Raw genomic sequence first — 57,671 nt, forward strand, 5'->3', positions numbered from 1 at the left:
TGAAAGCTCATTGAAACTACAAGAGACGATATCCTTTGAAAATGAATATTTAATACTACAATACTTAAATGATTTATTCGGTTTTGAGAATCAGAAAAGTAATGATCGCAATCTTATCTTAGATAAGATCTATAAGGAGAATAGAACTAAAATAGATTCTTTTGATACCATTCTCTTTATAGACAACATCTTTTCTATAGAAGATTATAGATCACAAGCGTATGGGATAGCGCTTTTTGATTTTTTAAAACATGAGGTGAAAACAATTTACTTGTCTATGAGAGAATTTTCAGATTTGATAGTAGAAAATTTCCCTTCTAATTTTAACAAATTGAAACACCGAGATAAAGGTGATGCTCACGATGAAAAGAAAAATCTTTTCAAAAATGAATGGGATAAATTCTTTGAAGATCACTAAAATTTTAATTTTTAACAAATTACCCCGTGTCTACCCCTTTTCTACCCCTAATATTACCCTAGTTTAACTCTCTGTATTTTAAAATCTTACACCCAGTAAACACTACTGATCAGGTGTAGGGATCTATTATTCTTTTCTCGGTGTTTACTCTAACTATTTTTTAATTAGAACTAAACATTATGGACAAAAAGAAAGCAACAGTAATATTCAGAGTTGATACTGAATACAAAATCTATTTAGAGAAACTCGCAGCGCATTATGAAGTAACTGTCTCAGAATTTGTAAGAGATTTTCTTGTAGATGCCCTAGAAGATTGTGAGCTACCTTTCTATTACAATAAGGGTGATGAATAGATCCATCATTGCTGATGATCTCCAGCGAAGGAAAGAAGATCTAGAAGATAAAAGAACTACAAACAATTGTTTAATTGTAAAGCCTGTAAATAAGTGGATTGATGATGCCAAATCTAGGCCTATTCCAAACATGTTGTTTAGTGAATTATGGTATGAGAATGAGCTTGCCATATTGTTTGCAGATACAAATCAGGGAAAGTCAATACTTGCAGTACAAATAGCTGATAGTCTTAGTAGAGGAATTGCTATTGATGGATTCAAACTAGAGTGTAAACCTAAAAAAGTCTTATACCTAGATTTTGAACTTTCTGATAAACAATTTGAAAATAGATACTCTGTAGATTATTCTAGTCATTACACGTTTGACAACTTATTTCATAGAGCAGAGCTAAATCCAGAATTAGACCTACCAAAAGAATATAAATCCATAGAGGATTATCTCTGTGGGACTCTTGAGGCTACAATTATAGGTAACGGTGCTGATGTCATAATCATAGATAATCTAACGTATCTAAATTCAGATAGCGAGAAGGCTAAGTATGCACTTAACCTAATGAAGCTTCTGAAAAAAATAATTAAGTCTACCACTGTTTCAATTTTAGTGCTTGCACATACTCCTAAGAGGGATAATTCTGTACCTCTCACTAAAAATGATCTAGCAGGAAGCAAAATGCTTATGAATTTTTGTGACAGTTGTTTTGCTATAGGCGCGAGTACTTTAGAAGTATCTCACAGGTATATCAAGCAAATAAAACAACGTAATACAGAGCATATATATCATGGTGAGCATGTCATTCTATGCGAGATACACAAAGAGCTCAATTTCTTAAAATTTAATTTTCTGGAGTATACCAGTGAGCTTGATCATTTAAAGACTGCTACAACTGCTTCCATTGATACTAGGGATGCAAAGATGGTAGACTTGATACAGCAAGGGAAAAATAATGTTGAGATAGGAAAGGAATTAGGATTGAGTGAAGGAGCTATAAGGAAAAGAAGAAATAAGCTCAACTGCTAATCTATGAATGCTCAAGTGGTATATAATCTTGTTAAAACACTTCCTAAGGAAGAGTTCGACAAGTTGTACCACATGATGAAGAATGAATTTAATATTCAAACTAGTGCTCTAGATCCTAAAAGAAGTAAAAAACACTTCCCAGATATTACTGTCAGGGAAATGGAGATTTATTTGATTGAAAATCACTTTAACAAGAAGTAAACTACACAAAATCTATTCGTACCAATCGTACTATATTATTAGTACGATTGGTACGAGTATAAAGTATTAGCTTATGAATTATAGATATGTATTAGATGGCTCTAGTAAGAAATACGTTTGCCCTAAGTGCTCAAAGAAAAGTTTTGTGAGATATCTCGATAAGCAGGACGGGGGCTATTTGACATCTACTTTAGGACGATGTGATAGAGAAAGTAAATGCGGCTATTTCAATAAACCTTATGCAAATAGTGTTTTGTCATATGATGTAATACATAGACCTGTACCTCAGGTGCCAACATACCACAACGATGATCTTCTCTTCAAATACTGTAATAATTATGCATCTAACAATCTGTTTAATTACCTATTGAAATACTTTAATCTCGGTCAAGTACTTGAAGTTTTTAAAAGGTATCATATAGGTACGTGTTCATACTGGAAAGGAGCAACTGTATTTTTTCAAATGGATATTGAAAAACGCCTTAGAGGTGGGAAAGTGATGCAGTATATTGAACATACTGGCAAACGAGTCAAGAAACCGTACAATCGCATAAGCTGGATGCACAAAGTATTACAGCTTGATAACTTTATATTACAGCAATGTTTATTTGGATTACATAATATAATTGACTGTAATACATTGTCAACAGTTTGTATTACAGAGTCAGAAAAGACAGCAATCGTTATGAGTTTAATGTTTCCTGAGTATACATGGCTGGCAACTGGTAGTAAATCTAATTTTAAGGAATCTTTATTACAACCTCTAAAGGCGTATAATATCATTGCATATCCTGATAAGACAGAATTTAATGACTGGAATAACAAATGTAAAGACCTGAACAGGCAAGGTTATCATATAAATTGTAGTGACCTTTTAGAAAGTCAAGCTTTGGAAGAGGGAGGTGATCTCGTTGATTTGGTAGTGTCTAAAAAATTTTTGTGAAGAAACTTAAGTGTCTGAACACATCAATTCTATTGGTGTAAAAGTGCTAATACTTACCACTTCAAAGTAAATGGAATAAGTGGTAATTACATCAAGCTTAATTCTCGAGCAATAAAAAGAGAAACACTATAAGGAAATTTGTCTTTATCTGGGATTACCTTTGGCCATGAGCTTGGGTAATCTGGCTGTTCAACTGCGTCTTCTAATGCTATTTTAATATCTTCAGATCTTTTGTTGTATTTATTCTTCAGATCTTTTTTAGAAACAACCCATCCTTGTTTTAGTGCAGCTATTCTGTCTTTAAAGTCATCATCAAAATCAGCCATGTCTACAATGATGAATTTACCCCATATATGAAAATAATCCTTTGGGCTTATTTTACGCACTTTGTAGAACTTGTGTGGCTTAGTTGTAATCTCTAAGCTATCAGTGGGCTTTTCAAAAAAGAACTTGAGCCAAGTGCGACGAGTGTTCTTACTCATATTAATGTCATGTTCCAGTGACTCCATGGACAACACATTGGTATCCATCCATTCAAAAAGACCTATAGCAGCCATAGCTATACCTATGGGATTCATACTTTTGGAAAAGCTATCAAAATCTATTTCTTTATGAGCTATTTCTGTGGTTACCAGTCCAGCTATTAAATCATTAACACCATTCATCTCCTGAATTTTTGGGATAAGGTTAATGCTCTGCTCATCCCAAGTAGCAAATGGAAAGAGGATCTCAAAAATAGCTGTCAATTCACCTTTAGCTTTAGTACCTTCTTTTAGTTCATCTTCTAATATTTCTAAAGAACCTCGTTCTTGTACAACTTGTTCTACAAGAACACTCGTGTACTCTTGCATCTTAGAATTCATAAATTCGAATAAATGTGGTAGGATAGCTTTCATAAAAAAACCCGCTCTTTGTGAGCGGGATAAATGTAGTTAATTATCATTTTATGTTAATCATTATCTCCTTTATACTCCTCATTGTTCGGGTTAAGTTGATCAGACCTATTATCTAAGTCATCTTGCGTAGGCTGGTAATCTTCTTTAAATGCGCTCATAATTATTTTGTTTTAGTAGCTGCACTTGTCGCACGTGCGGCAAAGCTGTTTTTAGATACGGTTCCTGATGTTTTGGCAGTTCTTGATTGTATTCTACTTGCTGCACTTGAAGTCATTGGTTTTTTTGACATGATATTAATTTATATAAATAAGAGCATTTGTTGGTAGCTCAAACACCAATCTGGGTGCAATTTATAGGTTATATAAAATCAGTTTGTCAAATTTTGATCGATAAATGAAAACATGAGGTATTGTGATTTTTGATTTTTTAGTCCTAAAGTTATTATCTAATCTAAGGATGTGTATTTCCTTAATTTTTATTTAAACGAATTACATTTTTAGAATCATATTATTTAATTATGACTTATTTTGTGACGGCATAAATAAATTGAATGAACGAATCAACTACAAGGAAAGAACTCATAGATGTTCAGCTAAAAGAAGCTGGATGGGATATAAACGATCACACTCAAGTTGTAGAAGAATATATTGTTGATTTATTAGCTAAAAATCAAGTAGATGAACCAGCTAGAAACTATAAAAAGAATCAGTTTTCAGATTATGTTCTATTAGGGAAGAATGGAAAACCTCTAGCAGTTGTAGAAGCTAAAAAAAGTACTAAGGATGCAAAAACTGGTCGCGAACAAGCAAAACAATATTGCTATAATATTCAGATGGAAACAAAAGATATTTTGCCTTTCTGTTTTTACACTAACGGTCACGAGATATTCTTTTGGGATTTAGAAAATGCTCCACCAAGAAAAGTGATTGGTTATCCTACTCGAGAAGATCTAGAAAGGTACCAGTATATTAGAGAAGCAAAAAAGCCACTTACCACAGAATTAATAAATACCAATGTAGCAGGAAGAGATTATCAAATAAGGGCTATCCGTTCTGTAATGGATGGGCTAGAACAAAAAAGAAGAACATTTTTAATTGTAATGGCAACTGGTACTGGAAAAACCAGAACTACCATTGCATTAGTTGAAGCGCTAATGAGAGCAGGGTGGGCGGAAAAAGCTCTATTTTTAGTAGATAGGATTGCTTTAAGAGACCAAGCGCTTGAAGCTTTTAAAGAGCATTTGCCTAACGAACCTAGATGGCCTAAACAAGGAGAAAAAAGTATTGCAAAGGATAGACGGATTTATATCTCTACTTATCCAACAATGCTGAATATTGTTCGTGAAGAAAAAGAAACTTTATCACCTCACTTTTTTGATTTAATAGTGGTAGACGAAAGTCACCGAAGTATTTACAATACCTATAAAGAAGTATTAGATTATTTTAACACCATTACTATTGGCTTAACTGCTACACCAACAGATGTTATTGACCATAACACCTTTAAAATATTTAATTGTGAAGATGGTTTGCCGTCTTTTGCTTATACCTATGAAGAAGCTGTAAATAATATCCCTCCGTATTTGTGCAATTTTCAGGTAATGAAAATTAAAACCAAATTTCAAACGGATGGCATTAGCAAAAGAACTGTTTCCTTAGAAGACCAAAAGAAATTAATTCTTGAAGGAAAGGAGATTTCCGAAATCAATTTTGAAGGCGTAGAGTTAGAAAAGAAAGTCATAAATAGAGGGACAAATACACTTATTGTAAAGGAATTTATGGAGGAATCCATAAAAGATATCAATGGTGTATTGCCTGGGAAAACAATATTTTTCTGTGCCAATATTGCTCACGCAAGACGCATTGAAGAAATATTTGACCAACTCTATCCACAATACAATGGGGAATTAGCCAAAGTAATGGTTTCTGAAGATTCAAGAGTTCACGGAAAAGGAGGTTTACTAGACCAGTTTAAAAACAAAGATTTTCCGAGAGTTGCTATTAGTGTGGATATGTTAGATACTGGTATCGATATTAGAGAATTGGTGAACTTAGTTTTTGCAAAACCTGTTTACTCTTATACCAAATTTTGGCAAATGATTGGAAGAGGAACTCGTTTACTCGAACCTACACAAATGAAATCTTGGTGTACTGAAAAAGACGTTTTCTTAATTTTAGATTGTTGGGATAATTTTGAATATTTCAAGCTAAAACCGAAAGGAAAAGAACTAAAACAAGCCATACCTATTCCTGTAAAACTATTCGGTTTACGATTAGATAAATTAGAGTTTGCACTTGAAGCTAGTATTCAAAATACGATTGAGGAAGAATGCAAAAGGCTACAAAAACAAATCATACTGCTACCTGCAAACTCAATAGTCATAAAAGAGAATAGCAAAGGTATTGCAAAAGTTAACAACCCTGATTTTTGGGAAAATATAAATTCTGAAAAAATAGACTTCTTAAAAGCTGAAATACTTCCTCTAATGCGAACTATTTCTGGTGTAGACTATAAAGCTATGCGTTTTGAGAAAGATATTTTAGAGGTTTCTTTAGCAAAAATGCAAAATGAAGTCGAAAAGTACAATATGCTCAAAGATGCTTTAATAGAACGTATTTCTGATTTACCGCTATCATTAAACATAGTATCCAAACAACAAGAACTTATAAAAAATGCTCAACGAATTCATTTTTGGAACAATGTCAAAGAAAACAACTTCAATAGTTTAATAGATAAATTGTCTCCTCTCGCTAGATATATTGACACCAGAGAAAATACTTCTGGACCTTCTAAATTTAATTTTGAAGATGAACTTGTCGCTAAAGAAATGGTAGAATTTGGACCACAAAATGAAGCTGTAAGTATTACACGCTACAAGGAAATGGTTGAAGAAAAGATTAAAGAATTGATGGAATCAAATCCTATTCTTCAAAAAATAGTTACTGGTAATGCGATTACTGAAGAAGAAATCGAAATACTAGCTCAAGAATTACACGAAGAAAATCCTCATATTACTATTGGTTTATTGCGTAGAGTTTATCAAAATAAAAAAGCAAAGTTTATACAGTTTATAAAGCATATTTTAGGCCTTGAAGTATTAGAAACTTTTACGGATAGTCTTTCCAATGCTTTTGATAATTTTATTACCGAACATAATGATTTATCGAGCCGACAACTGCAGTTTCTAGATATCTTAAAAAAATACATTCTAGAAAAAGGAAATTTAGAAAAGAAAAACTTGATAGAATCACCGTTTACAATGATCCACCCAGAAGGAATAAGAGGCATATTTTCGCCAAAAGAGATTAACGAAATCCTCCAATTAACAACAAAAATATTAGCAGCATAATGTTACAAAACAATCCAAAATTAAAAGCTTTAATCGTAAGTCTTTGGAATACCTTCTGGAGTGGTGGTGTCTCAAATCCTATCGATGCTATTTCCCAGATAACCTATTTACTTTTTATAAAAAGACTAGATGAGCTGGAAAGCAAGAGAGAGCGTGATGCTGAATGGAATGGTGAAGAATACGAATCTAAATTTGATGGCGAATACACCCCTTGGATAGATGAAAGTTCATATAGACCAAAACCTGATACTACCGAAGAAGAAAAAGCCGAATTATTTAAAAAACGTGAAGAAGCATTAGCTCCTAGACCCAAAAAGGAACTAAAATGGAGTTTCTTTAAATCTATGCCTGCTGACGATATGTTGTTACACTTTAGGAACAATGTATTCCCACATATTAAAGATTTGAATGACGAAACATCATCCTTTACGAAGTATATGAAAAATGCAGTTTTCATCATTCAAAAACCATCTTTGCTTGTAGAAGCAGTAAAGAAAGTAGATGAAATTTTTATTGAAATTGAAGAAGATGCCAAAGATGGCAAGCAATCTTTCCAAGATATACAAGGCGATGTCTATGAAATGTTGTTAAAAGAAATTGCTACTGCTGGTAAAAACGGGCAATTCCGTACACCTAGGCATTTAATTAAACTATTGGCAGAATTAACTGAACCAAAATTGGGTCATAAAATAGCAGACCCAGCTTGTGGAACAAGTGGTTTTTTATTGGGTGCATACAATTACATTTTAAGTGACCTAGTGCGTAAAAAAGAACCTGAGCTGTTACAAATAGATGAAGATGGCTTTGAACGCGCAACAATTTCTTCTGTTTTGACAGAAGAAAACAAACAAATATTAAATGACAGCTTTTATGGGTTTGATATAGATACCACTATGGTGCGTTTGGGTTTAATGAACCTAATGATGCACGGTATAGATAACCCTCATATAGAATATAAAGACACGCTCAGTAAAAACTATAACGAATCAGGGAATTACGATATTGTGCTCGCTAATCCACCATTTACTGGTAAGTTAGACAAAGGAGATGTAAACCCAGATTTAGGCATTGATACAGGTTCTACCGAACTTTTATTTTTAGCTCGTATTTCCAAAATGTTACGCGCTGGAGGTAAAGCTGCCGTAATTATACCCGAAGGGGTTTTATTTGGTGCTTCTAAAGCTCAAAAAGCGACTAGAGAAATACTGTTAAGAGATAACCAACTAGAAGCCGTTATTTCATTACCAGCTGGTGCATTTAAGCCTTACACAGGTGTAAAAACGGCTATTTTGGTTTTTACGAAAGTGGAGGAGGATAGTAAAAAATGGCACACGGATAAAGTATGGTTTTATGTTTTAGAAAATGATGGCTATAGCTTAGACGATAACCGTAGAAAGCTAAAAGAAAACCCTTTGCCATTAGTGAAAAGTAATTACATAGCTAGAAAAAGTGCTGAATATACTGACCGTAAAAACCACTTTTTTGTACCACTTACTGAAATTCAAGAAAACGACTTAGACCTAAGTTACAACCGCTATAAAGAATACGAATATACTGAGCAGAAATACGACCCACCTAAAGAGATTCTAGCGAGACTACTAGAAACGGAAGAAAGCATTTTAGCAGATATGCAAGAACTAAATGACTTGATAGGATGATAACAGAAAAATTTGATGAGCTGTTCGATTTTGCTAAGAAATCAAAGATTAAAGCTGGTGATGGCAATAAGGAAGGTTTATATCCTTTTTACACTTCTAGTGCTATTTTATCTAAAAGAATAGATGTCTTTCAAGAAGAAAGGGTTTCATTGATTTTTGGAACGGGAGGAAAAGCGAGTGCACATTATGTTGATGAGCAATTTTCAACTTCAACAGATTGTATTGTCGCCTATAAGAAAGAAGATAAAGATCTTAACGAAAAGTTTGTTTTCTACTACTTATTTGGAAACATTCACATTCTTGAAAGAGGATTTAAAGGTGCTGGTTTAAAACATATATCCAAGAAATATATTCAGAATCTTGATATACCAATTCTTCCGATAGAAACCCAAAACAAAATAGTAGCCTTACTAGACAAAGCCAGTGCTTTAGTGCAAAAAAGAGAAGAGAGTATTGCTTTGCTTGATGAGTTGTTAAGAGCTCAGTTTTTAAAGATGTTTGGAAAAGCAAATCCACAATTTAGTGTTTGGGCAGATGTTCAAATTAAATCTTTAGTATTAGATAGGAAAAACTCAATGAGGACTGGTCCATTTGGTAGTAATCTAAAACATTCAGAGTTTGTTGAAGATGGCCCAGTTGCAGTTTTAGGTATTGACAATGCTGTTAAAAACACTTTCGAATGGAAAGAAAGAAGATTTATAACTAATGAAAAATATGAAGAGTTAAAAAGATATACGGTTTTTCCAAGAGATGTTATTATCACTATAATGGGTACAGTCGGACGTTCAGCAGTAATACCCGAAAATATTCCTACAGCAATAAACACAAAGCATTTGGCTTGTCTTTCCTTAGACCCTAAAAAGTGTAACCCTTACTATTTAGCATATTCTATTCATTCAAATCCATATTTAAGCTTTCAAATGAAAGCTCGAGAAAAGGGAGCTATAATGGCAGGATTAAACCTGACCATCATAAAGGATTTGAAATTGAAAGATGTACCAATAGAACTTCAAAACAAATTTGAAGACATTTATCACAACATACAAGTCCAAAAAGAAACTCTCACCCAATCCAAAAATGAGTTGGATAACCTGTATAACAGTTTGTTACAACGAGCTTTTAGTGAGCAACTTAACTTTAACGTAGATATAGAGCTAGATACTTTACTAGCTGCAATTGATATTGAACAAGACACTGACAAAGAAGAACACGATATTAAAGAAATTGCTACAGTTTATGCAGGCAGATTGTTAGAACGCATAGAAGAGCAAAAGTTTGACAACCAAACCCAATATCAACAAGCCAAACAAGTGGTTTTTCAAATGTTAGAAGAAGGCATTGTAGAACAAGCATATGATGAAAACGAAGAAGCTGTAAAACTAAAATTGATATGAAGCTACTAAATCTTACCATACAAGACGAGTTTAGAAGCTTACACAAAGGCTTTAGCATAAATTTTCATAAGAATTTAGATTCTATGGACACGTTTCAGCCTTTTTGTTTTGCTGGTCTTAATGGTAGTGGTAAATCTAATGTTTTAGAAGCATTAGCGTCTATTTTTTATCATTTAGAGTTTTGTGTAGCCAAGTTTCGCCCAAACAGTTTTGATAAGCATTTTAAAAGACACGTATCTACACCAGATGCCTACACTTTGCAGTATATAATTGTTCAAAAAGATTCACCAGACTTAAATCGTTCGTACAAAGTCACCATTACAAAAAAGAACAATCAGAAAAAAAAAGAAGACAACGAGCCACAACTTTTCATTCAAAAATATCCATATACAGATGCAGTTGAAAAGCATAAGATTTCTATGCATCCATCAAAAAATAATGAAGCACCAGCCGAAGCTAAATATTATTTACCTGATTTGGTAGTTGCTTATTCTTCTGGAGAAAATGAAACATTGAGTTTACCTTTCATCAAAAATAGACTGATCAACTTTGATAATTACTGCGAAGATTATAAAAAAAACATTGTATTTAAAGAACCTGAATCTAGTCTTATTTATATTGATGAGAGTATGAGTCAAGCTGTTTTACTAGCAGCATTACTTTTTGAAGATGTGAAAACTTTAAAGCCTTTAAGAAAGGAATTGGGAATTCAATCTTTAGAAAGCTTTAGCATACAATTATATAATCAAGGTATCCCTTTTGAAAATGAAAAAGAAATAGTTTACAACCCAATACTATTACACATTAACGAAATATTAAATGATTTAAAAAAATGTGCGACTTGCTGGAATGAATTCGATGATGATATTGAAAAAGATGAATATACAGGCCCTTTTAATATTCTAAAATTAGACTTTTATGTTAATGAAGCTACCAAAACAGCATTTAAAAATTATTTTAGCACTTCTTTTGAACTCTTCCGCTTTTTTCAAGTATTATATGAATTAAATTCAAGTATAGTTTCGGAAAGTATAAAAGAAGAAGTCTATAGTTCTAAAGGATTTTACACCAAAGGGAAATTACCTGTTGCAGCTCCTACAGATACTGTCTTCCATTTTCTAGATTATAAAATCTTAAAAAAGATAAAAGGCAAAAAGAAACCTAAAGCGCTATTGCTAAGAGAATTTTCGGATGGTGAACAACAATTTCTACATACCATTGGTATTTGCTTAATGCTAAAAGAACGTAGGACATTGTTATTGTTAGATGAACCTGAAACTCATTTTAATCCAGCGTGGAGAGCAAAATTCATTAAAATATTAAACGATAGCATTGAAGCAGGCAATTTGAAAAATGGAGCTAATGTACATTTGTTAAAAGATGTACTTCTTACCTCCCATTCACCATTTATAATTTCAGATTGTATGCCTAATAACGTTATCTTTTTTGATAGAGATAAAAAAACAGAGCTAGTAGAAGCAAAAAGTGCCAAAGAACTAGAGTTTAATACTTTTGGCACATCAGTAGAAACTATTCTAGATGAATTGTTTAATTATAACCAATCTATTGGAGACTGGTCTAACGAAACTTTAATGGAGATTGAATTTGATAACATTAAAACAGAAGCCGATAAAAAAGCTTTGAAAAAAGAATTAAGAATATTAGGCCCTTCCATAGAAAAGGATTTAGTCTTAGCTAAGTTGAATCGTTTAGACCTAAAAAGTTAATGTTAAGACTCTACACGCCAATACAGCATGATGTTTTTACACTTCACAACCTTTTAGAGAAAGTTGTATGTGATGTTTGGTGTAATGCTTGTGATGATAGTTGTGATGATAAGTTAGAACAAGCATTCAAAGATATTTATCATTATTCATACAAATCAACTCCCAAAGTCAAGAAGACCTTGAAAGATGAGGTTGAACGTATTTATGAAAAGTTCAAAAAACTTAACCAACATGATAAAAATATTATCAAGTCTGCTTTCAAAATTAATAATTCTATAGAAGAATTATGTAATGGATTAGTATTGAATTATCTAAAAGAATTACCTGAAATTGTAGAAAACGATATAAAACCTCTTTTTAAATGGTGTTATGAAACATTATTAGAAAAAGGAAAGGTTGCTGGTGATAAAATGGAATATTACAACGAATTGATAAAACATGCTGAAAATGATTTTGATGTTTGTCCTTGTTGTGGTCTTATTGATATTGAATCAGCAGAAAGTATTTGTCGTGAAGATTACGACCATTACTTACCAAAAGCACATTATCCATTTGCTAGTGTAAACTTTTTGAATCTTGTTCCTATTTGTAAAAAGTGTAATCAAGATAGAAAAAAGACGAAAGATCCAATAGAAAATGATAGAATTACTTTTTATCCATTTTCATCAAAAGTGCACAATATCGAGATAAACTTAAACTACAAAGCCGATATAAATGAAGAGGATAAAGAATTGAATTTTACAGATTTAGAAATTAACTTGAATGGTCAAGCAGATAAAATAGAGACTTGGGATTGGTTGTTTGATATCGTTACTCGTTATGAAGATAAAGTAAAGACATTTTCAAAACGGTTTTTAAATGAAATTAAAAGAAGGCATGAAAGATTTCAAAAGAGTGATAATGCTTGGACTTATTTAAATACGTTAGATGAATTGATAGAAGACTATGAATTTGATTATTATGATGATAAGAAGTTTTTAAAGATTGCCTTTTTGAAAGCAATAAAAAATGATGTGGAGTTTAAAGCTGTGTACTCTTTATAAGATTATCTCTTTTCTAATATAATTCTAATTGGAACCTCAAACGATCTGAAGTTATAAATGCGATGAGTGCTTCAAGAGATTAGTTGTAATACAGAATAGCTGATTTATAAACTTTGTAATACTTGTTGTGTTAGTATGTAATACAAGCTATATATTTGAATAAATAAATTATAAATCAGAGTACACTATACCGTACACGATTTTGTTAAGCGGAAGCTATTTAGGAAGCTTTATTCGGTTATTTGTTAAACTCATAACCCGAAGGTCACTGGTTCGAGTCCAGTTCCCGCTACTAAGTAAAAAGCTTCACAGCAATGTGAAGCTTTTTTTATGCATTGTATTTTATGAGATGAATAGAGTTTAAGTATCTCATATCGTTGCTATTCTATAAAAACATTAGTATTATCACGGTTGAATACAAAATATTTATTGCAAATAATATTAAATAACCACTTATTAGATTATCTTCTCGGCAAAAGAAACTAAATCCACATTATGAGAATTGTAGTGCTATCACAAAATCCAAATTTATATTCAACAAAGCGTCTTATCGAAGCGGGGGAGAAAAAAGGTCACGAGATGATCATTATCGACCATACTAAGTGTAACCTCGTTATTGAAAAGAAAAACCCAACTATTGTCTATAAGGGTAAGGAAATAAAGGATATTGATGGGGTAATCCCGAGAATAGGGGCTTCTGTAACATTTTTTGGTACAGCAGTAGTGAGACAATTTGAGATGATGAAGGTCTTCTCTGCAACAGAATCGCAAGCATTAGTAAGATCACGTGATAAATTAAGAAGTTTACAGATTTTATCAAGAGCCGGTTTAGGACTTCCTAAAACAGTTTTTACTAACTACTCTAAGGATGTTGGTCAGGTTGTAGATGGAGTAGGAGGAGCGCCACTTGTAATTAAATTACTTGAAGGAACGCAAGGCCTAGGTGTAGTACTAGCAGATAATAAGAACTCTGCAGAGTCTATACTAGAAGCTTTTAATGGATTACAAGCAAGAGTAATTGCTCAAGAATTTATTAAAGAAGCTGGAGGAGCAGATATACGTGTGTTTATTGTAGATGGAGTAGTAGTGGGAGCTATGAAAAGACAAGGTAAAGAAGGAGAGTTTAGATCTAACTTACACAGAGGAGGAAGTGCAAACGTAATCGAACTCACAGACGAAGAGGAAAATGCAGCACTTAAAGCCGCAAAAGCAATGGGATTAGGAATTGCAGGAGTAGATCTCTTACAATCTGCTCGTGGTCCATTAATACTAGAAGTAAACTCGTCTCCAGGTCTCGAAGGGATTGAGACTGCAACAGGAAAAAATATTGCCAACTATATTATCAAGTACGTAGAGAGAAATGCCTAATGATATTGAAATACTAGGGAACGCTGTTTCTTTAGGAAAAGGATTGCAAGTAAACCTAGATATTGCAAAGCTTCACACTAGAACAAAGATTGAAGTGCCCATCATTATTGAGCGAGCACCAAAGCCCGGTCCATGTATTCTTATTACTGGAGGTATTCACGGTGATGAGGTCAATGGAGTAGAGATTGTAAGGCAGATTGTTTCAAAAAAATATAATAAGCCAACGCACGGGACGATTATATGTATCCCTGTGGTAAATGTTTTTGGGTTTCTTAATCAGACGCGAGAGTTTCCAGATGGTAGAGATCTCAATAGAGTGTTCCCAGGAAGTATAAGGGGATCGCTAGCCAGCAGGTATGCTTATAATTTAATGACAGAGATTATACCACACGTTGATTACTGTATGGATTTTCATACAGGTGGTAGAGAGCGATTTAATGCTCCACAGATAAGGATTAATGAGGATGATGAAACGCTAGAGCTTGCAAAAGCCTTTGGCGCACCATTTATACTTAAATCACAAAATAGAGAGAAATCCTTTAGAGATTCTTGTGTAAAAAAGGGGAAGAAAGTCTTGCTTTTTGAAGGTGGAAAATCCCTTGCTATCAATAGTGATATTACAGATGCTGGTGTGGCAGGCGCATTAAAAGTAATGCAGCACCTTGGTGTGCGCGACTTTACAAAAGAGCTTGCAGATGATTATAGCTGGAGATTAGAGACAGAGTCTATTATTATCGAGAAGTCATTTTGGATTAGAGCGCGATATTCTGGAATGTATAGGCCTCATGTAAAGGCTGGAACTTTTGTAGAAAAAGGAGATGTAATTGCGAGTGTTTCTGGACCTTTTGGTGATTTTGAAAAAAATATAAAGGCACCTAATTCAGGATATATTATCTGTATTAATCATGCTCCTATCGTAAATCAAGGAGACGCTATTGTACATATTACAAAATAATAATTCTTTTTAAGTAATTACGCTTTCGCGAAAGCGTAACAACAACACTCAATATAGATAAAGGATAAACAGCCTCTAGTGAGGTAGTTTATCCTTTATTAATCCATATACGAATGTACCCAACAGCGAGGCAGCAATAACTACAAGAATAGGAATGTAACCTGCTCCTATTAAGGTAAACATAGGTCCTGGACAAGCTCCTGCTAGTGCCCAGCCTAAACCAAATAAAACGCCACCTATCATGTAACGACTAAAACTTTTTGCCTTAGGGTGAAAATGAATTTTCTCACCATAAAATGATTTGATGTTGAGACGTTTAATAAGTTGTACTACTACAATGCCTATCACTAGCGCAGATCCTATAATTCCATACATGTGAAATGACTCAAACTTGAACATTTCATAAATACGAAACCACGAAGCAGCTTCAGATTTAAACATAGTTATTCCGAAAAGAATACCGATTAACAAATATATAAGTGTTCTCATTTTTTAAAATATAAAGGGGAATAGCACGTGAATCATAAACAGGCCGCCTATAAAAAACCCTATAACGGCGATGAGTGATGGTAGTTGTAAATTACTTAAACCAGAGATGGCGTGACCGGAAGTACATCCACCCGCATATCTAGCACCGAAGCCCACTAAAAATCCACCTATAGTTAATAAGGCCAAGTTTTTAAAACTAAGTAATGCGCTTGTGTCAAATAGCTCTGTAGGTAAATAGGCTTTTCCCGCACTATTAAAGCCAAGATTGTTGAGGTCTGTTATTGTGTCTTGATTGATAGCTACTGCAATGTCTGTAGATAGCCATTGAGATCCTATATAACCGCCTATAATCGCACCTAGAACCACAGTGAGATTCCATCGTTGATGTTTCCAGTCAAATTTGAAGAAATCTGCTTTGTTTCCTGCGCCGCAGATGGTGCACATTGTTCTTAAGTTAGAAGACATTCCAAAATTCTTACCTACCATAATAAGTAAAAACATGATGAAAGCAATGATGGGTCCTGATACATACCAAGGCCAGGGGGAGAAAATCCAATCCATGTTATTATTTTATGCAAATATCAACTTTTAAAGCAAGCTTATTTGTAACCTAGGTTACTCAAATAGATGATTGTAATAAAGAAAGCACACTAGGATATCTAGTGTGCTTTTAATGTGACGATTATACTTTTTCAAAACGCTCGTTTAATAACTGTGGTCATCAAGTTTTACTTTACCTGCAAAGGTTTTATACACAAAGAAAGTATATCCTAAAACGAGCGGAGTTCCTATAGCAACCATTGTCAAGCTTATGCCTAATGACTTATCTGAAGATGCGGCATTGTAAATCGTAATACTATTTGCCGGATCAATTGTTGAGTATAGAAGCGTAGGGTATAACTCTATAGCTACAAGCACCATCATTAAAGAAATGGTAAGTGCAGAGAAGAAAAAGGCTATCTTAAAACGCTTTTTGTGAGCCAGTCTCGGGATGTTTGCGATACTTAAAAACGTAAGTATTGGTATGATAAATAAAGCTGGAGTTTCCTTAAAATCATCAGAAAGATGAGGTATGTAAATAAGCGTGTATAAAGATGTGATTAGAAAGAACACTATAAAAAGAATAATAGCCTTTTTAAGAAGTCCTTCTAGTTTATCAAAAAGCTTTCCTTCTGTTTTGAGTAGTAAATAGATAGCTCCGTGGGTCATAAATAAGAATAGTGTAGTAAATCCTGTAATGATTGCGTACGGATTTAAAAAGCCAAGAAATGGACTTCCGTCATACTCTAGATCTGGACCTATAGGAATTCCCTGTAGTACGTTGCCCATTACGACACCTAGTAAAAACGCTAGCATGATACTACTCACACTGTAGCATATATCCCACATTTTGCGCCACCATAGCCATTCTTCTTTACTTCTAAATTCTATAGCAATTGCTCTAAAAATGATAAACATTAAAAAGAGCATAAAAGGGATATACAAGCCAGAAAAGAAAGTGGCATACATTACTGGGAATCCAGCAAAGAGAGCACCTCCACCTATTACTAGCCATACTTCGTTTCCGTCCCATACAGGTCCTACCGCATTGAGAGCAACACGTCTACTTAATTCCTTTCTAAAAAATAAATGCCAGGCACCAGCCCCAAAATCAAAACCATCTAGTATGGCATATCCAGAAAAAACACCTCCTACAACGAGAAACCAAAGTGTAGGGTAATCTATACCTAATAAAGTTTCCATAGTTATGAATTTAAAGTGTTTGCTACCTGTTCTGTAATTTCCTTAGTAAAGGTTCTTTCTTCCATATCATTATCATCTTCGTTATAAGGGCCGTGTTTAATTTTCTTAGTTAATAAGTAAAGAAATAAGAAAAGTAATAAAGCATAAACTACAAAGAATAGTACGAGTGAGAATACAATCTGATTTGCAGTAACAGCTTGTGAGAAGGCCTCAGAAGTTCTCAAATGACCGTATACTACCCAAGGCTGTCTTCCCATCTCTGCTGCAAACCAGCCTACTTGATTCCCTATCTGCGCAAGTATTACAGATGGCACAAATATCTTGAGCAACCATTTTGTTTCAAACAGCGTACCTCGCCACCATAAGAAACAAGCAAAAAGCGTAAGCCCAATGAAGAACATACCGATTGCAATCATAATATGATAAAACTGGAAGACCGCATTTACTTGTCCAGGTCTGTCTTCTTCTGGAAAGGCATTAAGACCAGTTACTGGAGCGTCAAAATCTTGATGCAGTAAGAAAGATAATCCTCCTGGTAATTTAATCCCTGTGACTTCTTGTGTCTCATTATCAACCCAGCCAAAAAGATATAAATCTGCTGGGCCACTTGCATCATAATGTCCTTCTAGCGCAGCTAGTTTTGCTGGCTGATTAACAGCAACGCCCTCTGCCGAACTGTGACCAGTGACTAATTGCATTAAAGAAAAGATAGTGGCAACTCCTAGCGCAATTTTAAATGCCATTTTAGAAATCACAACATAACGACCTTTAATAAGGTAATATGCATGTACACTAAGTACTAAGAATGCTCCAGCGAGAAATGCTGCAAACCACGTATGCGTAAGTCTATCTACACTAGAAGGATTAAAAACCATTGCCCAGAAATCTGTAATCTCTGCACGGGCATTCATTCCTTCTCCTACAATATGATAACCAGCAGGCGTTTGCTGCCAGCTATTTGCTACCACAATCCAAACGGCAGAAAACATAGATCCTAAAAATACACCTATGGTTGCAACAAGGTGTACCCAAGGTTTTACACGGTTCCATCCAAAGAGTAAGATACCTAGAAATCCGCTTTCTAGAGCAAAGGCAAAAATACCTTCGGCGGCTAGCGCACTGCCGAATATGTCACCTACATAGCGAGAATATGTTGCCCAGTTTGTCCCAAACTCAAACTCCATTACGATTCCCGTAACCACTCCTATCCCAAAGGTGAGTGCAAAAATCTTAGTCCAAAACTTGGCAAGGATGTGATATTGTTCATTTTTTGTGCGTATCCACAAGCTTTCCATAATTACCATAATAAGACCTAGGCCTATACTTAATGGTGGGTAGATGTAGTGAAAGGAGATGGTAAAAGCAAACTGGATTCTAGCAAGAATTTCGGTATCCATAGTTATGAAGATTTTGTAAACAAAAATAAAAATTAAACATTTTTGGTTGGGTAACAATGGTTACACAAGTGTAGTTTTAATTTATTTTTCTTGTGTAACCTAGGTAGCTTATAGAAGGTAGATTTCTCAATATTTTTGACTAGTTAACTTTTTTAATTACGCTTTCGCGAAAGCGTACCTATCATCTATAAGTTTATTTAGTGAAGCTGTTTGCCATGTCCATACTATCATTGTTACTCTTGAGCAATAGCTTAAGAGTATCTGCTGTTTATGGATGGTACACTCTGGATATAGAAAGTTTTGTAGCACAATTATGTGAGAACACAGATAAGCCAGAACTAAAGTGTGATGGTAAATGCTTTCTAACTAAAGTAGCAGCCAATACATCATCTCAAGATGAACAAAAGACTCCAATTCTAGAGTGGGATCAATTGGTTTTTTGTCAGCTTGAGGTGAGCTTCCAAGAAGTAGCATTTGTGCCAGCCACAAAAGGTAATAATCATCACTACACGGCTTTGTATAGTGATATGTTTTCTTACGCAATTTTCCATCCTCCAAAGGTGTGTCCTTTTTTTATTTAAAAAAGGAGAGGAAATAGATGTATGCTATTTCCTCCATATCACTGTGATGTAATTTGGAATAAAGAAACAATGAATATAAAAAGAACTGCGCTTCTGTGCGCACTTATACCTGTATCAATGATAGCTCAAGAAACAGGGGAAAAACAAGACACAATAACTTCAAAATCTATTCAATTAAATACAGTACTTGTCACTGGACAAGGAAATACAGACCCAGTACTAACTACAGTTAAAACAGATCTTCTTAAGAAAGTAGTGCAACCCAAAAATGTAGCCGACTTATTTAATGATTTCAACGGGTTTTCATTAATTAAACGAGGTAACTATGCCATAGATCCGTCATTTAGAGCTATTCAGTATGAACAGCTTAATATTCAATTTGATGGCGGTACAAAAGCAGTACACGCTTGCCCTAACAGAATGGATCCTATTACTACTCATGTGGTACCTGAAGAGATAGAACGTATTGAGGTAATAAAAGGGCCTTATACCGTGAGGTATGGAGCAACCTTTGGCGGAGTGATTAATTTAGTCACTCAGAAACCTCAATCTATGGACAACGGCTTGCATGGTCGTGTAAATACTGGATATGAATCTAATGGCAATTCTCTCGTATCTTCTTTATCGCTAAATCAAGTAACTGAGAAATATGATATCACTGCAAATGCTGGTTATCGTGATTTTGGTAATTATGAAGATGGGGATGGTGTTGAGATTCCTTCGTCCTTTAGAAGTTTAGATTATGGTTTGAGGTTAGGGTATAATATAAACGATAACCAAAGAATTCAAGCGCACTGGAGACAATCATTTGGCAGAGATGTATTACACGCTGGATTACCTATGGATACAGAAGAGGATAATAGTTCAATTTTATCCATAGACTATAAGAAGACTAAGAAGAATGGTTTTATAAAAGAGCTTAATGCAAAAGTATATTACTCTTATGTAGATCATATCATGTCTAACGAAAACAGACCTTCGTTCATGACTACAGAGGCGCTGTCTGCTATAGATGCTACTACGGCAGGAGGGAAACTAGAGTTAAAAATGAAACCAACAGATAATTGGATTCTCTATGGAGGTCTTGATGCCATGCTTATTGCAAGAGATGGTGGTAGGACGAGAGTTGTAAAACGTAATATGATGGGTATGGAGCTTGCAGAACCTTTGGTTTTTCAGGATAAAGTATGGCAAGACTCTTATGTAAATGACTTTGGGTTATTTGTAGAAAATAAATATGCATTGTCAGATAAGACAATGCTTACTGCAGGAGTGAGATATGATCTTGTGGTCTCAGACATCCAAGATCCAGAAGCAGATTTCCAGTCGCTATATACTAACTTAGAGCAGCGAGAGGAACATAATATCTCAGCAACGGTCTCTATCAAGCATAAAGTGTCAGATAATGTAACTTTAGAAGCAGCTTATGGGCGTGGCGTACGATCTGCAAATATGATAGAGCGTTATATAAATCACTTTTCTGTAGGACAAGATCCTTTTGAATATGTCGGAAATCCTTTTCTAGAAGCTGAGGTGAATAACCAGTTTGAAATAGGAATAAAAGGGAAGCAGTTCTTTACTACTGGAATTGATGCAATTAGATACGGCTTATCTGGATACTATTCATTTTATGAAAACTATATTGTACAAGTAGTAGACCCGGAGCTGGACCGTAAATTTATGCCTATGACACAACCACAAGAAGTAAAACGATTTGTAAATCTTGATAACGCTTACAAAACAGGTTTTGAAGCCGATGTAGCAATCGATTTTGCTCTTTATTTCAATGTTAATACAAGTCTCTCTTATGTTTATACTAAAAATGAAGATCTAGATGAGTCGCTGCCATTAACACCTCCTTTGATTACAAGACTAGGAGTAGCTTTTGAAAAAGATAGATACTGGGCTAGTGTAGATTATACAGTGACATCAAAACAAGATGAGATAGCGTCAAGCTTTAGAGAGCAAGAAACTGCAGGTTATGAAACCTTAGACGTGCGTTTTGGTATGGAAGTTATTAAAGACTTTAATGTAGGTCTAGCAGTCTTAAATGCATTTGATGAGACTTATAATAATCACCTCAACTTCTCTTTTGTAAATCAGGCAGATTTTACAAGAGTACCTATAAACGACCCAGGTAGAAATTTCTCTGTATTTGTACAGTATGGATTTTAGATGGTAGCTATAGAAAAAGCCCTTTTGAGAAAATCAAAAGGGCTTTACTTTTTATTGATTAGATATACTAGTTACGATATGCAGAGAGCATCCACACTAGCTTTTCTTGTTGTGTAATGTAATCACTCATTAAAGCAACAGTACCTTCATCACCACCGTCTCCAGCAGTTGTAAGTATTGTTCTTTCCTTTTGTAACAACACCTTTAAAGATTCAAGGATGTTATCTATTGCCTCTTCGCCATCAGTTACATTTTTGGCAGCTTCAATGTCTGAGCTGTTTAAGTAGTCCTTAAATGAATGAGTAGGAGTAGCACTTAAAGTAAGTACACGCTCTGCGATTTCATCTACTTTGATGAGTGCATTATTATATAACTCTTCAAATTTTACATGTAGTTCAAAAAATTTCTTTCCCGTAATATTCCAGTGAAAACCTCTTAGGTTCATATAAAAGATCTGGTAGTTAGAAAGTAAGTCGTTAAGTTGGGTTGCTGTGGTTTGAGATGTTGAAATGTCTAAACCTATGTTGTTTGTATTGCTCATAATTGATTATTTAAAATTATTAATATTCTCACTGAGGTCAAAAATAGTTGCTCCGGTTAATTCTCTTTCTAGAATACTACTTCCTGCAGCACTTCTATATCCACCAGCACAATGTACTACAATAGGTTTGTCCTTAGAGATGTTACTTGCTGTTTCTCTCAATTCATTAAGTGGATGTGACAGTGCGTTCTTAAAGAATTGCTCTTCTTGAACTTCGCTCACATTACGGATGTCTATAATGGTATAGTTGTCGGGATTGTTTTTGAAATCTTGCACATCTAAATCTGCTGATTTAACTAGACCTTCAGTTCCCAGTGTTATTATTTCTTTTAGCTGCTTTTCGTAGCCTATTTTGGCAACTCTGTTCAGCATATAGTTTTTATCTTCTTCAGAAGTTATAACTAGTGTAAACTCTTCTTCAGGTTGTACGATTGCACCTAGCCAAGTTTCAAACTTTGCATTATCAGAAACTGCCTGTATGTTTATACTTCCTGCAAGATGGCCTTCTTTAAATATGGCTTCATCTCTCATATCTACAATTAAGCCAGTCGCTGCGACATCCTTCTTAAAAGGAACTCGTTCTATAGCAGGCTCTAAGCTTTCTGCGCCAGTTTTATTGATGGCAACATTAAACCCAAAATAAGATGGTATAAATGGCTGTCCGTCAAGGATGGTATCCATAAATTCTTTTTTGGATTGTGCTTTAAACGCCCAGTTACCCATACGTTCATTACCTAGCGTGCTGCTATTTGCATCACTCAGATTTTTACCACATAAAGATCCTGCTCCATGTGCTGGATATACTACAGCGTTATCAGGTAGATCTGTAAACTTAGTAGTTATAGTCTGGTACATCATTTCTGCGAGTTTCTCACGCTTAGCTTTCATATTCCCAGCTTTTTCACGTAAGTCAGGACGGCCTACATCTCCTATAAAAATGGTGTCTCCTGTAAATAAGATAGTATCACTACCTTGACTTGCAACAATAGTAATGCTATCTGGTGAGTGGCCTGGAGTATTTATAGCTTTTAGTGTTGCTTTTCCTATTGTAATGCTATCACCTTCATCAAATGCTGTATGTGGATAATCTGCTCCTAGCTTTGCACTATTGTAAATTGTTGCTCCAGTTTCCTTTTGAATTTGCAAGTGCGAACTCACAAAATCTGCATGTGGATGTGTTTCTATGATAGCTACGATCTTTGCATTATTCGCTTTCGCGAAAGCGTAATACTCCTTAGGGTCACGCTCTGGATCTATAATGGCTATCTCTCCATTACTCACTAATGCGTATGAGTAATGTGCTAATGGTTTATATTCAAATTGTTGTACTTTCATAATCTTAGGTTTAAGAAAACAAAAGGGCTTAAGTGAATGCTCTTAAGCCCTTTTTTATAACTTTTAGATACTCTTTTTTGCGAGATACCAAGTAACTTTTTCTACAGAATCATCTGCAAGTCTCTCGTTTAATGCGTCTAGTGTTTTAGGTGGAGAGCAAATCACTTGATCACCTCTTTTCCAGTCTAGCGGCATAGATACCTTATGCTTATCTGACATTTGCAGTGCATCTAGCGCTCTTAGAATTTCATCCATATTACGACCAACATTAAGCGGGTAATACATAATAAGACGAATTTTTTTGGCAGGATCGATAAAGAAAACAGCTCTTACTGCTGCAGTCTCACTCTCGTTAGGCTGTAACATCCCGTATAGCTTTGATACCTTCATATCAATATCTGCGATGATAGGAAAATCAAAGTAAATACCTGTGTTTTCTCTTACATTTTGAACCCATCCTAAGTGAGCGTGTATACTGTCTATACTAAGACCTAGTAGTTCTGTATTTAAGGCGTCAAATTCTGGTTTTCTAATAGCGAAACCACTCATTTCTGTGGTACACACTGGAGTGAAATCTGCAGGGTGAGAGAACATCACTGTCCACTTATCTTTTGCAAACTCAGACATTTTTATAGTTCCCTTAGTCGTAACTGCCTCAAAATCTGGTGCTGTATCACCTATTCTAGGCATTGAGATTACTTGTTCTGGCAATAGGTTTTCTTTATCCATAATAGTATATGTTTATCGTTATGTTTTACAATATAAAGATACGTTATAGATGTAGGTGGCTTAGTAACCTATGTTACATACTTAGTTTTTTTAAAATAACTTTAACAAATGAGGGTAACTACGCTTTCGCGAAAGCGTAATTACCCTCATTATTATTTATCCTATATTACGAAGTAAGCAATCACTATTCAAATAACTCTGACGAAAGGTATCTATCTCCGCGATCACAAATGATGCTTACTATAATTCCGCTTTCTAGTTCGCTAGCTAGTTTTAGAGCCGCCGTAGTTGCGCCACCGCTACTCATACCTGCTAGTATTCCTTCTTCTTGTGCTAGCCTTCTAGCCATGGCAATAGACTCATCACGACTTACTTCGATGGTTCTATCTACTTTTGATGCATTAAAGATTTTTGGTAAATATTCTTGTGGCCATTTACGTATGCCCGGAATGCTAGATCCATCTGTAGGTTGTACTCCTACAATCTGGATATCGCTGTTTTGTTCTTTTAAAAATGTTGAGGTTCCCATGATGGTACCTGTGGTTCCCATAGAAGATACAAAGTGCGTTACCTCACCTTGAGTATCTCTCCATATTTCTGGACCTGTGGTTTTGTAGTGAGCCTGCCAGTTATGATCATTTGAAAACTGGTTAAAAGAGAAGTACCCTTCATTTTCAACCTTATCAATAGCATAATCTCTAGCGCCTTCTATCCCGTCAGGGTGAAGTGTAACTTTTGCTCCGTAAGCTCTCATGGTTTGCACACGTTCCTTAGTTGCCTTTGAAGGCATTACGAGTTCTATTTCTAGCCCATAAATAGCAGCAATCATGGCAAGTGCTATACCTGTATTACCACTTGTAGCCTCAATAAGCTTTGTGCTTTTATCTATAGCGCCGCTATCTAGCGCGCTTTTAATCATATTATAAGCAGCTCTGTCTTTTACACTACCTCCAGGATTGTCACCTTCTAGTTTAAAATATAAACTCACATTTGGGTTTGTATTTAATGCTATAGACTTGACTATTGGAGTGTTTCCTATTTGATCTAAGAGTGTCTTATTCATTGCTTATTTATTTTTTATTGCGAATTTCTACTTTAGGATTGTGGAGTACTATAGAGTTTTGAGGTACTGTCTTTGTCACCCAAGTATTACCTCCTATGATACTATCTTTTCCTATAACTGTAATTCCACCTAGTATTGTTGCATTTGCATAAATCGTAACATTATCCTCAATGGTAGGGTGTCTTTTTATGCTCTTTAAATCCTTGTTTACCGTAAGTGCACCTAGGGTAACTCCTTGATATAGTTTTACATTATTATGTATTTCGGCAGTCTCTCCTATCACCACTCCGGTTCCGTGATCAATAAAAAAGGATTCTCCTATTTGCGCTCCTGGATGAATATCTATACCCGTAAGCTGGTGTGCATATTCTGTCATTAGTCGTGGTATGAGTGGTAAACCTAACTCATAAAATTCTCTTGCCATTCTATAAATCGCAATAGCAAAAAAACCAGGATAGGCTAGGTACACTTCTTCTAGAGATTGTGCAGCAGGATCATTGCTATAAATAGCCTCTGCATCCTTTTTTAAACTACAAAAGAGCGTAGGTATTACAAGTGTGAAGTCATCCCATTTTTTACACGGACTACCTTTAATCTCTGGACAAGCAAGATCTCTTATGGTAATAAATAAGGCTTCAAGAGTCTCAAGAGTCTTTTCTGTATCTGTTCCATTATCAAACAGTGTGTTAAATAACAACTGTGTAAATCGTTGCGATTCTTGCTTCAATAGAATGGAAACTTTGATTTCCTTTTTCTGTTTATTGATAGATGTAATTAAATCGGTATAATTCATTTTTATATCTCTGTAGGTAATTATAAAACATTAGTTAATGAAAAAGAGACAAAATTGATATTTTGTCTCTTTTTTAACGCGATAGTAGGGGCTTATACGTTGTCTCCTTTCATCATTTTATTCCAGTATAAGTAGGGTAGCATGTATTTTTTAAGCATCCAAAGTCTCCAGTGTTCTTTAGAACTATCTTTTATTAATAGTTGCTTGAGTTTAGGATCTGGTGTAAAGTTGTTATGATAATCAAACTCTGCTAGCACCATCTTGCCATAATCTGTTACTAGTGGGCAAGAAGAGTAGCCTCCATAAGATTGCTTACCTATTGTATTGCTCTGCATGAGTTTAGATAAATTATCAACTACGATAGGTACTTGCTTGCGGATTGCGGCACCAGTTTTTGCAGTAGGCAGTGCGGCTACATCACCTAAGCCAAAGATGTTACTATATCTTTTATGTTGCATACTGTGTATATCTACATCAAGCCAGCCAGCATCATTCACGAGCTTAGAATCTCGTATAAATTGAGGCGCAACAGATGGAGGTGCAGTATGTAGCATGTCATAATGTATTCCGTACTTATCACCTTTCTTAGTCACCTTGACATTCTTGTAATTATATTGGAAAGTCTCGTCTAGATATTTTCCTTCATCATCACCAGACATTACAACACAACCTCCAGCAGAGATGTCTTTAGTGAGCTCGTACCATGCAATCTTATTTTCACTATCTACTTCAACGAGTCTATGATTAAATCGTAAATTAATGTTCTTGCGATCTACAACTTCCATGAGTGTTTTTGCAATTTCCTTAACGCCAAAAATGATGGTTCCTGCAGTAGCAAATACAATATCAGTTTTTGATGCAGTGTCACTTTTTCTCCAGTGATTTTCTGCTAGATACATGATTTTTTGAGGTGCTCCTCCACATTTTATTGGGGTTGCAGGTTGTGTAAATAATGCAACACCACCTTTAAAGTTCTTTATTACATCCCATGTATGTTGAGGATCTGTATAATTACTACACACAACACCTTTATCCATTGCTTGACCTAATCCAGGGACAAGACTCAAATCATAAGCAAGGCCGGGAGCAACTACGAGATAGTCATAAGTGATGTTTCCAGAGCTAGCGGTGTGTACCGTATTATTATCTGCATCAAAAGCAGCTGCTTTATCTTTGATCCACTTTGCTCCCTTAGGAATCACAGCAGACATGGGTTTACCTGTCTTTTTAAAATCATAGGTACCGGCACCTACAAGCGTCCATGCTGGCTGGTAGTAGTGTGTGTCTGCAGGTTCAATGATAGCTACGCTATTCGTTTTTTTGTTTTTAAGAAGTTGGGCGGCAGTCATGATACCTGCGGTACCTCCTCCTATTATTAAAACTTGAAAATGTAAAGCCATAGATGTCATTTTAGTGTTGATGATTTAAAAATAGTCGAATACTTAAGGAATTACTGTAACTCAAGTTACATAGACGTAAAAAAGGTAAACTAGTGTGCTAAAGGAACTTCTATAGAAGAATTTCAAATAGAAGTATACTTGGATTTTTGAGATAAACTTGTATTTCGAAATGCTATAAAATAATATGCAGTGTTACTTTGACACTCTAATTACCCTGCCATTTTGTGGTTGCTCATCTCTATAATTGTTGAGTGGCATTAAGGCTTTTAATTTTTCAACTTGTTCTAAAGATACCGTTATAGGCTCCTTAAAAATAAACCATTCTACACGCTCCGTGCAAGGTGGTGTGGTAAGAGATCCCGTGTAGTTAAAATATGTTTTGTTCTCGGGTAGGTTTAAATTCATATCAAAAGCAGTGTCAACAACCTTGGTTTCTTCTACATTCAAAGGAAGATAACTTTCTAAAAAATCAAAAGGAGAGCTACTTACACCTTCTTTTGCCATTACAGCAAACACAGCATATTCTCCAGCATCACTTATATGCACAAGGTGTAAAACCATAGGGTAACGCACTCCATCTATCAAATGCTCTGCGGGCTCATGAAAGTGAAACTGTTTTAGCTCATACCTTTTGTTATCTAATGTTATATAATCTCCCGCATCAAAATTATATTGAATACTATGTCCATTGTTTACTACATCATGTATGTGTGTGCTATCAGAATAAGTGATGTTTAATGGAGCAAGTGTTTCATCTAGTTGATAATTCACAATATTTATAGGAGATTGATACTTTCCGCCACAGTCAGAATTTACTTCAAGTTCTTTCCAGTGTGAAGGACCTGTCTCGCCATTATAGCTCCAGTGCTTCTCTGTGTGTGCGTTGTTGTTTTGGTTGTTATCAGTATGCGTAGTTGCTTTATTTTGACAACTAGTAACCGCTATAAGTATAGATATTCCGGCGATAAGCAATTTCATCTATTATATTTTATAAGTTAATGTAGTTTCCCAGATTCGGTTATTTCTAAAGATGCTTCCTCTTTTTGCATAGATGTCATGATAGCCAGATCGAATGTGTATATGTTCGCTTGCGCGAAAACCTACTCCTATAAACATCCAGTTCTGATCAAGTTTTTCTGGTCGTAAACCATTGCCAAAGGCTAAAAAAGCCTCATCATATATCACTAAACTTAGAGATTGATTTGATGTAAAAGTTTTTACAGGAACCGTAATCTGAAATTTATAGCGGAATCGATTTCTGTAAGTAGTACCATCTATTAAGAATGTACCACCATCATTCTCTGTTATTTTATCAATAAAGCGCTCCTCAAAACGTAGCCTGTGATCAAATGAGAATTTTGAAAACTTATGCTTTATCGTAAGTTGTTGAAATACATTATTTTCAGTAGCATCAATGGGTGTGCTATAAGAAGCGTAGTTGTAGTTTTTTATATAGCTATACCCAATGGCAATATCTAAATCATTTTCAAACATATAATGCACAAAAGGACGAATCACAATTTGCTCCCAATCTCTTAAGAAGTTAGTGCGTCTTGCGTTAAGCTCTACATTTACCGCCCATTGATCATTGAACTTTTTTACAACATTTATGGTGTTCCAGCTGCTGTAATGTGTTTTGTTTTCATCTTGTGCGTGAGCATTGTATAAAGTGGTAATTGTAAAAACTAGCGTGATAAAAAACCTCATGCTAATTCTCATATGAGATACTCCAAATACCGCGTACTTCATTCACGTTATAACCCACTGCTTTATCTGTAGGGTAAAGATTTTTAATGGAAGAAAGAACAGCAGGTTCAATATCTATTGTAGGAGTGCCATGACATTGTAAACACATAGAATTTGTAGTAATAGGGTAATAAAAGTTTACTTTATCGTCCACTAATTCTGTTACTGGCTCATAATCTTCATCACTTGCTATTACTTTTTTAAAATGTGTTATGATGCTTAGTTCTTTTTGAGAAGCTTGATTTGCTGGATTGCGAGGCTTGTCAGACACTCGTCTTATTGTTGCATTTTGAACCACAGCCATACTATCAGTAATAGGGTAGGCTTTTTTATTGCAGAAAGAGACAGCTTCAAGAGTGCCTTTTTTCTGTATAGTACCCATTAGGTTTTTTCCTAACTCTTGTTTTGTTTGTAGTGCGTAGCGCAAACCTATATCTGCCTTGTTTTCAGTTTGAAAAGAGGCTAAGGTGTCGTCTATTTTACCATCATTTCTATATTGCATCTTGCCTTTGCTCTCTTCCTCTACGTGTTCTTTAAACCATGCTGGCTCATCTATTTTGTAGTCATACATATAATCTGCAATGAGCTCAATTTCCTCTTGAGGGAATGGTTGGTAGGGCATAAGGTCAAAACGCTTTACGGCTCCTCTCATTTTTGATGTTTCCTTAGATGGTTTTTGTACAAAGTTCCAGACTGCTGCTATAAACTCTTCCTTAGTAGTATCATCGTTCATATAATGAGATTTTACTGCAACCATAGGAGGTGCTATCCTTCCTTCGTGACCCGTAGAGGGATTGTGGCAAGCGTAGCACTTTGATTCCATTAACTTCTTTCCTGGGTGGTTTACAGCAGTAGTGATCTTATCTAGTTCTGGTGTCACACCTGACTGGCTCACATATGTAGTCTTTTGTGACTCGTTACAACTAGTAAGAAGTATTAGTGTGAATACAAGGGGCAGGTAAAAAAGCGATGGTTTCATAATGTTATGAGTGTAAATTTGATTTAAGCTGCGTAGTATTTCCTAATTTTTCTTTTCACATATAAGAAACGTATCAGGCCTATTAAAAACACTACGGGGGCTATGATGTTAAGCATAGATCCTATCCACTTTATTTCGGTGAGAATGTCGAGTTTTATAATAGCTAGACCAGAACTCAAAAACACAATAAAAGTTCTAAAGTATGCTAGAAAAGTACGCTCATTTGCAAGTTTTGTTCTGTCTATCGCTAGTTTGTCTGTGAGTGATAGTGATAATTTTTTCATAAGTCATTTCATTTTTCCGGTAGCGCAACTTACAAAAGATTTTGCCTTAGAGAGCACTCCATTTTCATCTTCAATAGATGGGTAGCCTAATGACTTGAGCTTTTCTTTTACACTTAATGCGTCTTCTGTACCTTGAGCAATAAAGGAAACAGTAGCAGTTTCGGTGTTCACTTGTACGGTTGATATATTATCAAGTTCAGATATTTTTGATGTGATTGTTATTGCACAACCACTACATTTTAGGTTCTGTACTATAATTGATGTTTTCATGAGATATGTATTGAGTAAATAATTATCTAAAGAGGCCGCTTGATTTAGTAGCCTTGAGAGGTCTGTGTTATGCTTTTGCGAAAGCGTAATTAATTAAATGTAATAGAATAAACCTGTTTTTAAACAGATGAATAAGCATTACTGCCAAGCCATAAATCCTCCTTTTAAATCAAAAATCTGCTTGAACCCTAAACTATCTAAGGTCTGTGAGGCTTTCTTACTTCTGTTTCCAGATCTACAGTAGATATAAATAGGCTCTTCTTTACTGTAAGAGTTGAAAGCAGAAATAAAATTTTCTTTATCAAAAACATCAATGTTTACAGCTTTCTTTATATGACCGCTATCAAACTCATTCTTAGTTCTAACATCTACTAACTGCACTTTTTTATCTGTGATAGCGGTTTTAAAGTCGGCTGTGCTTAGAACAGTGATATTGCTATTTTGTTGAGGCTTACCTCCAAAGAGAAATGATAATATGGACATAATAAGGATTATTAATTTCATTATTTTTTTATTAAAGATAGTCCTCTAGTTACCCACTGCCAGTAACTTAAGTTACATATCATGTTAAATTAAAAACGAGATTATCATTACTGATAACCTCGTTTTTTACTAACCAATCAATAAGACCATAGTCATCACTCTATGGAATATCTTTGTTTAAGCTGGAATTACGGTTTTACCATTCCAGTCTAGCATTCCACCTACTAGATTAAACGTGTTTTTTATCGCTAGATTATCTAATGCTCGGCATGCTTGACCACTACGATTACCACTTCTACAGTACACGTAGTAATTCTTTGTTTGATCAAGTTTTTTTATTTCTTCTTGAAACTTAGCGCTATTTAGAAAATCAATCATTACTGCATTTTCAATGATACCCTCACTGCATTCTCCAGGAGTTCTAACATCAAGAATTATAGCATTGCTGTCATTCTCAATTGCCGACTCCCAATCTACTTGTGATATATTTTTCATAGTCTTTTAAAGTGTTGAAGGACAAACAAAGGCAGACACCGGAATGCCAGCTTCTTTAATATCTTTAAAGCCGCCTTGTACATCTATTAAGTTATGGATTCCTCTACTTTTTAATATAGATGAGGCTATCATACTTCTATAACCTCCGGCACAATGCACATAAAAAGGTTTGTCTGGAAATTCAGCTAGATGATCATTTAAGAAATCTAGTGGTGTGTTGTTTGCTCCAAGTACATGTTCTGATAGGTACTCACTTTCTTTGCGCACATCAAAAACAGGTTTGTTACCTTTTTCTAATTCGCTTTTAAAACCATCTGCTGTGATAGAACTTACGGTATCGTATTCCATGGCAGCGTCTTTCCAAGCATCAAATCCTCCTTCCAGATATCCTATTGTGTTGTCAAACCCTACACGAGATAACCTAGTGATGGTTTCTTTCTCTCTACCTGGCTCTGTAACTAGCAATAAGGGTTGTTTTACATCTGCAATTAAGGCGCCTACCCATGGAGCGAAACTCCCATCTAGGCCTATAAATATAGATCTAGGGATATGCCCTTTGGCAAATTTATCTTGATGACGCACGTCTAGTACGATAGCTCCTGTCTCATTTGCAACAGCTTCAAAAGCTTCTGGAGATAGTGCATGCGTACCTCTTTTGAGTACGTCTTCAATATCTTCATAACCTTCTTTATTCATTTTGACATTAAGAGGGAAGTACTGAGGTGGAGGTAATAAACCATCTATCACTTCTGCTATAAATTCTTCCTTAGTCATATCTGCACGTAGTGCATAATTCATTTGCTTTTGATTCCCTAGTGTGTCTACTGTTTCTTTCATCATGTTCTTTCCGCAAGCAGATCCAGCTCCGTGAGCAGGGTATACTGTAACGTCATCTGCTAGGGGCATAATTTTATTACGTAAGCTATCATAAAGAAAACCTGCGAGATCTTTTTCTGTGAGTTCGCCCATTTTTTGAGCAAGATCTGGTCTTCCCACGTCGCCTAGAAATAATGTGTCTCCACTAAATATCGCATGATCCTTCCCGTCTTTATCTCTAAGAAGATATGTGGTGCTTTCCATCGTATGACCAGGCGTGTGTAACGCTATAATTGTAATGTCACCTAGAGGAAATTCTTGCCTATCTGTTGCGATAATAGCATCAAAACTTGGGTTTGCATTTGGTCCAAAAACAATAGGAGCACCTGTCGCCTTTGATAAGGTTACGTGACCACTTACAAAGTCTGCATGAAAATGAGTTTCAAAAATATATTTGATTTTTGCATCATCTTGTTTGGCCCTATTTAAATATGGCGTTACCTCTCTTAAAGGGTCAATGATAGCTACTTCACCATTACTTTCAATGTAATAAGCTCCTTGAGCTAGACAACCAGTATATATTTGTTCAACGTTCATAAGTGTATTTTTTTTACGCTTTCGCGAAAGCGGACTCAACTATTAATAACGTAAAATTAGCTAATAGAAGTAGTTGCTACAGTAACATAGGTTACAAAGGAGAAAAATAAATAGAGCCCTTATCCTTAAAAGGGTAAGAGCTCTACAAAGTAATAGCCGGTTAGAGCAAAGTGGTAGGGCATACATACTCAGACCTAGGAACCGTAGTTTCTGTAATTTGAGCAAAACCACCTCGTACATCACTAAAATCTTGCCAGCCACGTTGCTTTAAAATAGAGGCAGCAATCATACTTCTATATCCTCCAGCACAGTGAAGGATGAAAGGTTTGTTTTTTGGAAATTGTGCCAGATGCTGGTTAATCTCATTGAGAGGCACGTTAATAGCCCCTAGTATATGTTCTGATAGGAATTCACTCTTTTTGCGTACGTCAAAAATGAGAGGTTGACCCATTTTATATTCGGCTTCTAGTTGTTGAGGTGAGATACGAGTGACTGTTTCAAAATCTTTACCGCTCTCTTTCCACGAGGAAAAACTATTTTTTAAAAACCCAATCGTAAAATCATAACCCACACGAGAAAGTCTAGTAATTGTTTCTTCTTCTTTACCAGGATCTGTAATTAGCAATATTTCTTGTTTTACATCAGGAATCATTTCTCCTACCCATTGTGCAAAATTACCGTCTAAGCCTATGTTTATACTATTAGGTATAAAACCTTTTGCAAAAACTTCGGCATCGCGAGTGTCAAGCATAAGAGCACCGGTCTCATTTGCTATTATTTCAAAGGCCGCTGGATCAAGTGGCTTAGTTGCCCGATCCATAATAGTATCTAAGCTTTCATATCCTTTAATATTCATCAAGACATTTTGAGGGAAGTATCCAGGAGGTGCCGTAAGTCCAGTAAGTACAGCTTTAATAAACTCATCTTTAGTCATTTCTTGAAGCGCATAATTGAATTTTTTCTGATTCCCTAAGGTGTCTGTAGTTTCCTTACTCATCATTTTACCACACGCAGATCCAGCTCCGTGATTAGGATATACAATAAGATGGTCATCAAGTGGTATTATTTTGTTTCTTAAAGAGTCGTACAAGTGACCAGCGAGTTTTTCTTCTGTGAGGTCAGACACTACATGCTGCGCAAGGTCTGGACGACCTACGTCACCTATAAATAATGTGTCTCCAGTTATAATACCGTGCTCGTTTCCTAGTTGGTCTATGAGAAGATATGTTGTGCTTTCCATGGTATGACCAGGAGTATGGATGACTTTAACTTTATAATTACCTACCTCAAAAATTTGACCATCTGTTGCTGTAATAGCATCATAAGCGGGTTTTGCTTCTGGACCAAAAACAATATCAGCTCCTGTTTTTTTACGTAAATCAAGGTGGCCACTTACAAAGTCTGCATGAAAGTGTGTTTCAAAAACATACTTGATTGTAGCATTATCTATTTGTGCACGTTCTATGTATGGTTGCACCTCTCTTAAAGGGTCAAAGACTGCAGCTTCTCCGTTACTTTCAATATAATATGCTGCATGAGCAATGCATCCTGTATAAATTTGTTCTACTTTCATTTTATGTGGATTTTTAAAATTATAACAACATAAAAGTAAGCAGTCATTTCAAGTGTGTAGGTTACTTAAGTTACATAAACGTAGATAGTTAGTAAACTATGATATTTGTCATATCAAGACAAAGTAGTATCGAGCGTTAAAACAAAAAAGGCTATTTCTAATAATAAGAAATAGCCTTTTTTATGATTTTTATTCTCTTTAATGTTTTACAAAAAACTCCATGTAAAAAATGAATATTGCCATTACAAATATGAAGTAGCCAAAACCTCTTTTCAATTTATCTCCATCTATAAAATTACTGAGGTAACTGCCTATAAAAATCCCTACAAATGATATGCCTGTAAATATGGAAAGAAATAGCCAATCTATATCCATGGTTAATGCATCTCCTAGAAAGAAACCCATCAATGATTTAAAAGCGATAATGATTAAAGAAGTTCCTACCGCAACTTTCATTTCTACATTTGCTAGTATAACAAGAGCGGGAATAATGAGAAAACCTCCCCCAGCGCCTATCATTCCAGTAATACCTCCTACGATGAGGCCTTCTATTAAAATAAGTGGATAATTGTAAGTGACAGTGCCGTCCCCTTTTTGTTTATTATCCTTTCTTTTTTTGAGCATAGAAAAGGCTGCAGGAATCATGAGTACCGCAAAGAGGCCAAACATTGCCATTCTACGTGTAAACTCAAAATCACCTGTGGTAAGTAAAATATCTGGTAATGCAGGTACTACATAATGTCTCACAACGGTAACTCCTACAATAGCGGGTAGTCCAAAAACAATTGCTGTTCTCCAGTCTACATAGCCTTTAAGATGTTGTTTAAAACCACCTACGAGCGCACTTGCTCCTACAATGAATAAAGAATATGCAGTGGCAACTTTTTCATTTACAGAAAATAAGTAAGCTAGTACTGGTACAGCGAGTATAGAACCACCACCACCTATTAAACCTAAAGAAATGCCGATGATCAAGGCACTTATATATCCAAGTATTTCTAGTATCTCCATTATAAACCTCTTTGTATTGAGAGACAAAAATAGACTTGCTATAACGACCTAGGTGTAACCCAAGTTACTTAAGGTCTATAAATCTATAATTTGGATATTATTTCTGTGTAATTCAATTTTTCCTAAGTTCTCTAATTTCTTAAGAAGTCTTGATACCACTACTCTTGAGGTGTGCAATTCGTAAGCAATTTCTTGATGCGTGTTATTAATAATTTGCTCATCGTTTACTCTAGCCTTTTCTTTTAAGTAGTTTAAAAGGCGTTCATCCATGTTATCAAATGCGATACTGTCAAGAGTTTGTAATAGCTCGTTGAGGCGGTTGTGGTAACTCTCAAAAACAAAATTTCTCCAAGATTTGTACTTAGCCGTCCATTCTTCCATTTTCTGTACAGGTACCATAATGAGCTTGGTGTCTGTCTCTGCAATTGCTCGTATTTCACTTTTAGTTTGCCCCATGCAGCAGGTCATTGTCATAGAGCAGGTATCTCCTTTTTCTAGATAGTAGAGGAGAAGCTCATCTCCATTTTTATCTTCTCTTAATACCTTAATTACTCCAGAGACCAGTAGCGGCATTCCTTTTACATAGCCGCCTATTTCCATGAGTTTAAAACCTTCAGGAACCTCCTTGTAAGTGCCTACTTGGAGTATTTCATTGATAAGTTCATCTTCAAAGAGATGACCGTAACTGGCTTTTAGTTCTTGAATCATTATGCGGCTTTTTTAAGAATGCTAGGGTCATATTTAAAAAAGAAATGAGCCCAAATAGATTTTGATACGGCACCTATGTATGGCATTGTGATGATTAATGCAATGACGATACTCGTTAGAATACCTGTAGGTCCAAAATCTAAACCAAAAATAAAGGATAAAACATAAACGGCCACGGCAACTGCGATTCCCACACCATAAGATACGTACATAGAGCCCGTATAAAAGCTAGGTTCTATACTATATTTTAATTGGCATTTAGGACAGTTCTTTTTAACCTTATTCATGTTAGAAAGCTTATAAGGATGCGCCTCAAGAAATTCACCTTCTCTGCATTGAGGACATTTTAAAAATAAGATGCTATATATTATCGATTTACCCATGGACAATTCAGTTTTTTATGTAAAATTAAACGTATTAAAATATGCTCACGGTAACTTATGTTACATATTGTAATATTTAAAATTAGTTATCTTTATACCCTTGAGTAAACTTATATCCATATCGTTGTCACTTGTTTTCCTATTGCAAAGCTTTGGGATGCACATTAATGATATGGTGCAACTAGGCGATTTTTTTGAGCATGCAGAGTTCCATAAAGAGCAGTATGGAGATAATATATTCGTATTTGTTGCAAAGCATTATGGCGAACTAAAAGCAGAGCACGAAAAAGAACATCAAGAAGAACAGAAAGACCACGAGCAATTACCTTTCCAGCATCAAACACATCATACGGCTGTAGCAGATTTTATTTTGAATACTATTAAAGAGGAATTCAAAACACTTGAATTTGTAGATTTTAGAACTCATAACTTTCACTACCAAGCTCCATCATCTTCGTTACACCTAGATGGACTATTCCAGCCACCACGGCTTTCATAAATAATCAGATCTAATTTATTTTTAGCACCTAGTCTTGTAAAGATTTGGGGCTCTTCACATTGATTATTTTATGACAAAATGCTATCACATATTATCAATTTCAGCATAAGAAACAAGTTTGTTGTTCTCTTATTTACGGCCTTTATTATAGGTTTTGGGCTGTATTCCTTGTCGCAAATTCCTATAGGTGCCGTGCCAGATGTTACAAACAATCAGGTGCAGGTTATTACTACTTCACGTAATCTCTCTACGCAGGATATGGAGCAATTCATAACCTACCCTGTAGAGTTAGAAATGGCAAACTTACCAGGCGTGATAGAGATACGCTCTGTTTCAAAATTTGGATTATCTGTCGTCACCATTGTATTTGAGGACGATATGGGAACCTATTTGCCTAGGCAGCTCATTGCTGAGAAAATCAAATCTGCATCAGAAAAAATCCCTAAGGGTTTTGGCACACCAGAGATGGGGCCTATCACAACCGGACTAGGTGAGATTTACCAATACATACTTGATGTAGAACCAGAATTTAAAGACAGGTATAATGCTGAAGATTTAAGAACCATCCAAGATTGGATAGTAAAGCGCCAGCTCTCAGGAATTCCGGGAGTAGTTGAGGTAAATACCTGGGGCGGATTCTTAAAGCAGTACGAAGTTGCTATCAATACAGAAAAACTTAACGCGATGGATATAAGTGCGCGCGAGATTTTTACAGCTTTAGAAATGAATAATAGTGTCTCTGGAGGTGGCTATATAGAAAAGGTAAATCAGGCATTTTTTATACGTGGGGAGGGTCTCATTTCATCACTAGATGATATAAGTAACATCGTGGTTAAGAATGACGATGGAGTACCTGTGTATATAAAAGACGTTGCCAAAGTAGGTTATGGGAGCGCCACACGTTTTGGAGCAATTACCGGAAACGGTGAGGGCGAGAAGGTGCTAGGGCAAGTGATGATGCTTAAAGATGCAAATTCTAAAAAAGTGATAGAAGCTGTAAAGGAACGCGTTGCCGAGATGTCGAAATCACTTCCAGAGGGTGTATATATTAATGCATTTTTAGACCGTAGTGACCTTATTGCAAAAACCACCTTTACCGTTGCCGAAAATCTCATTTTAGGATGTCTAATTGTGATTTTTGTAGTGGTTTTATTACTCGGTAATTTTAGATCTGGGCTAGTAGTGGCATCCGTAATTCCGTTGTGTTTGTTATTTGCATTATCACTTATGTACATCTTTGGAGTAGATGCAAACTTGATGAGTCTTGGCGCTATAGATTTTGGGATTATTATAGACGGCGCGGTCATAATTGTAGAATTTATAGCATTTGAAATAACGAGAAAGAAAGATGAGATTTACGCTTTCGCGAAAGCGGAACAACAACAATTAAAAGATAAGATTACATTCTCTGGAGCATCAAAAATGATGAATTCGGCCATCTTTGGTCAGCTTATTATTTTGATAGTTTTTATTCCTATTCTCTCACTGAGCGGTGTAGAAGGAAAAATGTTTAAGCCTATGGCGCTCACCTTTAGCTTTGCATTAATAGGAGCGATGATTTTTTGTTTTACGTATGTACCCGTAGCGGCATCTATGTTTTTAAAACCATCTAATGCGACAGATAAAAATATCTCCGTAAGGTTAATGAAATGGCTAAATAAAATGTATGAGCCAGTTATTCACTGGGCATTACAGAGCAAGAGACTCGTATTAGGAATTGCGGTAGTTTTACTTGCAATAGCTATCTATTTGTATAGCACCATGGGTGGAGAATTTGTCCCCACACTTGATGAAGGTGATTTTGTGATTCAGCCAGTATTAAAAACAGGAACCTCTCTAAGTAACACAGTAGAAATTACCACCGAAATTGAGAAAATACTATTAAGTCAATTTCCAGAAGTAAAGCAAGTGGTAACTCGTATAGGTGCTGCAGAGGTGCCTACAGATCCCATGTCTATGGAAGAAAGCGATGTGATTATTGTACTCAAACCTAAAGGAGAGTGGACGTCTGCCTCGTCAAAAGATGAGCTGGCAGATAAGTTTAAAAAAGCACTTGCTGTCATCCCGGGAATGGAAGTAGAGTTTACACAACCTATAGAGATGCGTTTTAATGAATTGATTACCGGTGTACGTGCAGATATTGCGATTAAGATTTTTGGCGATGATCTTGAAATCCTTGCAAAGAAAGGAAGTGAGATAGGAGCTCTTATCGAAAACGTAGCAGGCGCAGCAGATGTTTCTGTTGAGAAAGTGGCAGGCTTGCCTGAGATGAGTGTGCAATACAATAGAGCAAAAATAGCTAGGTATGGTCTCAATATTCAGGATCTCAATGATATGGTTTCCATGGGATTTGCGGGTAAGACTGCTGGAAGCGTTTTTGAAGGAGAAAAGCGTTTTGACCTAGTAGTACGACTAGACAAGGAGAAGCGTCAAGATATCGATAACCTTAAAAATCTATACATTGATCTCCCTGCTGGTGGAAAAATACCATTAAGCGAACTAGCAACTATAAGCTATAAAACAGGAGCTGCCAAAATATCTCGTGACGATACAAGAAGAAGAATTGTAGTGGGTGTTAACGTGCGTAATCGTGATTTACAATCTGTGGTGGCTGACGTCCAGAAGTTGATTAACGAGAATGTAAAATTACCTATAGGGTATTCTATTACTTATGGAGGGCAGTTTGAAAACTTACAAAGTGCAAAGGCACGATTAATGGTTGCGGTGCCTATTGCACTTATTCTCATATTTATTCTTCTCTATTTTGCTTTTAAATCTGTCAAGGAAGCACTGATGATTTATTCTGCAATACCGCTGGCTGCAGTAGGAGGTGTTCTCTTATTGTGGCTGCGTGATCTACCTTTCAGTATTTCGGCCGGCGTAGGTTTTATTGCGTTGTTTGGGATTGCAGTTTTAAATGGAATTGTATTAATAGAGCATTTTAAAGAATTACAAAAAGAAGGTTTTGAAAGTATAGAAGCGTTAATAAAGCAAGGAACAAAAGATAGGTTGAGGGCTGTTTTACTCACAGCATCTGCTGCGGCTTTAGGGTTTTTACCTATGGCAATTTCTACAAATGCTGGAGCCGAGGTGCAGCGACCGCTAGCCACTGTGGTAATAGGAGGGTTGATTACAGCGACCTTACTTACCCTCATCGTATTGCCAGTTCTGTATGCTTACCTAAATACTCCTAAGAAAAATAATGAAGGCTTGTCCAAAGGCAAGGTTACAACCATAGGTATAGTGGTATTACTATTTTCTGTAAACCTAGGAGCGCAAGAAGAGGCTAAGTCGTTGCAAGAGTTAATCCCATTAGCTATTGAAAATAATCTTGGGTTAAAAGCGAGTAGGCTAGAAGTAGCACAATCTGAAGCCTTGATTAATAGCGCTTTTAGCTTTGATAAAACGCAGGTGTATTATGAGTTTGACGAGAATAATCTGGCCATAAACGATCGACCACTACGGGTTTTTGGGATACAGCAGGACTTTAAATTTCCCACCGTTTATTTTTCAGAAAAGAGCGTAAATAAAGCCAGCGTTAAGGTGGCTTCTAGTGCGTTTGATATTAAGAAAAAGGAAATTGAGCGTAAAGTAATAGGAGCTTATTATGACTATCAAATTGCTAGACAAAAGGAACGAGTGTATAGCGCACTAGATAGTTTGTACACAGATTTTTCTAGAATGGCGTCAAGGCGTTTTGAACTAGGAGAGACTAATTACCTAGAGAAGATTACTGCGACTTCTAAGCAAAAACAGGTGGAGCTTAGCTATAAACAAGCGCAGAGCGAAGTAGCACTTGCCTATGGGGATTTACTAAAAGTGGTGCAGGTAGACGAAGCTATTGTAGTCGCTAGTGAGCCTTCGTTTAAAGTAGCGCTAGCAACTTTAGATATAAGCAGTAGTGCAGAAGTGGCATATTATCAAAACAGAGTATCCCTGCTTCAGGCAAAGGGTCGTTTTGAAAAACAACAGCTCCTGCCAGATCTAAGTCTCAATTATTTTCAAGGAACAAATTCTGGGCTTAATGGTAGTCTTTATGGATATCAATTAGGAGTGAAGATCCCAATATTATTTGGCGGTCAATCTGCTAAAATAAAAGCAGCAAAAATCGCCGAAGATATCGCAGTCACACAATCTAGTGAGTATGAGATACAACTCGATGCAAAATATAATGCCCTAACAGAAAAGTTGTCGCAACTTCAAGAAGCACTAGATTATTATGAAAATGAAGGAGCATCACTTTCTCAAGAAATTTTAAAAACAGCAAACGGTAGTTTTAGAAATGGTGAGATTAATTTTTACCAGTATATCCAGAGTCTTGAGAGCGCTTATGAGATAAGACTAAGCCACCTTGAGAAACTCCATGTATACAATCAAACTGTAATTGCCATTAATTACTTAACCTTATAAATACGACTACATGATACGTAACTTAAATATAATAGCATTACTAGGTTTTGTACTAGTAAGCTGTGGAGAAAAAACCACAGACAAAACCGAGCCATCTTCTCATACGGAAGCGATGGATGATCGCATTCAAGTAACTCAGGCGCAGTTTGATCAAAGTAAGATGTCTTTAGGAGGACTGGAAGAAAAATCATTTCCTACAGTAGTTACTTTAAATGGGATGATTGATGTACCGCCAGAAAACAGAGCCGTTGTAACTGCTTCTTTGGGTGGTTATATAAAAACGACTCCATTGCTTATAGGTGATATCGTGCGCAAAGGTCAGCTGCTTGTAACTATTGAAAATCCTGAGTTTGTAGCCCTGCAACAGCAATACATGGAGGTAAATGAGCAACTCACTTATCTCAAAGCGAAATACGACAGACAGGTAACAATGAGAGCAGAAAATATTACCTCTCAAAAAAGTTATCTAAAAGCCGAAAGTGAGTACAAAACAGCAGTTGCTAGACACACGGGATTAGATAGACAACTTAGAATGATTAATATTTCTCCAGCGAGTGTTCGAGCTGGAAAGATAAGTTCTGTGGTAAGCATTAACGCGCCTATTTCGGGAAGCATTACTAAGGTAAACGTTTCAAAAGGATCATACGTTTCACCAGCTACCGAAATTTTAGAAATTATAGACAATGATCATATACATCTAGAACTTTCGGTTTTTGAAAAAGACATCTTAAAAGTAAAGAAAGGTCAGGCAATAGATTTTAAAATCCCAGAAGCTTCTTCAGCGATTTATAAGGCTGAGGTGCATCTTGTAGGCACTTCGATTGAAGCAAATAGAACGATTAAAGTGCATGGACATCTAGAAGATGAGTCTGGTGTTAATTTCTTAACGGGAATGTTTGTAGATGCTAGTATTGTAACAAATTCCGCTTTCGCGAAAGCGTTACCTTCATCCTCCATAGTGACGGTAGATGAGAATTCTTATATCTTAGTGCTAGATGAGAAGCAGGGTGATACCTATTATTTCCGTCAAGCCGAAGTTGAGGTAGTTCAAGAAAGTGAAGGATTTTCATTAGTGCAATTCAATACTAACATGGCGGCCGATACGCAGTTTTTAACTAAAGGAGTGTTTAATTTATTAGGAGAGTAATCATGGAGGCAAGGATACCAGAAAAGCATTACATCTATAGAAGTGGGTGGCTTAGGGCGGCAGTACTTGGTGCAAACGACGGGATTCTGTCTACAGCGAGTATCGTTATAGGAGTTGCGGCTGCAAGTATTACTAGAGAACCTGTATTACTTGCAGGTGTTGCCGGCTTAGTGGCTGGCGCATTATCTATGGCAGCTGGAGAGTATGTATCTGTTAGTTCGCAAACAGATGTTGAGAAGTCTGATCTTGCTCGTGAGCAGCGCGAACTTATAGAAACACCACATGAGGAGCTCCTAGAGCTAGCAAGAATATATGAGCGTCGTGGTCTCAGTCCAGCGACTGCGCTAGAAGTTGCCACCCAATTAACAGCTCATAATGCCTTAGAAGCGCACGCAAGAGATGAACTAGGAATACATGAAATGACGGAGGCAAAACCATTGCAAGCAGCACTTTCTTCTGGTGTGGCTTTTACAGTGGGTGGTTTTTTACCTGTACTGGTTGCTTTTATGGCGCCTTTAGAGATGATGGAATATGTGCAATATATAGCTGCCATTTTATTTTTAATCATTTTAGGTGTCGTGTCAGCAAAGGCTGGAGGGTCGAGCCCTATAAAGGCTGTGCTTAGAATTACTTTCTGGGGTACGCTGGCTATGGGATTAACTGCACTTATAGGTCAGTTCTTTAATGTGAGTATCTAATTGTGAGTTAATTATCGAGGGTGTTAGTGTATTTAAGAATGACTGCGCAAAAGACTGTGCGCAGTAGGATAGGTCGCTAGTATCATTACCATAGGTTTAAAGTTTGTGATGGATTAGATTGTAAAGTATCTTCGCGCGTTCATGTCAGTGCGCGTTGCGTACTAAAACAATAAAAAATAATGGAAATCAATCCTACAGAAATTGTCGGTTACTTAGCAAGTCTTTTTGTATTGTTATCATTTTTAAATAAAGATCTACGAAAGTTGCGTATTGTAAACTCTATAGGTTGTGCATTATTTGTAACGTATGGAGTGTTATTAGGTAGTATTCCTATCATTATTACTAATCTTGCAATACTATTTGTAAACGGATATTATCTCTTTGTAAAGAAGGATTAATGTATCTCTCTGTTTTACAGTGCTTATCGTGAGTGAGAAGAGCAATAGTTTTATTTATGCTTTTTGATTCTACAAATGAATATTGCTAAACATAAATTTGTATAAATCCTTGTAAATTAGTATGAGTTCGCTTATATTCGCCAAAATTTGAAATACTGTATGAAATTAATGGAAGAAGCGGTGGCTTTTGAAAATGCTTCAATGAGCAATATGTCCACCAGTGATCGCGTTGCTGCTTCAAGAGAGGCAAAACGACTCATTCTTGCACTGAATGAGATTTTTAAAGAGACAAAAGACTCTGAAATAATGGATGCTATGAAGCGTCTCACCGAAAAGAAAAAAAAGATAGAAAAACGCTTGAAGGGTAGACCTGATAGTATGTAAAATAAAAGAGGCCTCACTTGTGACGGTCTCTTTTTTATTGAACCCCTTTTTAAGCGTGTGGCTATGCAACCAGACAACTTTACAAACGAATTTTTTGGCATTGGGATACAGAATGGTAAAACACCAGAAAATCTAGGTGTTTTATGGCGCTCTGCTCAAAACCTAGGAGCCAGTTTTATTTTTACCATCGGTAATAGATATGCAAAGCAATCTAGTGATACGCATAATGCGGTAAAGGCAATGCCGTATTACCATTATGATACCTTTGATGACTTTTTTAAGCACTTGCCTAAAGGTGTACGCATTGTAGGTGTAGAGCTTGATGATCGCGCAGAGACGCTAGAAACCTTTCATCACCCGCGTCGTTGCGTTTACTTATTGGGTGCAGAAGATCATGGTCTTACTAATGAGGCTATAGAAAAGTCGCATTTTCTTATAAAATTCCCATCTACATTAAGTCTCAATGTTTCGGTGGCGGGAAGTATTGTGCTTTACGATAGGACTAGGGTAAAGCCTAGATCTTGATGAGTTACGCTTTCGCTAAAGCGTACTTATAGAATTTGTAAACTCCAATTATATATTTATTCATCTATTACCTCAGTTCTCGCTGAGGAGCAAGCGCAACGTGGCAAATTAAAGTATCTTTGCCTAAAATAAATTATTATGTCTCATAAAGCAGGATTTGTAAACATCATCGGTAACCCTAATGTGGGTAAAAGTACGCTTATGAATGCCTTTGTGGGCGAGCGTCTTAGTATCATCACCTCAAAAGCGCAGACTACGCGTCACCGTATTTTAGGTATTGTAAATGGGGAGGATTTCCAGATGCTATTGAGTGATACGCCTGGTATTATAAAGCCGGCATATGAGTTACAGGCTTCTATGATGGACTTTGTAAAAAGTGCTTTTGAAGATGCAGATGTACTTTTATACATTGTAGAGCTAGGTGAGAAAGAGCTTAAAGATGAGGCATTTTTTAATAAAATACGCGGTTCAAAAATCCCTGTTTTATTACTTATAAATAAAATAGATAAAGGTAACGAAGATACACTAGCAGAGGCTTTAAAATTATGGTCTGAAAAAGTACCAAATGCTGAGGTGTTTGCTATATCTGCACTCGAGAGCTTTGGTGTGCCACAGGTATTCAATAGAATTATAGAACTCTTGCCAGAGTCACCAGCTTTTTATCCTAAGGACCAACTTACAGACAAACCAGAGCGCTTTTTTGTAAATGAGATTATCCGTGAGAAAATCTTGATGCACTACAAGAAGGAAATTCCTTATGCTGTAGAGATTGATACAGAAGATTTCTTTGAAGAGGATGAGATTATCCGCATGCGATCAGTCATTATGGTGGAGCGTGATAGCCAGAAAGGAATTATAATTGGACATAAAGGAACTGCTCTAAAAAGAGTAGGTGTAGAGGCTAGAAAGGATTTGCAGAAATTCTTTGGTAAGCAAGTACATATTGAGCTTTATGTAAAGGTGAATAAGAACTGGAGAAGTAATTCTAACCAGCTTAAGCGTTTTGGATACAACCAGAAGTAATTATGAGTACGCTTTCGCGAAAGCGTAAGTTTACAAAGCATTACGGCCAGACCGACTGATTCATGAATAGAAAACTTAAAAATAGCGAACTCAACCGAAAATCTGTTTCTGATTTTAAAGAGGCAGAGAAGACGCCTATAATTATCGTACTGGATAATATACGTAGCCTTAATAATGTAGGGTCCGTTTTCCGAACTTCAGATGCTTTTTTAGTAGAGAAAATCTATCTCTGTGGCATTACTGCAACGCCACCGCATCGCGATATACAAAAGACAGCCTTAGGAGCGACAGATGCTGTAACTTGGGAATATGTAGAAGACAGTATTGCTCTAGTGAGAAAATTAAAAGAGGATGGTGTTCATGTGTGTGCAATAGAGCAAGCAGAAGGAGCAGTGATGCTTGATAAGTTTGTGCCCACTACTGGTGAGAAGTATGCTGTTGTTTTTGGAAACGAAGTAAAGGGTGTTCAGCAAGAAATTGTGTCTCTAAGTAATACTGTTATTGAAATCCCACAGGTGGGTACAAAGCATTCTCTTAATATTTCTGTGAGCGCTGGGGTAGTTATCTGGGACCTATTCAGCAAGTTAGGAGTTTCTTAATGATTTGTTAAGCTGTTATTTAACAGTGGGTTAAGAATGTGATCGCATTTTTTGTTTATCTTTATCTAACAAAAACTAAACAACATGTCAAAATTCACAATGCCTATCAGATTTGCTTTTGCAATGAGCGGTGGCCTCATAGCGTACTTCTTAGTACTTTCTCTATTTAATTTGCATACTAATGTGCTATTCTCACTCTTTAATGGAGTGATCGTAGGCTTTGGTATATACGAGGTTATCAAGTACACACAAATCAAAAACGGAGCTACATATAGCTATACCGACGGTATGGTAAATGGAGTTGTCTCGGGATTTGTAGCAACTATCATTTTTACAGGGTTTTTTGCATTATATGCAGGAAACGTAAATCCAGAATTTTTAGATGGATTAATAGGTCCTTGGGAGCAAACGTATAATACAAGTATAGGTTCTGTGGTGTTTACAGTAGCGATTGCAGGTTTTGCAACTGCGGTATGCTTATCTCTTTGCTTTATGCAATTATTTAAGCCAAGTTGGAACACAGAAGGAACAAAGAAAGTATTAAAAGATAGAGGTGACTCTGTGAGAGGGTAATTACTTAAAAATAGAAACACAAAAAAAACCGCCAATTGGCGGTTTTTTTTGATCTTGTGAGTTACGTTTTAATTTACTCTAGTTAGCGTTACGTCGCTAGATCCTTCTATGTTTATATCTATTCCTTCTGGTAAATCTAAAGGTACAGCATCTTCAAGATCGCTAGTTATAAGAAGGGTAGTTGCGTTGAGAATTTCTATTGTCGAGCTTCCTGCATCTTGACCTCCGCTAATAAAATCATTGTCAACTTGGGCAGTTGTAAATCCTGTAAAAGTTAGTTGGTTTCCATCGATGCTCCAAGTTCCATTAGTGTCAACGTCTTCGATAGTAATTGTTTGGGTGAATTCTTCGCCATCTGTTGTTGAGGTTACTATGTAGTCATAAGATCCATTTGCAACCAGTGTGTTGTCTTCATTAAAAGTTACTGTGTAATCAAAGTTTGATCCGCTACCGTTTGAGGTAGATGAGATAGTTTGACCAGCAAAAGCATATGTAAGATCGCTGCTGAAGTTTAAATCTTGGATTGACCATGTTCCTACAATAAGATTTGTGTCAACATCTGGAGCGTCATCTGTAGAGCAAGATGTAAGTGTAAATGTTAAAATGATTAATGTGATGATTGATTTTAAATGTTTCATTGTTAATTGATTGATTAGTTAAGTGAGCGAAAATATATCTACAATCGTTAAAGTGCAAATAAAAACGTTAAAATATTTTTTTCATAGGGTTATGTTTCTTATTAATAGTATTACTGTGCTGTTAAATAGGAGTTTGTTGTTTCAGCTTTGTAAGAATGAGACGTGGTGCCGGGTGATTATTGTAAGTTCATTTTAGAATTTCTGTAAGAATGTATTTGTAGAGTGATATTATTATATAAAAACAAATGATGCTTATTGTAAATCTTAAGATAAATAGTATATTTGCACCCGCTTAAACTGAGAGGTTTGGGCTATTATTAGTGTAATAACAATATTTAATTAATCGCTATGTACGCAATTGTAGAGATAGCAGGGCAGCAATTTAAAGTTGCAAAAGACCAAAAAGTCTTTGTTAACCGCCTATCTACCGAAGAAGGAAAAACTGTCGATTTCGACAAAGTACTTTTGGTAGGAGACGGATCTAACATCACTTTAGGCGCCCCAGCTATAGACGGAGCTCTAGTAGGAGCAAAAGTCTTAAGACACCTTAAAGGTGACAAAGTAATCGTTTTCAAGAAGAAAAGACGTAAAGGATACCGTGTGAAAAACGGACACCGCCAGTCTCTTACTGAAATCGTAATTGAAAGTATCGCTACTTCTGGAGCTAAGAAAGCTGCTCCTAAGAAAGAAGAGAAAAAAGCTGAACCTAAAGCTGCTGCTCCTGCAAAGGAAACTGCACCTAAGGCTACTGCAAAAAAATCTTCTAAAGCAGACGATCTTAAAAAAGTAGAAGGTATCGGACCTAAAATTGCTGAAACTCTTGTAGAGGCAGGAATTTCAACTTTTGCAGAACTTGCAAAAACTGATGCTGCTAAGATTTCTGAAATTATCGCAGGTGTACGTGGAAATCACGTAACTGACACATGGCCAGCACAAGCACAAATGGCTGCTGATGGTAAGTGGGATGAGCTTAAGAAATGGCAAGACGAATTAGACGGTGGTAAAGCTTAATTGCTATACTATCAAGTATAACTTATAAAACCGAAACAAGATGGCTCACAAAAAAGGAGTTGGTAGTTCTAAAAACGGTCGCGAATCAGAATCGAAACGCTTAGGTGTTAAGATCTTTGGAGGACAAGCTGCAATCGCAGGGAACATCATCGTACGTCAAAGAGGTAATACGCATCACCCAGGTGAGAACGTATACGGAGGAAAAGATCACACACTACACGCAAGAGTAGATGGTGTTGTAAAATTCCAAAAGAAAAGAGACAACAAATCTTACGTTTCTATCGTGCCTTTTGAGGCATAATAAACGAGGATAGTTTCTCAATTATCATATAAAACCCTTACCGCAATGCGGTAAGGGTTTTCTTGATTATACTCAGTTCAATAAGTGCTTATGGTTTTGGTATGTTGTTTGATGCGTTGTGTAAAACACATTAAATGAGATGTATACTAAGTTTATTCTGTGTAGTTGTTTTACAATCATGTTTTCCAGTGGCAATAGCTCCTGACCTCAGTAATGGTTCTATTAAAAATGCTAAGAAGTTTAATAAAAAGCTGCCAAAGAGGTATTCATACATCTTTACAGACCCAAAAGATGCAGATGAGTTTTATACTTACGTAAATACAAAGTATGACCTACAGCACAACTATGTAGAAGATAATGTGCCAGTAGTACTTGATGGAAATAATTATTATGTCTCGTTTTATGAAGTGAGTAAGAATACAAAAACTGTCAATTTACTAAGACCCTTAGCAAATAAAATGTTGGAAGAAAATGGGATAGGTCCTGTATTTAATGACGATCCTGTTAGAATTTATGGCGACACATGGTATATCGCGCTTCTTATCACAGATGAGGACTTTAATGATGGTCTTAATCCATCATATGTAAATTTTGCAAGGGTAGAAGAGTTTGCCTCTTCTTTGCATGCAGAGTATTACAGTATGCGTAATTATAAGCAAGCGATTTTAACCGTAAAAAGGGATTAGCGATTAATCTTGTACAATGCTATCTGTTCCTAAGTATCCATCATCCTTGTTATAATACCAAGCGCGGTTTTTAGGCATTTTAATACCTTCGATGAGAGCTATGTCATCAAGAAGAATATACTCGCCTGTAGTCTCATCGGTGCCTTTAAAGAATTGATATACTTCCAGGGCATACGTAGAGGGGTTAAAGTAAAATTGCCAAACATCTGAACCTACAGCTTCGTCATAAGTTATCTTTACCATGATAAATTTTTTTCCTTTGAAAGTGACATTTTTTACCATGGGATCTATTTGAGTTCCTGGATCATGTAACTTCATAGGAAGTCCGTACAAATAGGAATAGTAATCGCGATACATTCTTGTTCTCTCGCACTCTTTGCTATTAGTAGTTGTGGTGGTTACTTCTCCAGTCTCATCTGTATATTTACAAGTGTCACTGCTTATCTCCCTAAACGAAGTTGTCTCTTCTTGTTCTGTGGTGAGATTAAAATATTCATTCGGGATGTCTAGTGTGATTGCGCTTTTTCTAGAGGCTTTTTCTGGCATATCAAGTGCTAGGGTAAATTCCCCTTGAAAAGTTGACCAATTACCATTAGGGTCATGAAATGCTATTGATTTTTTAATAATCTCTGCACCTGTAACAGGTCTCAAAGATTGTGCAGTTGCAAAGTCCGCTTTCGCGAAAGCGAGACAATAAACAATACTCGTTATTAATAATTTTTTCATACCTATGTTTTGAAGATGAAGATACACATTGCTTTTTGGATTATCCTAACTAACTTTAGTATGCTCTTAACAGCACAGCAAGCAGATAAACCCTACTTTGAAAGTATGACAGAGAAAGATGTAATACCTACTGAGGATGCAGTGCTCAACCTTGAGAATAAAGTAATTCCTAAAGAAATTTATGATGAAGCTATACTTGCTTTAGAGCATTACCCAGAGTTGTGGAATACTGCAATAACTTTTCAGTTTAAAGACAATATAAAAAAGTCAACAATGCAGGCACAACCACGTTGGGCTAGTTTTTTAAAGTCTCGTAAAAAACGTGAATATATAATTCTTATTTCGAGAACGATACAAATAGATCAAGACGAGCTCAGTTTCTCTGAAGTGCCAAGTGATGTGGTTACGGGATGGTTAGGGCATGAGCTAGGTCATGTAATGGATTATAGGGAACGTTCTGGGTTTGGGATGTTAGTTTTTGGGGTAAAGTATTTATATTCTGGCGCTCATATTAAAGAAGTAGAACGTACCGCAGATGTATATGCCATTACGCATGGAATGGGAACCTATATTTTAAAAACTAAAAACTTTATACTCGACCATGCAAATATCTCTGAGGCTTATAAAGAACGCCTGCGCAGTTTATATATGTCGCCAGAAGAAGTCATGCACCTGCTAGAGCATAACTAGCCAGATATTTATAAAAAACGGGTATCACTATTATGATACCCGTTTTTTTATAGTTGATTTTTTATAAACTATTGCTTAGCAACAAAGTCTTCAAAGGTTTCAAATTTCTCTTCATCCATCACTTTCTCCATTTTTACTTGTCCTCCTTTTTTCTTGTTTTGACCACTCCATTCGTGAAAAATATTAGGGTCAATAGTGGTGACTTTTACTCCTTTGAGAGATTTTCCTCTTGCCACTTTATAATTCTTGTTTGCTTCTTTTAAACTTTTATCTAGAGCCTCTGCAAGTTCGCTTTCATTTGTAGTTGCCGTTGTACCTAGATACCAGCAGTGGTAAAACTCTCCATCTATCTTTTTTGCACTCAATGTAAATTCAGGAATTTCAATATCAAATTGTTCTTCAAGTTCTCTCAAGGCTACTTCCATTTTATTTACAGAAAGTTGAGAGCCTACTACGTTTAAGAAAAACTTAGTCCGTCCTGTTATTTTAATTTCTGCTCTCTCTACATCCGTAAAAGCAACCGTGTCACCTATAAGATATCTCCATGCGCCAGAAACCGTACTTATTATAAGGACGTAGTCTACATCTGTTTCTACTTCTTTTAAAGTAAGAGATGGAGCATCTTGTGATAGCGAGCCGTCATTATTGATATACTCTGGAGTGAAGGGTACAAATTCAAAGTAAATACCAGCATTAGTAGAAAGCTTCATAGAGGAAGTCTCAGGTCTGCTCTGGTAAGCCATGAACCCCTCAGATGCTAGATATGTGTCAATAACAGTAATATCTCTTCCTAGTAGTTGTCTAAAGCTCTTTTCGTAAGGTTTAAAGGCTACGCCTCCACTTGTAAAAACTTGTAGATTGGGCCAGATTTCATGAATATTTTCTACATTATGATAAGCAATTACTTCTTTAAGCATAAGCTCTATCCATGATGGAATCCCGCTCAGTGCGCCTATGTCCCAATTTTTGGCTCTTTCTGCAATTGTTTTTACGCGTTCATCCCAGTTTTCAATTTTGGCGATATCTTCTCCAGGCTTGTAAAATCCTTTAAACCAAAAAGGAATATTACTCGCTGTAATACCACTTATTTCACCCTCAAGAAATTCGTCATGTTCGATAAGATCTGTGGAGCTACCTAGAGCCATTACTTCTTTATCAAAAAAATCTGTTGGTAAGTCATAATGAGCAAGTGCAGATACTTGGGCAAGACTGGTGCTTCTTATGGCAGCAACCATTTCCTCCGTGACTGGAATTCTTTTGCTCGTTTTTCCAGTGGTACCACTAGAAAGTGCAAAATAGTGAGGTTTTCCAGGCCATGTTATATCTTCTAATCCATGTTTTATGCGATCCCACCACATACTATCCATCTGGTTATAATCGTGGTAAGGAACCATTTTTGAAAAGGCAGCTGCTTGATCTTCTTCTTCTAGTAGTTGAGAAAACCCATAATACTTTCCAAAGGCAGTATCCTTTGCAGTATTCAGCATATCTGCTAGAACCTGTTTCTGCTCTTGAATAGGATTAATGTCTGAGGATAATGTATCCTTTAAGTCAATTGCACTTTTTATTATAGATCCTAGAATAGCCATGGTTGTGATTGTTTTTACAAATATGTTAAATCTCACTATAAAGTTAATATAGATTGTAGCAAGTTTAACCCGATGTTAAGGAAGAATTGTGAAAAGATATAGCCACTCTTTGCAGAGTGGCTATTGATAGATATTTATAAAAGCCTAACCACAATCGCCTATACGATCCCAACTAGATGATAAACGTTCATAAAGCCCGCCTTGGTAGGTCACAAAATCACCTACACTATAACTTTGATTACCATTGTATGCTGGCACACCTTCGCATATATCTGCAGGTGGTTGATTGCTTCCGCAAGGACCTAGGTTTGTCCAACCGCCATTTACACGTTCATAAAGATTGCCTTGGTAAGTCACTTGATTGCCAATAGTATAATTTGTGTTGCTATTGTATGCAGCTACACCATCACAAATGTCTCCACTATTACCTCCGTCGCCACCATCACCTGGGTACATGATATTGATGCCAGTAATATCTCCATTAGAGAGTGCTGTGCGGTTTGTAGTATATGTGGAACCATCTTTTTTTGTGATGGTAGGTTGGCCATTTTTGCTAAAAGCAAAAGAGCTATAGAGCATTACAGAATTAAAATCAAGCTGGGCTGTATATTCTGTTCCATCTTGTCCTTGTGCAACATATGTTAGAAAGTTATAATCCACTCCATCTTGTACATTGTTTAGGTTGATGGTGAGGTAGTCATCACGATCTGCGCGACTTTGTTCGTGCCATAAACCTACGGCATGACCTATTTCATGAATGGTGCTACCCGTAGAGCAACCGCTTGCAAGTGTAATGTCTTGGCGGCCACCTATTCTTCCTACATATGAAGAACAACCACTACCAGGAGTGAAGTAGACATAGTCAGCTTGGTTTGTGCGTTGTACAAAACGTACAGAAGTGCTCGCTTCCCAGTTTGCTATGGCATTTGTAACACGAGCTTGATTAGGAAGACTAGGATTTATAGCATAATACACGGTATTGTTTGCCCATCTACCTCCAGTACGTCCAGTGCTGCGAGTAGCATCCGTGCTTTCTTGTAGTTGATTTTTTGAGAAGATTATATCTCCTTCAAAGACATAAGTGTCATTTATGGTAGCCACTTCTAGACTATGTAAGCCGTAAAAGAGGTTTTGTGATTTTCCTTTTTGACCTGGGAAAGCTTCTTCTGCTTTCTCGATGTCATTTGATTGGATTTCTACAGTGGTGTTTTCTGCTTCGCTGATTTCATTAATGTCTTCTTTCTCACAAGAATTAAATAGACATAATGATAAGGCACAAGCGACTGCTAGATGAAAATTTTTCATAATTGGATTTTAAATTAAAAAGGTTAATTCCAAAATCACTTATCGCGGCCGCAGAAAGTTGTCTTGAATGTTTGTATGAATACAGTAAAAAAATACTGTAATGGTTACAAATATTTAAACGTGAGAAAATTCTTATTGGATTATATGAATTTTGTTAAAAAATATAGATTACTGATTAGCAATTATTTAAAGTGCATAATCGTTAAAATTTTAACATTTAGCTTAAGTTTATAAGAAGATATGGTGGTTAAAACTTACGCTTATTTTAAATACAAGCAATTATATTGATAATCAATAATCCCTTTTCCTGCATTGAGTACATCTGCTCCTAGAATTCCATGAACAGGAGCAGCATCGTGATTTTTCAGTGCTGTATTTACATGTGACATATCAAAGAGGACGATGTCTAGTTTTTTATATTCCCATTTTTGAATGGTAATGGTATTTTTTCGCGAAAGCTTAGTAATCATATCAGTTGCGCCAGCACCTGCAGCTAGGACTTCACTGTCTTCAGAAAGTAGCCCAAACAACTCTGCAAATTCAAAGTCTATGCACGAACTAGAAGCTCCTGTATCAAGTATGAAGGAACCTTCTACACCATTAATTCTTGCTTTCATTTCAAGATGATTAGTCACGGTAGGGAAAAGGCGTGAACGGCAATATTTTTTTGAAAGTAGAAACTCGCGTAATGAAGGCATATTTATTAGTGTATTACTCAAAAATACTACAATCCTATAGACTTACAGCTTTGTAAAGCATTGCTCAAGTTTATGTGTTTTCCCTTCTCTCTTTTCTATGCGCTAGCTATTTTTGTGGTCTATGAATTTTACAGATACCCATACCCATTTATACAGCGAGTCTTTTGATGAAGATCAGGACGTGATGATACAACGAGCAATTGACGCTGGCGTAAACAGATTTTTTATTCCTGCGATAGACTCTGAGTATACAGAGCGTATGTATGCGTTAGAAAAAAACTATCCAGATCATATGTTTTTAATGGCGGGTCTACATCCTACGCATGTTAAGGAGAATTACGAAGAAGAGCTGGCGCATGTGGAGGCACAATTTGCCGCTCGTGATTTTTATGCAGTAGGGGAGATAGGGATAGATTTGTATTGGGATAAGTCTACTTTAGAAATTCAGCGAGATGCTTTCAAACGACAAATACAACTAGCCAAAAAGTATCAAAAACCTATCGTCATACACTGTAGAGAGGCATTTGACGAAGTTTTTGAAGTATTAGAAAGTGAGAAAGGAGATGATCTCTTTGGGATTTTTCACTGCTTTTCTGGAACTAAAGAACAAGCAGAGCAGGCTATCAGCTATAACATGAAACTTGGGATAGGTGGTGTAGCAACCTTTAAAAATGGTAAAATCGATCAATTTCTAGCGGAGATACCGTTATCACATATTGTACTAGAAACAGATGCGCCGTATTTGAGTCCTGTGCCGTATCGTGGTAAACGTAATGAAAGTAGCTACGTGGTTTTAGTAGCCGAAAAGTTGGCGACAATTTATCAAAAACCTTTAGATGAAATCGCTGCAATAACAAGTAGCAATGCAGATGAAGTGTTTTTTACAAAGCGTGCATAGCATCTTCTTGTAAATAGTAGATGAAGACTCAAAATATTTTGTTCTTTTGTGACAAACAATCCAGACTATTTTGAATAGATACGACCATATACGACCTTATAATGATAATGAAGTAAATCAGGCTTTACTTCACGCAGCAAGACATCCTATGTTTAGGATTTTACTGCAATTTACATTTCCAGATAAAACACAAGAAGAAATTGTCGAAGTACTCAGTACCTGCTTTTCAATAGCCGATTTTCAAGAAAAAGTTATCTATAAATCAGTAACAAATCTACTTGATAAAAGTGCTGAGGATTTTACGTGTAGTGGGTTTGATACGCTTTCGCGAAAGCGGTCTTATCTATACCTGTCAAATCATCGTGATATTGTACTTGATACGTCATTACTTAATATGACGCTTATAGATCATGGTCTTATAACAACAGCCTCTGCAATAGGAGATAATCTTGTGCAAAAAGATTTTTTAATGGAGCTGTCTAAGCTCAACAGGAATTTCTTAGTGCAAAGAGGGCAGTCACCACGTGAGATGCTTATGAGTTCTAAACTCTTGTCTCAATATATTAAGCACTTGCTAGTAGAAAATAGATCTGTGTGGGTAGCCCAGCGAGAAGGACGAACAAAAGACGGACTTGATAAAACGCAGCAAGGCGTACTCAAGATGATCACCATTGCTCGTGGTAAAACACCACTAATGCAATACCTCAAAGAACTTAACATAGTAGGAGTCGCAATCTCTTATGAGTATGACCCTACAGATATTTTGAAGGTACCCGAAATTGTGGCAAAACAAGAAAATGTACCTTACATAAAAACAGCAAACGAAGATTTTAATAGCATCCTAAAAGGTGCGCTAGGTAATAAACGCAATATCCATATAGCAGCTGCACCTATGCCAGAAGAAATTTATGATCAAATTGCTCAGGATTATGCAAGTGATAATGATAAGCTACAAGCATTTGCCAGTGCCTTAGATACTATAATCTGGAAGCATTATAAGTTGTGGCCGTCTAATTATATTGCATATGATCTATACCATAAAAGCAATAAGTACAGCGCTCATTATGATGAGAAAGAATTACGTCATTTTGAACGTAGGTTAGAAGTGCGAGTAGATAAAGAAAAGCAGATAGAAGTAGACAGTTTCTTATTAATGTATGCAAACCCAGTAGTACAATCAGAAAAAGTATGAGCAAGGCTAAGATTCTCTTAATATATACAGGAGGTACTATAGGTATGATCAAAGATTATGAAACGGGAGCTTTAAAAGCTTTCAACTTTGATGAACTACTTGAAAAAATCCCTGAATTAAGGTTGCTAGATTGTGAGATAAGCACCGCCTCATTTGATACCGTGATTGATTCGTCAAACATGAATCCTACCTACTGGAACGAGCTTTGTGATTTTATTAAAGAAGGATATGATAGTTATGACGGCTTTGTAGTGCTGCACGGTAGCGATACCATGAGTTATAGCGCATCTGCCATAAGTTTTATGCTAGAAAATCTATCTAAGCCTGTGGTGTTTACGGGATCACAGCTGCCTATAGGAGATTTACGCACAGATGCAAAGGAGAATTTAATTACTGCGGTTCAAGTAGCTGCTTTGAGAAAACGTAATAAACCACTTATAACTGAAGTATGTCTTTACTTTGAGTATAAACTATACCGAGCAAATCGTACATCAAAAATAAGTGCGGAAAATTTTGAAGCATTTACTTCTCCTAATTATCCAGAACTCCTCACCTCAGGAGTACATCTCACCATAAACGAAGACGCACTCTGGAAACCGAATAAAAAGGTGCTTAAAGTTCACAGAAAATTAGTTACAGAGATTCTACTACTTAAAATATATCCTGGCATTTCGCAGTGCTTAGTAGAAGCCATGCTTAATATTCCTTGTACGCGTGGCGTGGTGCTAGAAACCTTCGGGGCAGGAAACACCTCTACGCAACCGTGG

Annotated in this window: 60 protein-coding genes and 1 pseudogene (2 of these 61 running past the window's edge); 32 read left to right on the top strand and 29 right to left on the bottom strand. The window is 36.1% G+C overall.

Annotated features, from left to right (window positions below):
- The 6 genes and pseudogenes from KRODI_RS08500 to KRODI_RS08515 all read left to right on the top strand — a co-directional run.
- On the top strand, window positions 1-418 hold the end of the coding sequence (locus tag KRODI_RS08500) for a hypothetical protein (RefSeq protein WP_013751187.1). The gene continues 542 nt to the left of window position 1, outside the view; only the last 418 of its 960 coding nucleotides appear in the window; the start codon falls outside the window, past its left edge; it ends in the stop codon at window positions 416-418.
- 179 nt (window positions 419-597) lie between these two features.
- A complete protein-coding gene (locus KRODI_RS15610; RefSeq protein WP_013751188.1) occupies window positions 598-771 on the top strand; it encodes a hypothetical protein in 174 nt (57 codons plus the stop codon).
- Complete coding sequence (locus tag KRODI_RS08505; protein ID WP_013751189.1) at window positions 764-1,789, top strand: AAA family ATPase; 1,026 nt, start codon at window positions 764-766, stop codon at window positions 1,787-1,789. The genes KRODI_RS15610 and KRODI_RS08505 overlap by 8 nt, the downstream gene beginning before the upstream one ends.
- Before the next feature lie 3 nt (window positions 1,790-1,792).
- Window positions 1,793-1,990 (top strand): hypothetical protein, encoded by a 198-nt coding sequence (locus KRODI_RS08510; RefSeq protein ID WP_013751190.1) that lies wholly within the window; start codon window positions 1,793-1,795, stop codon window positions 1,988-1,990.
- A gap of 73 nt (window positions 1,991-2,063) precedes the next feature.
- Window positions 2,064-2,222, top strand: a pseudogene (locus tag KRODI_RS15725) (PG0870-related protein); the annotation flags it as partial.
- Window positions 2,223-2,279: 57 nt separating this feature from the next.
- Complete coding sequence (locus KRODI_RS08515) at window positions 2,280-2,933, top strand: DUF6371 domain-containing protein (protein ID WP_237699395.1); 654 nt, start codon at window positions 2,280-2,282, stop codon at window positions 2,931-2,933.
- 86 nt (window positions 2,934-3,019) lie between these two features.
- Here the strand turns inward: KRODI_RS08515 and KRODI_RS08520 are convergent, their stop codons facing one another.
- Window positions 3,020-3,796, bottom strand: coding sequence for a hypothetical protein (locus KRODI_RS08520; RefSeq protein ID WP_202795925.1), 777 nt, complete (start codon window positions 3,794-3,796; stop codon window positions 3,020-3,022).
- A 193-nt stretch (window positions 3,797-3,989) separates the two neighbouring features.
- Window positions 3,990-4,118 (bottom strand): hypothetical protein, encoded by a 129-nt coding sequence (locus tag KRODI_RS15755; RefSeq protein WP_262485280.1) that lies wholly within the window; start codon window positions 4,116-4,118, stop codon window positions 3,990-3,992.
- 261 nt (window positions 4,119-4,379) lie between these two features.
- Here KRODI_RS15755 and KRODI_RS08525 point away from each other — a divergent pair, with 261 nt between their 5' ends.
- The 7 genes from KRODI_RS08525 to KRODI_RS08555 all read left to right on the top strand — a co-directional run bounded on the left by KRODI_RS08525 (window position 4,380) and on the right by KRODI_RS08555 (window position 15,323).
- Window positions 4,380-7,178: a DEAD/DEAH box helicase family protein gene (locus KRODI_RS08525; RefSeq protein WP_013751195.1), complete on the top strand. Its 2,799-nt coding sequence runs from the start codon at window positions 4,380-4,382 to the stop codon at window positions 7,176-7,178.
- Window positions 7,178-8,836, top strand: coding sequence for a type I restriction-modification system subunit M (locus tag KRODI_RS08530; protein ID WP_013751196.1), 1,659 nt, complete (start codon window positions 7,178-7,180; stop codon window positions 8,834-8,836). The genes KRODI_RS08525 and KRODI_RS08530 overlap by 1 nt, the downstream gene beginning before the upstream one ends.
- Entirely contained in the window at window positions 8,833-10,230 is a 1,398-nt protein-coding gene (locus KRODI_RS08535; RefSeq protein ID WP_013751197.1) for a restriction endonuclease subunit S, read from the top strand. Before KRODI_RS08530 ends, KRODI_RS08535 begins: the two co-directional genes overlap by 4 nt.
- Complete coding sequence (locus KRODI_RS08540) at window positions 10,227-11,957, top strand: restriction system-associated AAA family ATPase (protein ID WP_013751198.1); 1,731 nt, start codon at window positions 10,227-10,229, stop codon at window positions 11,955-11,957. The genes KRODI_RS08535 and KRODI_RS08540 overlap by 4 nt, the downstream gene beginning before the upstream one ends.
- Window positions 11,957-13,000: a hypothetical protein gene (locus KRODI_RS08545; RefSeq protein WP_013751199.1), complete on the top strand. Its 1,044-nt coding sequence runs from the start codon at window positions 11,957-11,959 to the stop codon at window positions 12,998-13,000. Before KRODI_RS08540 ends, KRODI_RS08545 begins: the two co-directional genes overlap by 1 nt.
- Before the next feature lie 495 nt (window positions 13,001-13,495).
- Window positions 13,496-14,368: a 30S ribosomal protein S6--L-glutamate ligase gene (gene rimK / locus KRODI_RS08550; protein ID WP_013751200.1), complete on the top strand. Its 873-nt coding sequence runs from the start codon at window positions 13,496-13,498 to the stop codon at window positions 14,366-14,368.
- The gene (locus KRODI_RS08555) at window positions 14,361-15,323 is read left to right on the top strand and encodes a succinylglutamate desuccinylase/aspartoacylase family protein (protein WP_013751201.1); all 963 of its coding nucleotides are present in this window, start codon (window positions 14,361-14,363) and stop codon (window positions 15,321-15,323) included. Before rimK ends, KRODI_RS08555 begins: the two co-directional genes overlap by 8 nt.
- A 75-nt stretch (window positions 15,324-15,398) precedes the next feature.
- Here the strand turns inward: KRODI_RS08555 and KRODI_RS08560 are convergent, their stop codons facing one another.
- The 4 genes from KRODI_RS08560 to KRODI_RS08575 form a co-directional block, all read right to left on the bottom strand.
- On the bottom strand, window positions 15,399-15,812 hold the full coding sequence (locus KRODI_RS08560) for a YeeE/YedE family protein (RefSeq protein ID WP_013751202.1): 414 nt from the start codon (window positions 15,810-15,812) through the stop codon (window positions 15,399-15,401).
- A gap of 3 nt (window positions 15,813-15,815) precedes the next feature.
- Complete coding sequence (locus KRODI_RS08565; protein ID WP_013751203.1) at window positions 15,816-16,373, bottom strand: YeeE/YedE family protein; 558 nt, start codon at window positions 16,371-16,373, stop codon at window positions 15,816-15,818.
- Window positions 16,374-16,517: 144 nt separating this feature from the next.
- Window positions 16,518-17,555, bottom strand: a complete 1,038-nt coding sequence (gene cydB / locus KRODI_RS08570; protein ID WP_013751204.1) for a cytochrome d ubiquinol oxidase subunit II — start codon at window positions 17,553-17,555, stop codon at window positions 16,518-16,520.
- Window positions 17,556-17,557: 2 nt separating this feature from the next.
- On the bottom strand, window positions 17,558-18,952 hold the full coding sequence (locus KRODI_RS08575; protein ID WP_013751205.1) for a cytochrome ubiquinol oxidase subunit I: 1,395 nt from the start codon (window positions 18,950-18,952) through the stop codon (window positions 17,558-17,560).
- 215 nt (window positions 18,953-19,167) lie between these two features.
- Between KRODI_RS08575 and KRODI_RS08580 the strand changes: the two genes are divergently transcribed.
- A complete protein-coding gene (locus KRODI_RS08580) occupies window positions 19,168-19,533 on the top strand; it encodes a hypothetical protein (protein ID WP_013751206.1) in 366 nt (121 codons plus the stop codon).
- A 69-nt stretch (window positions 19,534-19,602) separates the two neighbouring features.
- Window positions 19,603-21,708 (top strand): TonB-dependent receptor domain-containing protein, encoded by a 2,106-nt coding sequence (locus tag KRODI_RS08585; RefSeq protein WP_148235993.1) that lies wholly within the window; start codon window positions 19,603-19,605, stop codon window positions 21,706-21,708.
- Window positions 21,709-21,775: 67 nt separating this feature from the next.
- Here the strand turns inward: KRODI_RS08585 and KRODI_RS08590 are convergent, their stop codons facing one another.
- The 18 genes from KRODI_RS08590 to KRODI_RS08675 form a co-directional block, all read right to left on the bottom strand.
- The gene (locus KRODI_RS08590; RefSeq protein WP_013751208.1) at window positions 21,776-22,249 is read right to left on the bottom strand and encodes a Dps family protein; all 474 of its coding nucleotides are present in this window, start codon (window positions 22,247-22,249) and stop codon (window positions 21,776-21,778) included.
- A 6-nt stretch (window positions 22,250-22,255) separates the two neighbouring features.
- Window positions 22,256-23,584, bottom strand: a complete 1,329-nt coding sequence (locus KRODI_RS08595; RefSeq protein WP_013751209.1) for an MBL fold metallo-hydrolase — start codon at window positions 23,582-23,584, stop codon at window positions 22,256-22,258.
- 63 nt (window positions 23,585-23,647) lie between these two features.
- A complete protein-coding gene (locus tag KRODI_RS08600; protein WP_013751210.1) occupies window positions 23,648-24,313 on the bottom strand; it encodes a peroxiredoxin in 666 nt (221 codons plus the stop codon).
- Window positions 24,314-24,497: 184 nt separating this feature from the next.
- Window positions 24,498-25,376, bottom strand: coding sequence for a cysteine synthase CysM (gene cysM, locus KRODI_RS08605; RefSeq protein WP_013751211.1), 879 nt, complete (start codon window positions 25,374-25,376; stop codon window positions 24,498-24,500).
- Window positions 25,377-25,383: 7 nt separating this feature from the next.
- Window positions 25,384-26,169, bottom strand: coding sequence for a serine O-acetyltransferase EpsC (gene epsC, locus KRODI_RS08610; protein ID WP_013751212.1), 786 nt, complete (start codon window positions 26,167-26,169; stop codon window positions 25,384-25,386).
- A gap of 92 nt (window positions 26,170-26,261) precedes the next feature.
- On the bottom strand, window positions 26,262-27,569 hold the full coding sequence (locus tag KRODI_RS08615) for an FAD/NAD(P)-binding oxidoreductase (RefSeq protein WP_013751213.1): 1,308 nt from the start codon (window positions 27,567-27,569) through the stop codon (window positions 26,262-26,264).
- A gap of 192 nt (window positions 27,570-27,761) precedes the next feature.
- Entirely contained in the window at window positions 27,762-28,547 is a 786-nt protein-coding gene (locus KRODI_RS08620; protein ID WP_013751214.1) for a carbonic anhydrase, read from the bottom strand.
- A gap of 3 nt (window positions 28,548-28,550) precedes the next feature.
- On the bottom strand, window positions 28,551-29,276 hold the full coding sequence (locus tag KRODI_RS08625; RefSeq protein WP_148235994.1) for a DUF2490 domain-containing protein: 726 nt from the start codon (window positions 29,274-29,276) through the stop codon (window positions 28,551-28,553).
- 1 nt (window position 29,277) lies between these two features.
- Window positions 29,278-30,210, bottom strand: coding sequence for a DUF3365 domain-containing protein (locus KRODI_RS08630; protein WP_237699359.1), 933 nt, complete (start codon window positions 30,208-30,210; stop codon window positions 29,278-29,280).
- 107 nt (window positions 30,211-30,317) lie between these two features.
- On the bottom strand, window positions 30,318-30,578 hold the full coding sequence (locus KRODI_RS08635; protein ID WP_013751217.1) for a DUF202 domain-containing protein: 261 nt from the start codon (window positions 30,576-30,578) through the stop codon (window positions 30,318-30,320).
- 3 nt (window positions 30,579-30,581) lie between these two features.
- Entirely contained in the window at window positions 30,582-30,848 is a 267-nt protein-coding gene (locus KRODI_RS08640; RefSeq protein WP_013751218.1) for a heavy-metal-associated domain-containing protein, read from the bottom strand.
- A 138-nt stretch (window positions 30,849-30,986) separates the two neighbouring features.
- Window positions 30,987-31,352, bottom strand: coding sequence for a rhodanese-like domain-containing protein (locus tag KRODI_RS08645; RefSeq protein ID WP_237699360.1), 366 nt, complete (start codon window positions 31,350-31,352; stop codon window positions 30,987-30,989).
- A 156-nt stretch (window positions 31,353-31,508) separates the two neighbouring features.
- Window positions 31,509-31,826, bottom strand: a complete 318-nt coding sequence (locus tag KRODI_RS08650) for a rhodanese-like domain-containing protein (protein ID WP_013751220.1) — start codon at window positions 31,824-31,826, stop codon at window positions 31,509-31,511.
- 6 nt (window positions 31,827-31,832) lie between these two features.
- Complete coding sequence (locus KRODI_RS08655) at window positions 31,833-33,239, bottom strand: MBL fold metallo-hydrolase (RefSeq protein ID WP_013751221.1); 1,407 nt, start codon at window positions 33,237-33,239, stop codon at window positions 31,833-31,835.
- 160 nt (window positions 33,240-33,399) lie between these two features.
- Entirely contained in the window at window positions 33,400-34,812 is a 1,413-nt protein-coding gene (locus tag KRODI_RS08660; RefSeq protein WP_013751222.1) for an MBL fold metallo-hydrolase, read from the bottom strand.
- Between the two features lie 198 nt (window positions 34,813-35,010).
- Window positions 35,011-35,823 carry a sulfite exporter TauE/SafE family protein gene (locus tag KRODI_RS08665; RefSeq protein WP_013751223.1) on the bottom strand — a complete coding sequence of 271 codons (813 nt, stop codon included), beginning with the start codon at window positions 35,821-35,823 and terminating at the stop codon, window positions 35,011-35,013.
- Window positions 35,824-35,898: 75 nt separating this feature from the next.
- Window positions 35,899-36,531 (bottom strand): Crp/Fnr family transcriptional regulator, encoded by a 633-nt coding sequence (locus KRODI_RS08670; protein ID WP_013751224.1) that lies wholly within the window; start codon window positions 36,529-36,531, stop codon window positions 35,899-35,901.
- Window positions 36,531-36,818: a DUF983 domain-containing protein gene (locus tag KRODI_RS08675; protein ID WP_237699361.1), complete on the bottom strand. Its 288-nt coding sequence runs from the start codon at window positions 36,816-36,818 to the stop codon at window positions 36,531-36,533. The genes KRODI_RS08670 and KRODI_RS08675 overlap by 1 nt, the downstream gene beginning before the upstream one ends.
- Window positions 36,819-37,014: 196 nt before the next feature.
- On the opposite strand from KRODI_RS08675, the gene KRODI_RS08680 reads away from it, so the two are divergent.
- The 10 genes from KRODI_RS08680 to KRODI_RS08725 all read left to right on the top strand — a co-directional run bounded on the left by KRODI_RS08680 (window position 37,015) and on the right by KRODI_RS08725 (window position 47,170).
- Window positions 37,015-37,413 (top strand): hypothetical protein, encoded by a 399-nt coding sequence (locus KRODI_RS08680; protein WP_013751226.1) that lies wholly within the window; start codon window positions 37,015-37,017, stop codon window positions 37,411-37,413.
- A gap of 78 nt (window positions 37,414-37,491) precedes the next feature.
- Window positions 37,492-41,823 (top strand): CusA/CzcA family heavy metal efflux RND transporter, encoded by a 4,332-nt coding sequence (locus KRODI_RS08685; RefSeq protein WP_013751227.1) that lies wholly within the window; start codon window positions 37,492-37,494, stop codon window positions 41,821-41,823.
- A gap of 10 nt (window positions 41,824-41,833) precedes the next feature.
- Complete coding sequence (locus tag KRODI_RS08690) at window positions 41,834-42,970, top strand: efflux RND transporter periplasmic adaptor subunit (RefSeq protein ID WP_013751228.1); 1,137 nt, start codon at window positions 41,834-41,836, stop codon at window positions 42,968-42,970.
- Window positions 42,971-42,972: 2 nt separating this feature from the next.
- On the top strand, window positions 42,973-43,668 hold the full coding sequence (locus tag KRODI_RS08695) for a VIT family protein (RefSeq protein WP_013751229.1): 696 nt from the start codon (window positions 42,973-42,975) through the stop codon (window positions 43,666-43,668).
- A 179-nt stretch (window positions 43,669-43,847) separates the two neighbouring features.
- Window positions 43,848-44,066, top strand: a complete 219-nt coding sequence (locus KRODI_RS08700) for a YgjV family protein (RefSeq protein ID WP_013751230.1) — start codon at window positions 43,848-43,850, stop codon at window positions 44,064-44,066.
- A 159-nt stretch (window positions 44,067-44,225) separates the two neighbouring features.
- A complete protein-coding gene (locus tag KRODI_RS08705) occupies window positions 44,226-44,450 on the top strand; it encodes a hypothetical protein (RefSeq protein ID WP_013751231.1) in 225 nt (74 codons plus the stop codon).
- A 63-nt stretch (window positions 44,451-44,513) separates the two neighbouring features.
- Window positions 44,514-44,975, top strand: a complete 462-nt coding sequence (locus tag KRODI_RS08710) for an RNA methyltransferase (RefSeq protein WP_013751232.1) — start codon at window positions 44,514-44,516, stop codon at window positions 44,973-44,975.
- Between the two features lie 138 nt (window positions 44,976-45,113).
- Complete coding sequence (era, locus tag KRODI_RS08715; protein WP_013751233.1) at window positions 45,114-45,998, top strand: GTPase Era; 885 nt, start codon at window positions 45,114-45,116, stop codon at window positions 45,996-45,998.
- Between the two features lie 62 nt (window positions 45,999-46,060).
- On the top strand, window positions 46,061-46,597 hold the full coding sequence (locus KRODI_RS08720) for an RNA methyltransferase (protein WP_013751234.1): 537 nt from the start codon (window positions 46,061-46,063) through the stop codon (window positions 46,595-46,597).
- 84 nt (window positions 46,598-46,681) lie between these two features.
- On the top strand, window positions 46,682-47,170 hold the full coding sequence (locus KRODI_RS08725) for a DUF4199 domain-containing protein (protein WP_013751235.1): 489 nt from the start codon (window positions 46,682-46,684) through the stop codon (window positions 47,168-47,170).
- A 68-nt stretch (window positions 47,171-47,238) separates the two neighbouring features.
- Here the strand turns inward: KRODI_RS08725 and KRODI_RS08730 are convergent, their stop codons facing one another.
- Window positions 47,239-47,808 carry a hypothetical protein gene (locus tag KRODI_RS08730; protein ID WP_013751236.1) on the bottom strand — a complete coding sequence of 190 codons (570 nt, stop codon included), beginning with the start codon at window positions 47,806-47,808 and terminating at the stop codon, window positions 47,239-47,241.
- A 348-nt stretch (window positions 47,809-48,156) separates the two neighbouring features.
- Here KRODI_RS08730 and rplU point away from each other — a divergent pair, with 348 nt between their 5' ends.
- From rplU to KRODI_RS08745, 3 genes are all read left to right on the top strand, one after another.
- On the top strand, window positions 48,157-48,819 hold the full coding sequence (gene rplU / locus KRODI_RS08735; RefSeq protein WP_013751237.1) for a 50S ribosomal protein L21: 663 nt from the start codon (window positions 48,157-48,159) through the stop codon (window positions 48,817-48,819).
- A gap of 40 nt (window positions 48,820-48,859) precedes the next feature.
- On the top strand, window positions 48,860-49,120 hold the full coding sequence (gene rpmA / locus KRODI_RS08740; protein WP_013751238.1) for a 50S ribosomal protein L27: 261 nt from the start codon (window positions 48,860-48,862) through the stop codon (window positions 49,118-49,120).
- Between the two features lie 134 nt (window positions 49,121-49,254).
- Window positions 49,255-49,806, top strand: a complete 552-nt coding sequence (locus KRODI_RS08745) for a hypothetical protein (RefSeq protein WP_013751239.1) — start codon at window positions 49,255-49,257, stop codon at window positions 49,804-49,806.
- A gap of 3 nt (window positions 49,807-49,809) precedes the next feature.
- On the opposite strand, the gene KRODI_RS08750 is transcribed toward KRODI_RS08745, so the two are convergent.
- Complete coding sequence (locus KRODI_RS08750; RefSeq protein WP_013751240.1) at window positions 49,810-50,532, bottom strand: DUF6503 family protein; 723 nt, start codon at window positions 50,530-50,532, stop codon at window positions 49,810-49,812.
- Window positions 50,533-50,547: 15 nt separating this feature from the next.
- Here KRODI_RS08750 and KRODI_RS08755 point away from each other — a divergent pair, with 15 nt between their 5' ends.
- On the top strand, window positions 50,548-51,222 hold the full coding sequence (locus tag KRODI_RS08755) for a hypothetical protein (RefSeq protein WP_013751241.1): 675 nt from the start codon (window positions 50,548-50,550) through the stop codon (window positions 51,220-51,222).
- Window positions 51,223-51,290: 68 nt separating this feature from the next.
- Here the strand turns inward: KRODI_RS08755 and KRODI_RS08760 are convergent, their stop codons facing one another.
- The 3 genes from KRODI_RS08760 to KRODI_RS08770 form a co-directional block, all read right to left on the bottom strand.
- A complete protein-coding gene (locus tag KRODI_RS08760) occupies window positions 51,291-52,811 on the bottom strand; it encodes a GH3 auxin-responsive promoter family protein (RefSeq protein ID WP_013751242.1) in 1,521 nt (506 codons plus the stop codon).
- Between the two features lie 144 nt (window positions 52,812-52,955).
- A complete protein-coding gene (locus KRODI_RS15440; RefSeq protein ID WP_013751243.1) occupies window positions 52,956-54,116 on the bottom strand; it encodes a M12 family metallopeptidase in 1,161 nt (386 codons plus the stop codon).
- Window positions 54,117-54,376: 260 nt separating this feature from the next.
- Window positions 54,377-54,814 carry a retropepsin-like aspartic protease gene (locus KRODI_RS08770; protein ID WP_013751244.1) on the bottom strand — a complete coding sequence of 146 codons (438 nt, stop codon included), beginning with the start codon at window positions 54,812-54,814 and terminating at the stop codon, window positions 54,377-54,379.
- 121 nt (window positions 54,815-54,935) lie between these two features.
- On the opposite strand from KRODI_RS08770, the gene KRODI_RS08775 reads away from it, so the two are divergent.
- From KRODI_RS08775 to KRODI_RS08785, 3 genes are all read left to right on the top strand, one after another.
- A complete protein-coding gene (locus KRODI_RS08775) occupies window positions 54,936-55,712 on the top strand; it encodes a TatD family hydrolase (protein ID WP_013751245.1) in 777 nt (258 codons plus the stop codon).
- A gap of 70 nt (window positions 55,713-55,782) precedes the next feature.
- The gene (locus KRODI_RS08780; RefSeq protein ID WP_013751246.1) at window positions 55,783-56,904 is read left to right on the top strand and encodes a glycerol acyltransferase; all 1,122 of its coding nucleotides are present in this window, start codon (window positions 55,783-55,785) and stop codon (window positions 56,902-56,904) included.
- Window positions 56,901-57,671, top strand: the 5' portion of a protein-coding gene (locus KRODI_RS08785) for an asparaginase (RefSeq protein WP_013751247.1). 252 nt of this gene lie beyond the right edge of the window; only the first 771 of its 1,023 coding nucleotides appear in the window; its start codon is at window positions 56,901-56,903; the stop codon falls past the right edge of the window. Before KRODI_RS08780 ends, KRODI_RS08785 begins: the two co-directional genes overlap by 4 nt.

Source organism: Dokdonia sp. 4H-3-7-5, from assembly GCF_000212355.1.
In the GTDB taxonomy this organism is placed as follows: domain Bacteria; phylum Bacteroidota; class Bacteroidia; order Flavobacteriales; family Flavobacteriaceae; genus Dokdonia.

Coding starts and splice junctions, on each gene's coding strand:
- KRODI_RS15610 (WP_013751188.1), top strand. CDS start 598: ATGGACAAAAAGAAAGCAACAGTAATATTCAGAGTTGATACTGAATAC.
- KRODI_RS08505 (WP_013751189.1), top strand. CDS start 764: ATGAATAGATCCATCATTGCTGATGATCTCCAGCGAAGGAAAGAAGAT.
- KRODI_RS08510 (WP_013751190.1), top strand. CDS start 1,793: ATGAATGCTCAAGTGGTATATAATCTTGTTAAAACACTTCCTAAGGAA.
- KRODI_RS08520 (WP_202795925.1), bottom strand. CDS start 3,796: ATGAATTCTAAGATGCAAGAGTACACGAGTGTTCTTGTAGAACAAGTT.
- KRODI_RS15755 (WP_262485280.1), bottom strand. CDS start 4,118: ATGTCAAAAAAACCAATGACTTCAAGTGCAGCAAGTAGAATACAATCA.
- KRODI_RS08525 (WP_013751195.1), top strand. CDS start 4,380: ATGAACGAATCAACTACAAGGAAAGAACTCATAGATGTTCAGCTAAAA.
- KRODI_RS08530 (WP_013751196.1), top strand. CDS start 7,178: ATGTTACAAAACAATCCAAAATTAAAAGCTTTAATCGTAAGTCTTTGG.
- KRODI_RS08535 (WP_013751197.1), top strand. CDS start 8,833: ATGATAACAGAAAAATTTGATGAGCTGTTCGATTTTGCTAAGAAATCA.
- KRODI_RS08540 (WP_013751198.1), top strand. CDS start 10,227: ATGAAGCTACTAAATCTTACCATACAAGACGAGTTTAGAAGCTTACAC.
- KRODI_RS08545 (WP_013751199.1), top strand. CDS start 11,957: ATGTTAAGACTCTACACGCCAATACAGCATGATGTTTTTACACTTCAC.
- rimK (WP_013751200.1), top strand. CDS start 13,496: ATGAGAATTGTAGTGCTATCACAAAATCCAAATTTATATTCAACAAAG.
- KRODI_RS08555 (WP_013751201.1), top strand. CDS start 14,361: ATGCCTAATGATATTGAAATACTAGGGAACGCTGTTTCTTTAGGAAAA.
- KRODI_RS08560 (WP_013751202.1), bottom strand. CDS start 15,812: ATGAGAACACTTATATATTTGTTAATCGGTATTCTTTTCGGAATAACT.
- KRODI_RS08565 (WP_013751203.1), bottom strand. CDS start 16,373: ATGGATTGGATTTTCTCCCCCTGGCCTTGGTATGTATCAGGACCCATC.
- cydB (WP_013751204.1), bottom strand. CDS start 17,555: ATGGAAACTTTATTAGGTATAGATTACCCTACACTTTGGTTTCTCGTT.
- KRODI_RS08575 (WP_013751205.1), bottom strand. CDS start 18,952: ATGGATACCGAAATTCTTGCTAGAATCCAGTTTGCTTTTACCATCTCC.
- KRODI_RS08580 (WP_013751206.1), top strand. CDS start 19,168: ATGTCCATACTATCATTGTTACTCTTGAGCAATAGCTTAAGAGTATCT.
- KRODI_RS08585 (WP_148235993.1), top strand. CDS start 19,603: ATGAATATAAAAAGAACTGCGCTTCTGTGCGCACTTATACCTGTATCA.
- KRODI_RS08590 (WP_013751208.1), bottom strand. CDS start 22,249: ATGAGCAATACAAACAACATAGGTTTAGACATTTCAACATCTCAAACC.
- KRODI_RS08595 (WP_013751209.1), bottom strand. CDS start 23,584: ATGAAAGTACAACAATTTGAATATAAACCATTAGCACATTACTCATAC.
- KRODI_RS08600 (WP_013751210.1), bottom strand. CDS start 24,313: ATGGATAAAGAAAACCTATTGCCAGAACAAGTAATCTCAATGCCTAGA.
- cysM (WP_013751211.1), bottom strand. CDS start 25,376: ATGAATAAGACACTCTTAGATCAAATAGGAAACACTCCAATAGTCAAG.
- epsC (WP_013751212.1), bottom strand. CDS start 26,169: ATGAATTATACCGATTTAATTACATCTATCAATAAACAGAAAAAGGAA.
- KRODI_RS08615 (WP_013751213.1), bottom strand. CDS start 27,569: ATGGCTTTACATTTTCAAGTTTTAATAATAGGAGGAGGTACCGCAGGT.
- KRODI_RS08620 (WP_013751214.1), bottom strand. CDS start 28,547: ATGAAATTGCTTATCGCCGGAATATCTATACTTATAGCGGTTACTAGT.
- KRODI_RS08625 (WP_148235994.1), bottom strand. CDS start 29,276: ATGAGGTTTTTTATCACGCTAGTTTTTACAATTACCACTTTATACAAT.
- KRODI_RS08635 (WP_013751217.1), bottom strand. CDS start 30,578: ATGAAAAAATTATCACTATCACTCACAGACAAACTAGCGATAGACAGA.
- KRODI_RS08640 (WP_013751218.1), bottom strand. CDS start 30,848: ATGAAAACATCAATTATAGTACAGAACCTAAAATGTAGTGGTTGTGCA.
- KRODI_RS08645 (WP_237699360.1), bottom strand. CDS start 31,352: ATGAAATTAATAATCCTTATTATGTCCATATTATCATTTCTCTTTGGA.
- KRODI_RS08650 (WP_013751220.1), bottom strand. CDS start 31,826: ATGAAAAATATATCACAAGTAGATTGGGAGTCGGCAATTGAGAATGAC.
- KRODI_RS08655 (WP_013751221.1), bottom strand. CDS start 33,239: ATGAACGTTGAACAAATATATACTGGTTGTCTAGCTCAAGGAGCTTAT.
- KRODI_RS08660 (WP_013751222.1), bottom strand. CDS start 34,812: ATGAAAGTAGAACAAATTTATACAGGATGCATTGCTCATGCAGCATAT.
- KRODI_RS08665 (WP_013751223.1), bottom strand. CDS start 35,823: ATGGAGATACTAGAAATACTTGGATATATAAGTGCCTTGATCATCGGC.
- KRODI_RS08670 (WP_013751224.1), bottom strand. CDS start 36,531: ATGATTCAAGAACTAAAAGCCAGTTACGGTCATCTCTTTGAAGATGAA.
- KRODI_RS08675 (WP_237699361.1), bottom strand. CDS start 36,818: ATGAATAAGGTTAAAAAGAACTGTCCTAAATGCCAATTAAAATATAGT.
- KRODI_RS08685 (WP_013751227.1), top strand. CDS start 37,492: ATGCTATCACATATTATCAATTTCAGCATAAGAAACAAGTTTGTTGTT.
- KRODI_RS08690 (WP_013751228.1), top strand. CDS start 41,834: ATGATACGTAACTTAAATATAATAGCATTACTAGGTTTTGTACTAGTA.
- KRODI_RS08695 (WP_013751229.1), top strand. CDS start 42,973: ATGGAGGCAAGGATACCAGAAAAGCATTACATCTATAGAAGTGGGTGG.
- KRODI_RS08700 (WP_013751230.1), top strand. CDS start 43,848: ATGGAAATCAATCCTACAGAAATTGTCGGTTACTTAGCAAGTCTTTTT.
- KRODI_RS08705 (WP_013751231.1), top strand. CDS start 44,226: ATGAAATTAATGGAAGAAGCGGTGGCTTTTGAAAATGCTTCAATGAGC.
- KRODI_RS08710 (WP_013751232.1), top strand. CDS start 44,514: ATGCAACCAGACAACTTTACAAACGAATTTTTTGGCATTGGGATACAG.
- era (WP_013751233.1), top strand. CDS start 45,114: ATGTCTCATAAAGCAGGATTTGTAAACATCATCGGTAACCCTAATGTG.
- KRODI_RS08720 (WP_013751234.1), top strand. CDS start 46,061: ATGAATAGAAAACTTAAAAATAGCGAACTCAACCGAAAATCTGTTTCT.
- KRODI_RS08725 (WP_013751235.1), top strand. CDS start 46,682: ATGTCAAAATTCACAATGCCTATCAGATTTGCTTTTGCAATGAGCGGT.
- KRODI_RS08730 (WP_013751236.1), bottom strand. CDS start 47,808: ATGAAACATTTAAAATCAATCATCACATTAATCATTTTAACATTTACA.
- rplU (WP_013751237.1), top strand. CDS start 48,157: ATGTACGCAATTGTAGAGATAGCAGGGCAGCAATTTAAAGTTGCAAAA.
- rpmA (WP_013751238.1), top strand. CDS start 48,860: ATGGCTCACAAAAAAGGAGTTGGTAGTTCTAAAAACGGTCGCGAATCA.
- KRODI_RS08745 (WP_013751239.1), top strand. CDS start 49,255: ATGAGATGTATACTAAGTTTATTCTGTGTAGTTGTTTTACAATCATGT.
- KRODI_RS08750 (WP_013751240.1), bottom strand. CDS start 50,532: ATGAAAAAATTATTAATAACGAGTATTGTTTATTGTCTCGCTTTCGCG.
- KRODI_RS08755 (WP_013751241.1), top strand. CDS start 50,548: ATGAAGATACACATTGCTTTTTGGATTATCCTAACTAACTTTAGTATG.
- KRODI_RS08760 (WP_013751242.1), bottom strand. CDS start 52,811: ATGGCTATTCTAGGATCTATAATAAAAAGTGCAATTGACTTAAAGGAT.
- KRODI_RS15440 (WP_013751243.1), bottom strand. CDS start 54,116: ATGAAAAATTTTCATCTAGCAGTCGCTTGTGCCTTATCATTATGTCTA.
- KRODI_RS08770 (WP_013751244.1), bottom strand. CDS start 54,814: ATGCCTTCATTACGCGAGTTTCTACTTTCAAAAAAATATTGCCGTTCA.
- KRODI_RS08775 (WP_013751245.1), top strand. CDS start 54,936: ATGAATTTTACAGATACCCATACCCATTTATACAGCGAGTCTTTTGAT.